The 56984-nt window shown below is 60.5% G+C and carries 52 protein-coding genes (1 of these 52 running past the window's edge); 37 read left to right on the forward strand and 15 right to left on the reverse strand.

Translation table 11 applies throughout. The annotated features are described in order from the left end of the window. Together ACVDG9_RS20445 and ACVDG9_RS20450 are read right to left on the reverse strand one after the other, a co-directional pair. Window positions 1-350, reverse strand: partial view of a beta-keto acid cleavage family enzyme gene (locus tag ACVDG9_RS20445; protein WP_447238834.1) — the start only. Its footprint begins 493 nt before the window's first position; 350 of the gene's 843 nt are visible here — the first part of the coding sequence; the start codon lies at window positions 348-350; its stop codon lies beyond the left edge, outside the window. Further along, a complete protein-coding gene (locus ACVDG9_RS20450) occupies window positions 347-859 on the reverse strand; it encodes an acyltransferase (protein WP_083660400.1) in 513 nt (170 codons plus the stop codon). The genes ACVDG9_RS20445 and ACVDG9_RS20450 overlap by 4 nt, the downstream gene beginning before the upstream one ends. Before the next feature lie 229 nt (window positions 860-1088). Here ACVDG9_RS20450 and ACVDG9_RS20455 point away from each other — a divergent pair, with 229 nt between their 5' ends. The 15 genes from ACVDG9_RS20455 to ACVDG9_RS20525 all read left to right on the forward strand — a co-directional run bounded on the left by ACVDG9_RS20455 (window position 1089) and on the right by ACVDG9_RS20525 (window position 17250). Next, on the forward strand, window positions 1089-1802 hold the full coding sequence (locus tag ACVDG9_RS20455) for a class I SAM-dependent methyltransferase (protein ID WP_447238835.1): 714 nt from the start codon (window positions 1089-1091) through the stop codon (window positions 1800-1802). 136 nt (window positions 1803-1938) lie between these two features. Next, complete coding sequence (locus tag ACVDG9_RS20460; RefSeq protein WP_055656172.1) at window positions 1939-3015, forward strand: GumC domain-containing protein; 1077 nt, start codon at window positions 1939-1941, stop codon at window positions 3013-3015. An 11-nt stretch (window positions 3016-3026) separates the two neighbouring features. Then, window positions 3027-4160: a hypothetical protein gene (locus ACVDG9_RS20465; RefSeq protein WP_023003167.1), complete on the forward strand. Its 1134-nt coding sequence runs from the start codon at window positions 3027-3029 to the stop codon at window positions 4158-4160. 9 nt (window positions 4161-4169) lie between these two features. Further along, the gene (locus tag ACVDG9_RS20470) at window positions 4170-6119 is read left to right on the forward strand and encodes an AAA family ATPase (RefSeq protein ID WP_447238836.1); all 1950 of its coding nucleotides are present in this window, start codon (window positions 4170-4172) and stop codon (window positions 6117-6119) included. Further along, on the forward strand, window positions 6116-7483 hold the full coding sequence (locus ACVDG9_RS20475; protein ID WP_168692243.1) for a DUF6638 family protein: 1368 nt from the start codon (window positions 6116-6118) through the stop codon (window positions 7481-7483). The genes ACVDG9_RS20470 and ACVDG9_RS20475 overlap by 4 nt, the downstream gene beginning before the upstream one ends. Beyond that, complete coding sequence (locus ACVDG9_RS20480) at window positions 7480-8148, forward strand: DUF1523 family protein (RefSeq protein WP_023003164.1); 669 nt, start codon at window positions 7480-7482, stop codon at window positions 8146-8148. Before ACVDG9_RS20475 ends, ACVDG9_RS20480 begins: the two co-directional genes overlap by 4 nt. Before the next feature lie 195 nt (window positions 8149-8343). Beyond that, window positions 8344-9024, forward strand: a complete 681-nt coding sequence (locus ACVDG9_RS20485) for an HAD family hydrolase (protein ID WP_447238837.1) — start codon at window positions 8344-8346, stop codon at window positions 9022-9024. 1 nt (window position 9025) lies between these two features. Continuing rightward, a complete protein-coding gene (locus ACVDG9_RS20490) occupies window positions 9026-9982 on the forward strand; it encodes a sugar-binding transcriptional regulator (RefSeq protein ID WP_023003162.1) in 957 nt (318 codons plus the stop codon). Window positions 9983-10146: 164 nt separating this feature from the next. Beyond that, window positions 10147-11457, forward strand: coding sequence for an ABC transporter substrate-binding protein (locus ACVDG9_RS20495; RefSeq protein WP_075281910.1), 1311 nt, complete (start codon window positions 10147-10149; stop codon window positions 11455-11457). 95 nt (window positions 11458-11552) lie between these two features. Then, complete coding sequence (locus tag ACVDG9_RS20500; RefSeq protein ID WP_031270353.1) at window positions 11553-12425, forward strand: carbohydrate ABC transporter permease; 873 nt, start codon at window positions 11553-11555, stop codon at window positions 12423-12425. 3 nt (window positions 12426-12428) lie between these two features. Next, window positions 12429-13259 carry a carbohydrate ABC transporter permease gene (locus tag ACVDG9_RS20505; protein ID WP_023003159.1) on the forward strand — a complete coding sequence of 277 codons (831 nt, stop codon included), beginning with the start codon at window positions 12429-12431 and terminating at the stop codon, window positions 13257-13259. An 11-nt stretch (window positions 13260-13270) separates the two neighbouring features. Beyond that, window positions 13271-14275 (forward strand): ABC transporter ATP-binding protein, encoded by a 1005-nt coding sequence (locus ACVDG9_RS20510; RefSeq protein WP_055656185.1) that lies wholly within the window; start codon window positions 13271-13273, stop codon window positions 14273-14275. Beyond that, a complete protein-coding gene (locus ACVDG9_RS20515) occupies window positions 14272-15045 on the forward strand; it encodes an L-iditol 2-dehydrogenase (protein ID WP_062487354.1) in 774 nt (257 codons plus the stop codon). The genes ACVDG9_RS20510 and ACVDG9_RS20515 overlap by 4 nt, the downstream gene beginning before the upstream one ends. A gap of 3 nt (window positions 15046-15048) precedes the next feature. Then, a complete protein-coding gene (locus ACVDG9_RS20520; RefSeq protein ID WP_447238838.1) occupies window positions 15049-16560 on the forward strand; it encodes a mannitol dehydrogenase family protein in 1512 nt (503 codons plus the stop codon). Between the two features lie 150 nt (window positions 16561-16710). Then, entirely contained in the window at window positions 16711-17250 is a 540-nt protein-coding gene (locus ACVDG9_RS20525) for a TlpA family protein disulfide reductase (protein ID WP_447238839.1), read from the forward strand. A gap of 31 nt (window positions 17251-17281) precedes the next feature. Here ACVDG9_RS20525 and ACVDG9_RS20530 read toward each other — a convergent pair whose 3' ends face one another. Genes ACVDG9_RS20530 through ACVDG9_RS20545 form a run of 4 tightly spaced genes read right to left on the reverse strand, consistent with a single transcriptional unit; the run spans window position 17282 to window position 21230 of the window. Continuing rightward, a complete protein-coding gene (locus ACVDG9_RS20530; protein ID WP_447238840.1) occupies window positions 17282-18109 on the reverse strand; it encodes a heme ABC transporter ATP-binding protein in 828 nt (275 codons plus the stop codon). A gap of 9 nt (window positions 18110-18118) precedes the next feature. Then, window positions 18119-19261 carry a FecCD family ABC transporter permease gene (locus tag ACVDG9_RS20535; RefSeq protein WP_208984235.1) on the reverse strand — a complete coding sequence of 381 codons (1143 nt, stop codon included), beginning with the start codon at window positions 19259-19261 and terminating at the stop codon, window positions 18119-18121. After that, on the reverse strand, window positions 19261-20160 hold the full coding sequence (locus ACVDG9_RS20540) for a heme/hemin ABC transporter substrate-binding protein (protein ID WP_447238841.1): 900 nt from the start codon (window positions 20158-20160) through the stop codon (window positions 19261-19263). The genes ACVDG9_RS20535 and ACVDG9_RS20540 overlap by 1 nt, the downstream gene beginning before the upstream one ends. Beyond that, the gene (locus ACVDG9_RS20545) at window positions 20157-21230 is read right to left on the reverse strand and encodes a hemin-degrading factor (protein ID WP_447239044.1); all 1074 of its coding nucleotides are present in this window, start codon (window positions 21228-21230) and stop codon (window positions 20157-20159) included. The genes ACVDG9_RS20540 and ACVDG9_RS20545 overlap by 4 nt, the downstream gene beginning before the upstream one ends. A 281-nt stretch (window positions 21231-21511) precedes the next feature. Here ACVDG9_RS20545 and ACVDG9_RS20550 point away from each other — a divergent pair, with 281 nt between their 5' ends. From ACVDG9_RS20550 to ACVDG9_RS20580, 7 genes are all read left to right on the forward strand, one after another. Further along, entirely contained in the window at window positions 21512-23653 is a 2142-nt protein-coding gene (locus ACVDG9_RS20550) for a TonB-dependent receptor, heme/hemoglobin family (RefSeq protein ID WP_023003150.1), read from the forward strand. Between the two features lie 169 nt (window positions 23654-23822). Further along, window positions 23823-24887 (forward strand): LacI family DNA-binding transcriptional regulator, encoded by a 1065-nt coding sequence (locus ACVDG9_RS20555; RefSeq protein WP_367019971.1) that lies wholly within the window; start codon window positions 23823-23825, stop codon window positions 24885-24887. A gap of 39 nt (window positions 24888-24926) precedes the next feature. After that, window positions 24927-25922, forward strand: a complete 996-nt coding sequence (locus ACVDG9_RS20560) for an ABC transporter substrate-binding protein (RefSeq protein ID WP_209009314.1) — start codon at window positions 24927-24929, stop codon at window positions 25920-25922. A gap of 63 nt (window positions 25923-25985) precedes the next feature. Next, complete coding sequence (locus tag ACVDG9_RS20565) at window positions 25986-26789, forward strand: ABC transporter permease (protein ID WP_447238842.1); 804 nt, start codon at window positions 25986-25988, stop codon at window positions 26787-26789. Between the two features lies 1 nt (window position 26790). Continuing rightward, on the forward strand, window positions 26791-27582 hold the full coding sequence (locus ACVDG9_RS20570; protein WP_447238843.1) for an ABC transporter permease: 792 nt from the start codon (window positions 26791-26793) through the stop codon (window positions 27580-27582). After that, window positions 27579-28622: an ABC transporter ATP-binding protein gene (locus tag ACVDG9_RS20575; RefSeq protein WP_447238844.1), complete on the forward strand. Its 1044-nt coding sequence runs from the start codon at window positions 27579-27581 to the stop codon at window positions 28620-28622. Before ACVDG9_RS20570 ends, ACVDG9_RS20575 begins: the two co-directional genes overlap by 4 nt. Then, window positions 28619-29431 carry a phosphodiesterase gene (locus ACVDG9_RS20580; RefSeq protein WP_447238845.1) on the forward strand — a complete coding sequence of 271 codons (813 nt, stop codon included), beginning with the start codon at window positions 28619-28621 and terminating at the stop codon, window positions 29429-29431. The genes ACVDG9_RS20575 and ACVDG9_RS20580 overlap by 4 nt, the downstream gene beginning before the upstream one ends. 40 nt (window positions 29432-29471) lie before the next feature. On the opposite strand, the gene ACVDG9_RS20585 is transcribed toward ACVDG9_RS20580, so the two are convergent. From ACVDG9_RS20585 to ACVDG9_RS20595, 3 genes are read right to left on the reverse strand one after another with little or no spacing between them, the layout of a single operon-like run. Further along, window positions 29472-30545 carry an ABC transporter substrate-binding protein gene (locus ACVDG9_RS20585; RefSeq protein WP_447238846.1) on the reverse strand — a complete coding sequence of 358 codons (1074 nt, stop codon included), beginning with the start codon at window positions 30543-30545 and terminating at the stop codon, window positions 29472-29474. Continuing rightward, window positions 30542-31939, reverse strand: a complete 1398-nt coding sequence (locus ACVDG9_RS20590; protein ID WP_447238847.1) for a sensor histidine kinase N-terminal domain-containing protein — start codon at window positions 31937-31939, stop codon at window positions 30542-30544. The genes ACVDG9_RS20585 and ACVDG9_RS20590 overlap by 4 nt, the downstream gene beginning before the upstream one ends. Then, window positions 31932-32603, reverse strand: coding sequence for a response regulator transcription factor (locus ACVDG9_RS20595; RefSeq protein ID WP_023003141.1), 672 nt, complete (start codon window positions 32601-32603; stop codon window positions 31932-31934). The genes ACVDG9_RS20590 and ACVDG9_RS20595 overlap by 8 nt, the downstream gene beginning before the upstream one ends. A gap of 192 nt (window positions 32604-32795) precedes the next feature. Between ACVDG9_RS20595 and ACVDG9_RS20600 the strand changes: the two genes are divergently transcribed. The 3 genes from ACVDG9_RS20600 to ACVDG9_RS20610 all read left to right on the forward strand — a co-directional run bounded on the left by ACVDG9_RS20600 (window position 32796) and on the right by ACVDG9_RS20610 (window position 36042). Continuing rightward, window positions 32796-33785 carry a Bug family tripartite tricarboxylate transporter substrate binding protein gene (locus ACVDG9_RS20600; RefSeq protein WP_023003140.1) on the forward strand — a complete coding sequence of 330 codons (990 nt, stop codon included), beginning with the start codon at window positions 32796-32798 and terminating at the stop codon, window positions 33783-33785. Between the two features lie 271 nt (window positions 33786-34056). Beyond that, complete coding sequence (locus tag ACVDG9_RS20605; protein WP_023003139.1) at window positions 34057-34488, forward strand: tripartite tricarboxylate transporter TctB family protein; 432 nt, start codon at window positions 34057-34059, stop codon at window positions 34486-34488. A 12-nt stretch (window positions 34489-34500) separates the two neighbouring features. Then, window positions 34501-36042 carry a tripartite tricarboxylate transporter permease gene (locus ACVDG9_RS20610; RefSeq protein ID WP_023003138.1) on the forward strand — a complete coding sequence of 514 codons (1542 nt, stop codon included), beginning with the start codon at window positions 34501-34503 and terminating at the stop codon, window positions 36040-36042. Window positions 36043-36215: 173 nt separating this feature from the next. On the opposite strand, the gene ACVDG9_RS20615 is transcribed toward ACVDG9_RS20610, so the two are convergent. Together ACVDG9_RS20615 and ACVDG9_RS20620 are read right to left on the reverse strand one after the other, a co-directional pair. Further along, on the reverse strand, window positions 36216-37790 hold the full coding sequence (locus ACVDG9_RS20615) for an ABC transporter substrate-binding protein (RefSeq protein ID WP_077291908.1): 1575 nt from the start codon (window positions 37788-37790) through the stop codon (window positions 36216-36218). A gap of 190 nt (window positions 37791-37980) precedes the next feature. Further along, a complete protein-coding gene (locus ACVDG9_RS20620) occupies window positions 37981-38736 on the reverse strand; it encodes a class II aldolase and adducin N-terminal domain-containing protein (protein WP_447238848.1) in 756 nt (251 codons plus the stop codon). Window positions 38737-38866: 130 nt separating this feature from the next. Here ACVDG9_RS20620 and ACVDG9_RS20625 point away from each other — a divergent pair, with 130 nt between their 5' ends. Both ACVDG9_RS20625 and ACVDG9_RS20630 read left to right on the forward strand, forming a co-directional pair. Beyond that, the gene (locus tag ACVDG9_RS20625; RefSeq protein ID WP_447238849.1) at window positions 38867-39745 is read left to right on the forward strand and encodes a LysR family transcriptional regulator; all 879 of its coding nucleotides are present in this window, start codon (window positions 38867-38869) and stop codon (window positions 39743-39745) included. Window positions 39746-40183: 438 nt separating this feature from the next. Further along, window positions 40184-41146, forward strand: coding sequence for a hypothetical protein (locus ACVDG9_RS20630; RefSeq protein ID WP_055656214.1), 963 nt, complete (start codon window positions 40184-40186; stop codon window positions 41144-41146). A gap of 143 nt (window positions 41147-41289) precedes the next feature. On the opposite strand, the gene ACVDG9_RS20635 is transcribed toward ACVDG9_RS20630, so the two are convergent. From ACVDG9_RS20635 to ACVDG9_RS20650, 4 genes are all read right to left on the reverse strand, one after another. Beyond that, a complete protein-coding gene (locus ACVDG9_RS20635; protein ID WP_139314069.1) occupies window positions 41290-41652 on the reverse strand; it encodes a Tsi3 family protein in 363 nt (120 codons plus the stop codon). 77 nt (window positions 41653-41729) lie between these two features. Next, the gene (locus ACVDG9_RS20640; protein ID WP_447238850.1) at window positions 41730-43001 is read right to left on the reverse strand and encodes a hypothetical protein; all 1272 of its coding nucleotides are present in this window, start codon (window positions 42999-43001) and stop codon (window positions 41730-41732) included. A gap of 222 nt (window positions 43002-43223) precedes the next feature. Continuing rightward, window positions 43224-43925 (reverse strand): histidine utilization transcriptional repressor HutC, encoded by a 702-nt coding sequence (gene hutC / locus ACVDG9_RS20645; protein WP_023003131.1) that lies wholly within the window; start codon window positions 43923-43925, stop codon window positions 43224-43226. A 39-nt stretch (window positions 43926-43964) separates the two neighbouring features. Next, window positions 43965-45344, reverse strand: coding sequence for a formimidoylglutamate deiminase (locus ACVDG9_RS20650; protein WP_447238851.1), 1380 nt, complete (start codon window positions 45342-45344; stop codon window positions 43965-43967). Window positions 45345-45418: 74 nt separating this feature from the next. Here ACVDG9_RS20650 and hutI point away from each other — a divergent pair, with 74 nt between their 5' ends. From hutI to ACVDG9_RS20700, 10 genes are all read left to right on the forward strand, one after another. After that, the gene (gene hutI / locus ACVDG9_RS20655) at window positions 45419-46630 is read left to right on the forward strand and encodes an imidazolonepropionase (RefSeq protein ID WP_447239045.1); all 1212 of its coding nucleotides are present in this window, start codon (window positions 45419-45421) and stop codon (window positions 46628-46630) included. After that, complete coding sequence (gene hutH / locus ACVDG9_RS20660; protein WP_152505636.1) at window positions 46627-48183, forward strand: histidine ammonia-lyase; 1557 nt, start codon at window positions 46627-46629, stop codon at window positions 48181-48183. The genes hutI and hutH overlap by 4 nt, the downstream gene beginning before the upstream one ends. Beyond that, window positions 48170-48997, forward strand: a complete 828-nt coding sequence (gene hutG, locus ACVDG9_RS20665; protein ID WP_447238852.1) for an N-formylglutamate deformylase — start codon at window positions 48170-48172, stop codon at window positions 48995-48997. The genes hutH and hutG overlap by 14 nt, the downstream gene beginning before the upstream one ends. Next, entirely contained in the window at window positions 48990-50672 is a 1683-nt protein-coding gene (hutU, locus tag ACVDG9_RS20670; RefSeq protein WP_447238853.1) for a urocanate hydratase, read from the forward strand. Before hutG ends, hutU begins: the two co-directional genes overlap by 8 nt. A 142-nt stretch (window positions 50673-50814) precedes the next feature. Continuing rightward, window positions 50815-51912 (forward strand): TRAP transporter substrate-binding protein, encoded by a 1098-nt coding sequence (locus ACVDG9_RS20675; protein ID WP_023003125.1) that lies wholly within the window; start codon window positions 50815-50817, stop codon window positions 51910-51912. Between the two features lie 452 nt (window positions 51913-52364). Continuing rightward, window positions 52365-52868, forward strand: a complete 504-nt coding sequence (locus ACVDG9_RS20680) for a TRAP transporter small permease subunit (RefSeq protein ID WP_447238854.1) — start codon at window positions 52365-52367, stop codon at window positions 52866-52868. Further along, the gene (locus ACVDG9_RS20685; protein ID WP_062487310.1) at window positions 52865-54415 is read left to right on the forward strand and encodes a TRAP transporter large permease; all 1551 of its coding nucleotides are present in this window, start codon (window positions 52865-52867) and stop codon (window positions 54413-54415) included. The genes ACVDG9_RS20680 and ACVDG9_RS20685 overlap by 4 nt, the downstream gene beginning before the upstream one ends. 155 nt (window positions 54416-54570) lie before the next feature. Continuing rightward, window positions 54571-55278: an ABC transporter permease gene (locus tag ACVDG9_RS20690; RefSeq protein WP_055656232.1), complete on the forward strand. Its 708-nt coding sequence runs from the start codon at window positions 54571-54573 to the stop codon at window positions 55276-55278. After that, a complete protein-coding gene (locus ACVDG9_RS20695; protein ID WP_208997658.1) occupies window positions 55271-56095 on the forward strand; it encodes an ATP-binding cassette domain-containing protein in 825 nt (274 codons plus the stop codon). Before ACVDG9_RS20690 ends, ACVDG9_RS20695 begins: the two co-directional genes overlap by 8 nt. Then, the gene (locus tag ACVDG9_RS20700; protein WP_023003120.1) at window positions 56092-56928 is read left to right on the forward strand and encodes an ABC transporter substrate-binding protein; all 837 of its coding nucleotides are present in this window, start codon (window positions 56092-56094) and stop codon (window positions 56926-56928) included. The genes ACVDG9_RS20695 and ACVDG9_RS20700 overlap by 4 nt, the downstream gene beginning before the upstream one ends. Window positions 56929-56984 lie beyond the last annotated feature (56 nt).

Below are 56984 nucleotides of genomic sequence, written 5' to 3' on the forward strand. Positions count from 1 at the left end.
TTCAGCGAGGACAGCGTGAGGCTGGCCATGTCAGGCCTGAGGTCCCCTGTCAGCAGCAAGGGGTCTGAACGTTGTTCGAACTCCGGGAAGTTCCGACCGCTGAGGGACACGCAGATGATCACATCCGGGTGCGTTTCCCGGATACCTGCAATGATCCGCGCGTATATGTCTTTCCGGAATGTTGGCCGGCAATCCTCGTCTCTTGCATGAATGTGCAGGATCGTCGCGCCAAGGTCCGCACACAGGCGGCAGTCGGCGATGATCTCGTCCGGCGACAGCGGCACGGCCGACGACATGGCACGGGTCGGCACCATTCCCGTGGGTGCAAGGTTCAGGATCAGGTCCTTCATGGGGATTTCTGAGCTTGCCTGTCCTGTCCGTCGGATCTGACACGAGCCGGATTACCAACCACGAGGGCACCCGGAGGAACGTCTCTGGTCACAACACTGCCGGCACCGACAACTGCATTTGCGCCGACACGAACACCTGGAAGAATGCGGCTGCCACCACCGATCTTCGCTCCGCGCTCGATATAAGGATAGACCATCGGTCCACCTTTCAGCTTGTCGTTGAGCGTGACGACTTGCGGGCCGATGAAGACGTCATCTTCAACAGTAACCCCACGTGTAATATGGCAGCCGGTCTGAATGGAAACATTATCGCCAATGACACATTCGCAAATATTGCAATGCGACCCGATAGTAGTTCCAGAACCAATGCTTGCATTCTTGTGAATTATCGTCATGGAACCGACACGTGTACCGGGTCCTATTTTCACGTTTTCCTGCACCTCCGTGAGTGAGGCATTGTAAAAAAGCACGTCGGGAAAACGTTCTTCTGGCGTTTCGGATTGGCTCATGTGATTTGACGGGGCTGTTGTTGTTGTTTTTGAAGATCAGGTCTGCGGAACAATGGCATAGCCGTTGACGACGTGAAAGGTCAAAAGCTTTCAAATACGCCTTTGCCGCAGGTGCTGTTTCGCGGTAGTCCACATGCCCGTTCCCGTCCTGTTACGACAGGACAAACACCACGAACCGCGAGACCTGACACCTTCACACAGAACGTGTTGCGGGCAGACAGACAAGGCAATGAAGACAGCATCGGATCAGCAAAAAACAAACGTCCAGCGTCTTGGCGAGAAGATGGCGCTCGACCACGGATTTCTTGGCGTGCCGACCCAGACCTTCGATGAAGGTGGCAGACGTCAATTCGCAGAACTCCTGCGCGAAGGCTTGTCGCCCGAAACGAGCGTGCTGGAAATCGGCTGCGGTTGTCTGCGGACCGCCTACTGGCTGATTCCCTTTCTTGGAGAGCAAAACTACTGCGGTATCGAACCGCACCGCGACAGGGTGCGTTGGGGGCTTGATCTGTTGTTTGATGATCAGGTCCTTCGACAAAGACAGCCGCGTTTCGACCACAATGCCGAATTCGACCTGTCCGTGTTCGGTAAAAAGTTCGACATGGTTCTGGCGGGGTCCATCTGGACCCATTGCAGCAAGTCTCATATCCGCACGATGCTGGAGGGTTTTCTCCAGAACTCGAACGAGAATGCGGTTTTCCTCGTTTCCTACCTCCCTGCGAGGTCCCCGGAAGAGGACTACAACGGCACAGCATGGGTCGGCACAAGCCATGTTTCCGATGAACCGGGGATCGTTCGCCACAGCAAGTCCTGGATCGACACCGAGTGCACCAGTCTTGGACTTCGTGTGGATTTTCTCGACAGGAAGGCCTTCGACGGACAACTCTGGCTGCGGGTACAACGGGCATCCAGCATCGGCTTTCCCGGCCGTCTTCAAGACTGAGCCGCTTCACGCCGCCCACGAAACACGCCGCAAGCATGTGGAACCATGACGTTTCGGCAAGCGCGTTGTAATTGTATTTCCAAGAAGACTTGCTAAATAAGAATCACTTTGAAAAATTTTTATCCGGAAGGGGCCCATGGCGGATTTCAGCGCTCAGATTGAAAAGTCGAAAAAGGAAGTTGCCGCCGCGAGGCAGAAGATCGACGAGCTGACCTCGAAGATCGAAACCGCGAAGTCCAAGCTGGACACCGGGCAGGACATTTCCATCGACATCGAGAACGCGTCCCTGGACGATGTTCACAAGCACACCGAGCTCATGGGCGCCAACATCGCCGAGCTCATCATGGGTCTTGACGATGTCACCGCGACCTTCTCCAAGGACTTCGATGCCATGCGCACGAAGACCGGATGGGAAAGCTTCATCGGCATCTTTTCCAAGCAGCGCTCCGACAGCATCCGCCAGGAACGCATGCGCTCCGCCAGCATCGACGACAAGCTTCAGGACCTGATCACCAAATCCAATGTCATCGGACAGCTGCTGCAGGAACAGCTCAACACGCTGAACGAACATTCCAAGCGCGTGGAAACCAACCTCAGCGACACGCTGAGCCAGCGAGAACAGACTGTCGGCACGCTGGAAGAAATCAAGGCCAAGCTTGTGGCCATGGATCCGGATGTGATTGCTCTGGAAAACAAGATTTCCGTGGAAACCGATGCCTCCGAGCGCACCAAGCTGGAGAGCCAGCTGGCGGAGATGAACGCCGAATACAACCGCCTGGCCCAGGAAGAGCAGGTCAAGCTGGCCGAGAGCCAGACGCTGGAACGCTACATCGAAAAGGGCAAGACCTGGGTCGACAGCCTGCAGAACCAGGCGGCCACCCAGATGGTGCTGATCAACAAGCTGCAGACGGACACAAAGCAGCGCGTCGTGCTTTACGATGCGCTTGTGAAATCCCTCAAGACGGCCCAGCAGCAGGATATCGCCCACAAGATCAACGAGATCGGCGTGGCCACCGACAAGGAAGCCCAGTCCGCCATGGCCGCCATCGGCTCGGCAACCAACCAGCGCATGGCCGACATGATGGAAGCCCACGAGGACCACATGGTGTTCGCCCGCAAGGTGCTGGAGGAAAAGGCCAAGTCGGACGAGCGTTTCGCGCGCCGGTTCCAGCAGATCGTCGAGAAGCACGACAAGAACACGTACGGGGCCTGAGGGTCTGAACCGTGGATCTGACCCTGGACCACAGAACCCTGGAAGAAGCGCATGAAACACGGCGCTACTTCGCCAAGTTCGAGCGGATCATCTCGCATTTGCAAGGGGTGGCGGAAAGCGTCATCAACGAGAACACCGCGCTCGCCTCGGAAATACCGGTTCTGAAAGAGTATCTGGAAGCGCTGTCGGGAACCTTCACGGCGCTTTCCTACAAATATCTGCTGGCGGGCCGCGTGTCGGACATGCTGCCCTCGCTTTTGAACATCGACCGTCAGGACAGCGGCTTCCCGATCTATCAGGAGCTGCTGCAGATGGCGAACGACGCCATGCAGGCGGACAAGCATCTACGGTCGCTGCCGGCAATGCGCGAACTCAAGCTGGAAATGGTCAACCATATCCTGCGTGAACAGTCCTCGCCGACCAACCTGCAGTTTGCCGCCTCGCAGCGCCAGTATTACGAAGAGCTCGCCAAGGGCGACCTGTTCTGGGCACGGAACGACCCACGTCTGGCCTGGATGGGCAACGTCGTCGACAACCGTCGCCTCTACAGGCTGCATTGGGCCGTCTATGACAGTCAGCAGAACATTCCGCTGATCTACATTCTCGACCTGGAAGACAGCGGCAAGTGGCCTCTGGCCAAGGACGAGCGCCGTTGGCCGCGCGTCCAGAGCCATCTGACCGCGCAATCCTCGGCGTCCCTGAAGCTGGTGACAATCGCCCGCGGCTTCGACCGCGACTTCGATGACCTGCATCCCAAGCGCCTGCGTCGGTTCTTTCTGGGGCCGATGTACAGCCACACCTTTACCCAACAGTCCGGTCCGCTGCGCGACGTCCTGGCCGAAGCCGCCGGTCGTCCTGGAGAAGACTGGGCTCTGGCCTGGACGACCGAAACCCTGGTCGCCTCCGGCTCCGAGTTCGAATCCGCAGGCTTCTTTTCGTCGGTCGAGCGGCAGATCTACCAACTCGATCCGCTGTCGGCGCACAATCCGGCATCACAGGAAGTCGCTGGCCATACACACCAGCAGCGATCGCTGATCCTGCCGCAGCGGCCTTATCAAATTCTGGAAGAGCGAAACCCGCCGGGCTTTGCCAATATCCGCAAGTATGTCGTCAGCCCTTCGGGCAAGATCCTCAGTTACAAATAGGTTTTTCGCGTGACCCTTTCCAACGACCTCATGGAACTGAAAGAAGACAAGATCCGCGAGAAATACGCCTTTGCGGAAGCAATGCTCCAGGGCTTCGACCACACCCCGCGGATCGCCAAGAAGTCGGATGCGCCCGTTGCACAGGACCGTTCGCCCGGCCTGGGCGCCCGCCGGCGGTTCCGCTCCACGACGCCCGGCCTCGTCACCCGCTCCACGGCCCGTCCTGAAGGTGTGCAGCTTTCAAACCGCATTCTGGAATGCGACGACGATGCTCTGACCACCCCGCTTCAGGCGAGCGTTCTGCGGTCTCTGCGCCGGGCGCTGGCTGTCGCCCAGGTGGCGTCCGACCAGTTTGCCGACCAGACCGGCCTTGCCGAGCTAAAGCGCGCCAACCTTGCCGGAACGCTGGACACCTCGCAGAAGATGCGGTTCCAGGATCTTCTGTCGGCAACGGCCATGATTGCGTTGCACGTCTTTGCCAACATGACGGACTTCCTCCTGTCGGGGCTCTCAGCCGAAACCGGTGAAACCGAAGTCCAGTGCGGCGACGTCGAGGAAATCCTTTTCGACAACGACCAGCTCGCCCTTCATGGTGTTCTCTGGGAGCTGGACCAGGAAATTGCCGCCGCCGCGATTGAAACCGATGCCCAGTTGATCGGCCTGGTGACGTCCTTCTGCGAACAGCTGATGGAAAAGGTGACACTACGCGCGGAAGGCGTCAGCGTGCTGCAGGCATTCTCGGAAAGCCGTTACCGCGTGGAAGCGGACAATTTCGAGATTACCGGCTTCACGCCTTCTGCACGCGCGCACTCGACCACGCTCGCCATGGCGTTCAAGAAGCCGGAAGAAGTCGTCGGCAACCACATCGCCAAATACCAGGCGATGAAGCTTGCCAAGATGCTGATGGCCTACGATTTCGACCGCAAGCTCAACCCGTTCGCGGAACTCGGCGGCTTCATCTTCACCTTCATGGGCGACGGCAAACCGGGCACCGGCAAGACTACCCTGATCCAGATGATGGCCGGCATGGTCAACGACTATTGTCAGGTCGCCGGCTATCCGTTCCGCTATCAGAACCTCTCCACGGAGAGCATCGACAGCTATCAGGGCAAGTCTGCCCAGAATGCCAAGGCCTTCATCCGCAATGTCACCGACCCGAATGTGATCGGTTTCGGCACCATCGACGACATAGACCAGCTTGCCGGCAAGCGCGGCGATCGCCAGTCCTCCGCCGGCCAGCTCGAAATTACAGCGGTCCTGATGGAGAGCTTTGCCGGTGCCAACACTGTGGTGCGCGGCAACTGCACGTTCGGCATGTTCTCCAACTATCCGGAGAACGTAGATGACGCCCTGCGTCAGCGCGCCGGCGCCCGCTTCCTGGTCGACGGCCCGCAAAGCCGCGAGGACTACATCGACATCCTGCATCTGCTGATGGGCAAGAACCACTCGATTCCAGTCGGCGACCATGATCTTTTCGAGGCCCAGGCCCTGAAGAAGGCTGTTGCGGCGTCCTACGAGCGTCACTCCCGGCCACAGGAAGATGCGCTGACAAAGGTGTTCGACAACGTGCGGGCTGAAATCGGTGACCTGGACACGATCGCCAAGCTCGGGACCTACCTGAAGGCCATCCAGCAAGCGGACGAACGTTTCACCGGCCGGGCGATCAAGAACATCACCGATGCCGTGAAAGTGCGGGCGATGGACTTCGAATTGCCGGATGCCTGGATGGAAGATCCGGAACTGTTCCTGTTCAAGGACTACGAGACCAAGAAGGCGATGATCGCCGACCTGGCGCAGCCGATCACCGTCCATATGGTCATCCAGGAAATCAACCGCTACGCGGACAGCGAATTCCGCTATGCGGACAAGTCGGACGAGGTTGCCATCGAAAATGCCGTGCGCGAGATGCAGCGCATGGAAGAAGCCAAGCGCCGCTACATGGAAATCACGCGCACATGATGAGGCTCGTCAAACATGGCTTGATGTTCGGCAACCTCTACGAGGTCTCCGCACCGTCCATGGTGGCCCGCTACAACCGCGCGCTGGAACACCTGACCGGCAAGCGAACGGCGCTCGAAGCCTTTCACGTCGATATCTCCGGATTTTCGCCGGAGATCGGCGACGAGCTGGACGACATCCACTACCTCAATCCGCACGGCTGCAACCGGCAGTTCATTCTGCTGTCGATCGAACAGAAGACCGCACCGCTGCTGAACGCGCGGTTCTCCACGTCGCGTTCGATCCTGAAACGCTTCATCGAGGACAATGAGGAACAGCTCTTTGCGCTGTCGATCCGCGATTGTGTCGTCGGTGAACTGGTCAACTCGATCTATTCCATCACCTCGCCGCAGGACCTGTTTTATATCAGGGCGATCGAAGTGGAGGCCGACACCGTAGGCGGGCATTCCGAAGCAGGTGACGAACTGGCCGACAAGATCGAAGCGTTCATGAGCGAGCCCGACGGCTGGTGGGACGATGTGCTGATCGCGGACATGATCGAGCTTTCCAAGCACACCGGCGACATCATCCGCACCCCCTTGGCGATCAGTTCGAAAAGCTATGAGCAGGGAAATTTCCATACCTCCCATTTCGGCGGCCTCTACATCTTTCGCGATGTGAAGGAAACCGCATGCATCGCCTCCAGGCGCATGGACATTGTCGTCGACCTGCCCGTGAAGCACCTCTTCAGCCTGGAAGACCGCTACGAGGTGGCCGATTTCCTCAATCGAAACCAGTTGGTGGAGCCTATCCTCGATGCAGGCGGCAGCGTCGCCAAGAGCCTTTTGAAACAGAAACTGGACTTCATCGTCATCGACACGGCCGCCAGCCAGGGCGAGGATCTGTCGGACGTCTCGCGGCGCGACCTGCGCGCTTTGAGACGCAAGTATCACCAGCAGCTCCCCGCGGAATATCACGCCCTCAACGACATCGTGCACAGGCTGGAGCTGAAAGACGACAAGCTGTGGGTCGAACCGGAAAACGCGGCCTATTTCTACCTGCTTCGCTCGCGCAATCACCGCGACAAGAACCTGGTCAACATGCTGCTGGCCGAATTGACACCGCTTGACTTCCGCCAGCTTTTCATTTGTCACAAGGACGCATTCTACGGTCATTACCGAAGCTGGAGCGAAGCCAAGAAGAACTACGCGGTCCAGTTCCTTGCGGAAGAATATATGGTCGACAAGGTCGGCACGCGGCTGGAGCTATTCGGACCGGAGGCCGCCATGGCGGAAGAAGACCAGGCCGACTACGGCTTCGGCAGGAACATGGGGCCGTGGGGTGCGATCCCCGGGGAACAAGACGGCGAGGACGGGGCACAATGAAGTGGATCAAATGGATAATCGGCATTCCGCTCCTGCTGATCCTTGTCGCCTTCCTCCACTACACGCTGCCGGGACGTGATGTGGTTCGCATCGTCGGCACCGACGTCAAGCGCATGGACATCGGCGCTTCGTCGCTCTTCTGGGCCGCCCCCGATGCAGGTACCAACAAGAACTGGACAAGGGACGTCCGTTTCATCAACACGGTCTGGCCGAACGGCAAGCCAAGGGTCTACCGCAACGAAGACACCGACTGGGGCTGGCCGCCCTATTTCAAGTTCGACAGTAGCAACATCACCGCCCAGGCGCAGGATCTGGCCAAGAAAAGCGATGATGTCTGGATCGCCGTCACCCACTATGGCTGGCGTGTGGAGCTGTTCACGATCTTTCCCAATGCCATCAGCATCGAGGTTGTCTCCGGGCCGGATGTCTTCCTGATCCCCTGGTTCAATATCCTGTTCGTCGTGGTGCTTGTCGCTCTCGCCTATCTGATCATCAAGACCGTCAACGCCTTCAAGAAACGCCGGATCGACCCGGTGGTCGACGGTATCGACGACTTCATGGACGATGTCGGCGATAGCGCCGAGCAGGCCCGCGCCAGCGCCCATCGTCGCGCGAGCGAAGCCACGAGCGGCTTCCGCCGATGGCTGAAACGCTGGTTCGGTTGACGGGACCGGAACGGCGTGCCTCTCTGTCGACCGTGCTCTCTGCACCGCCCTCATCCTGAGGAGGACCACCAGGTCCGTCTCGAAGGATGGGCTTCATACTCCTGAGCAAGCGGACCATCCTTCGAGACGGCGCTTGCGCGCCTCCTCTGGATGAGGTCGTTCGTTTTAACTTTCCAATCGGCAGGAACCCCGAGTTTGAATCAGCCAATCGACCTAGTCATCTTCGACTGCGACGGTGTCCTCATCGACAGCGAAGTCATCAGCGCGCGCATGCTGGTGGCTGAACTGGCGACGCGGAACGTTCACATCACCATGGACTACGTCGCTCACCATTTCCTAGGTCGAAGCTATCCGGTTGTCCTGCAGCAGATCCGCAAGGAATTCGGTGTCGACCTGCCGCCGGAATTCGAAACCGCCTACCGGGCAAGCCTTCTCAGCGCCTTTGAAGCGGAGCTCAGACCGATCGACGGCGTGCGGGAGGTGATCGAGAACCTTGGCGTGGACTATTGCCTTGCGACCAGTTCCAGCCCGCCGCGGCTCGCCAGATCGCTGGAGATAACCGGGCTGACGGATCTCTTTGCCGGCCGGACCACCACGGCTTCCGAAGTCGCTCACGGCAAACCCGCGCCGGACCTGTTCCTGCTGGCGGCAGAAAAACATGGCGTCGCACCGGAGCGCTGCCTGGTGATCGAGGACAGCGAAAACGGCATCAAGGCAGGGCTTGCCGCCGGTATGGAAGTCTACCGTTTCATTGGCGGTTCGCACCTTGCAGGACTTCTGAATTCGGCCTCTGCCACTGCAGGGGCCGTGCAACTGTTTGCATCTTTCGGCGAATTCTTTCAGCTTAGGCCGGATCTGAAGAACAACGGCAACTAAGATGAAACAGAAAATTCCTGCCGAGGCATCCCGTCTCGATGACGCCGCCCGCGCCGGCTGGTTATACTATGTTGCCGGCAACACCCAGGACGAGATCGCCCGCAAGCTCGGCGTATCCCGCCAATCGGCACAGCGGCTGGTTTCGCTTGCTGTCAGTGAACGGCTGATCAAGGTGCGGCTCGACCACCCTATCGCCAACTGCATGGAACTGAGCACCCGCCTGACGGAACGCTTCGGACTGCAGAGCTGCGAAGTGGTTCCCAGCGACCCGGATGCCCCGTCCTCCACGGTCGGCATTGCCCAGGCGGCCGCCACCGAGATGGAACGTCATTTCCGCTCCCAGAAACCCAAGATCATCGCCTACGGCACGGGCCGCACCTTGCGCGCTTCGGTGGATCAATTGCCGATGATGGACTGTCCGCAGCACCGCATCGTCTCGCTTCTGGGCAACATGATGTCGGACGGCTCGGCCTCGGCCTACAACGTCATCATCCGGCTTGCCGACCGCATCAATGCCCGGCACTACCCGATGCCGCTGCCCGTCTTCGCCCGCTCCCGCGAGGAGTTGCAACTGCTGCATAACCAGGAAGCGGTGCACAATATCCTCGATCTCATCCGGCAGGCGGACGTTACTTTCGTGGGTATCGGCAACATGGGACCGACTGCACCACTGACGGTCGACGGATTCGTCAGTCACGACGAAATGCGCGCACTGGAGAAAGCCGGTGCCATCGGCGAGATCACTAGCTGGGTCTACGACCGAAAAGGCGCGCTGGTCGAAGGACTTACCAATGACCTGGTAGCCAGTGCCCCCCTGCTGCCGGCCGGAGAGAAACCGGTTTACGGAATTGCGGCGGGCGACGGCAAGGTGCCGGCCATGCTGGGAGCGTTGAACGGCAAATTTGTCAATTGCCTGATCACCAACGAGACGACGGCTGAGCAATTGCTCAAGCTCTGAGCGATTTCCCAATATAAATAACTATATGAATTTTAAAGGCTTTTCGCAGTGCAGCGAGAAGCCTTTTTTGTTTTAGGCGATTCACATCTTGACTCGGGGTGCGAATTGGAGCGAATATTTGCCCGCAAGAATGGCAAATGCCCAATCTCGCTTGGGAGGAAAATATGGCATTTCATACCCGTGCGCTCCTCAGCGCATGTGCAATGGCGGCTCTGTGCGCATCCGCATCTGCAGAAACAATCACCATCGCGACCGTGAACAACGGCGACATGATCCGCATGCAGGGTCTGACGAAGGACTTCACCGACAAGAACCCTGACATCGAAGTCAAATGGCTGACCATGGAGGAGAACGTTCTCCGCCAGCGCGTCACCACTGACGTCGCCACCAAGGGCGGTCAGTTCGACGTCATGACCATCGGCACCTATGAAGTTCCGATCTGGGGCAAGCAGGGCTGGCTCGTTTCCCTGAACGACCTGCCGGAAAGCTACGACGCGGACGACATCCTGCCGGCCATCCGTGGCGGCCTGACCGTTGACGGCGAGCTCTATGCAGCACCGTTCTACGGCGAAAGCTCCATGGTCATGTACCGCAAGGACCTGATGGAAAAAGCCGGCCTGGAAATGCCGGAAGCCCCGACCTGGGACTTTATCGTCGAAGCCGCCAAGGCAATGACGGACAAGGAAAACGAAGTCTACGGCATCTGCCTGCGCGGCAAGGCCGGCTGGGGTGAAAACATGGCGTTCCTGACGGCCATGGCGAACTCTTACGGCGCCCGCTGGTTCGACATGGACTGGAAGCCGCAGTTCGACACACCGCAGTGGAAAGAAGCTCTTACCACCTATCTCGACGTGATGAACGAAGCAGGCCCTCCGGGCGCTTCTTCCAACGGCTTCAACGAAAACCTGGCCCTGTTCCAGACCGGCAAGTGCGGCATGTGGATCGACGCTACCGTGGCGGCCTCCTTCGTGACCAACCCGAAGGATAGCCAGGTTGCTGACAAGGTCGGCTTTGCTCTGGCGCCGGACAAGGGCCTCGGCAAACGCGGTAACTGGCTCTGGGCATGGTCGCTGGCCATTCCGGCCGGCACCCAGAAGGAAGCTGCTGCGAAGAAGTTCATCGAGTGGGCGACTTCCAAGGAATACCTGGAGCTGGTTGCAGCCGAAGAAGGCTGGGCGAACGTTCCCCCGGGAACCCGTACGTCTCTCTATGAGAACCCGGAGTACCAGAAAGTTCCGTTCGCAAAGATGACGCTGGACAGCATCAACTCCGCTGATCCGCAGAATCCGACCGTCGATCCGGTTCCGTATGTCGGCGTGCAGTTCGTCGCCATTCCGGAATTCCAGGGCATGGCAACCGTTGTCGGCCAGGCATTCTCGGCAGCTCTTGCCGGCTCGATGGATGCGGACGCTGCACTGGCTGCTGCCCAGGCGACCGCTGAACGCGAAATGAAGAAGGCCGGTTACCTCAAGTAGAAGCCTTCGCGGACCGGCGGGTGCCTGCCCGTCCCGCCGGTCTCCTCCTTTCTGTTCCGCGTGAGCTCTGGCTCTGACCGAGCAAAGGTCGCATCATGGCTACCCAACATTCACGGGCGGCGGCCCGTTTGATGATCTCTCCGGCAGTTCTGCTGCTGCTGGGTTGGATGATCATCCCGCTCTCGATGACCCTCTATTTCTCTTTCCTGCGCTACAACCTGCTCATTCCGGGAATGGAAGAGTGGACCGGCTGGACCAACTACGAGTTCTTCCTCACCGATCCGGCTTTCTTTGCAGCGCTGAAGAACACCCTGCTGCTCGTTGGCGGCGTCCTTCTCATCACCATTGTCGGCGGCGTGCTGCTGGCCCTGCTGCTCGACCAGCCCTTCTGGGGCCAGGGGATCGTGCGCATTCTGGTGATTGCCCCGTTCTTCGTCATGCCGACCGTTTCCGCGCTGGTGTGGAAGAACATGTTCATGAACCCGGTCAACGGCCTGTTCGCATACTTTGCGAAGTTTCTGGGGCTGCAACCGTTCGACTTTCTTTCGCATGCACCGCTGTTCTCGATCATCCTGATCGTCGCCTGGCAGTGGTTGCCCTTTGCGACGCTCATTCTGCTTACCGCCCTGCAATCGCTGGACAGCGAACAGCTGGAAGCGGCCGAAATGGACGGCGCCAATTTCCTGAACCGCTTCGTGTTCATCATGGTGCCGCACCTGGCCCGTTCGATCACCGTCGTGATCCTGATCCAGACGATCTTCCTGCTGTCGGTCTTCGCGGAAATTCTCGTCACCACCAATGGCGGTCCGGGCTATGCCTCGACCAACCTCACCTACCTGATCTACGCCCAGTCGCTGCTGCAGTTCGACGTCGGCGGCGGATCGGCCGGCGGTGTGGTCGCCATTATCCTCGCCAACATCGTTGCGATCTTCCTGATGCGGATGATCGGCAAGAACCTGGAGGCCTGACCCATGGCGCGCGCAGTCTCCAACCGCCGCAAGGCTCTCGTCACCGTATGTGCGTGGGCCGTCGGCATCGCCATCTTCTTCCCGATCCTGTGGACCGTGCTGACCAGCTTCAAGACGGAAGCGGAAGCCATTGCGTCTCCTCCTAGCTTCCTGTTTTTCGACTGGACGCTGGAAAACTACAGCACGGTCCAGGAGCGTTCGGACTATTTCCGGCACTTCTCCAACTCGGTCATCATTTCCTTCGGGTCCACCCTTCTGGGTCTGCTGATCGCGATACCGGCGGCCTGGTCAATGGCCTTCGTGCCGGGCAAGCGCACCAAGGACGTCCTGATGTGGATGCTGTCCACCAAGATGCTTCCGCCGGTGGGCGTGCTGATCCCGATCTATCTCCTGTTCCGGGATACCGGTCTCCTCGACACGCGTGTCGGCCTCGTGATGGTGCTTACCCTCATCAACTTGCCGATCATCGTCTGGATGCTGTTCACCTACTTCCGCGAAATTCCGGGCGAGATCCTGGAAGCCGCGCGGATGGACGGTGCGGAGCTGTGGTCCGAGATCATCTACGTGCTGACACCCATGGCGGTGCCCGGCATTGCCTCGACCCTGCTGCTGAACATCATCCTGTCCTGGAACGAAGCGTTCTGGACCTTGAACCTGACGGCGGTCGACGCCGCCCCCCTCACCGCTTTCATTGCCAGCTATTCCAGCCCGGAAGGCCTGTTCTACGCAAAACTGAGCGCTGCCTCGACGATGGCGATCGCCCCGATCCTCATCATCGGCTGGTTCAGCCAGAAGCAGCTCGTACGCGGCCTGACCTTCGGCGCGGTTAAATAGGAGACCTGAACATGGGTCAGATAACCCTCAAGCAGATTACCAAGAGCTTCGGCGACGTTCAGGTTATCCCGCCGCTGGACCTGCAGATCGACGACGGCGAGTTCGTGGTGTTCGTCGGTCCGTCCGGCTGCGGCAAGTCCACGCTCCTGCGTCTCATTGCAGGCCTGGAGGATGTCTCTTCCGGTGACATCACCATCGACGGCAAGAACGCCACCGAAGTGCCGCCCGCAAAACGTGGCCTTGCCATGGTGTTCCAGTCCTACGCGCTCTATCCGCACATGTCGGTGCGCAAGAACATCGCCTTCCCGCTGCGCATGGCCGGCATCGACAAGGCTGCGCAGGACGCCAAGGTGACCGCCGCTGCCAAGGTGCTGAACCTGACGGATTACCTGGACCGTCGCCCGGGTCAGCTTTCCGGCGGCCAGCGCCAGCGTGTTGCCATCGGTCGTGCCATTGTGCGCGAACCGGCCGCTTTCCTGTTCGACGAACCCCTGTCGAACCTGGATGCGGCGCTGCGTGTCAACATGCGGCTCGAGATCTCCGAACTGCACCAGTCCCTCAAGACGACCATGATCTACGTGACCCACGACCAGGTGGAAGCCATGACCATGGCCGACAAGATCGTGGTGCTGCAGGCAGGCAAGATCGAGCAGGTCGGCTCGCCGCTGGAACTTTATCACACGCCGCGCAACAAGTTCGTGGCCGGTTTCATCGGCTCGCCGAAGATGAACTTCCTGATGGGGTCCTTCGCCACCGAGTACGATGCCGCCACGATCGGCATCCGCCCGGAGCATCTGACCGTCTCGCAAGGCGACGGCAAATGGGTCGGAAAGGTCGGCGTGTCGGAACATCTCGGCTCCGACACCTTCCTTTATGTCGATATGGAGGGCGTCGACGAACCGATCACCGTGCGCTCGTCCGGTGAGATCGGGTTCCGCCATGGCGACACCGTTCACCTGACCCCGGCTCCTGACAAGATCCACCGCTTCGACAACCAGGGCCTGAGGATTGCATGAGCCGACTTGAAGGAAAATCCGCGCTGATCACGGGTTCGGCCCGGGGCATCGGCAAGGCCTTTGCCGCGCGGTTTGCAGAGGAAGGCGCCCGGGTGGCGATTGCCGATATCAACCTGGCCGGCGCAGAAGCGGCGGCCAGTGAAATCGGCCCGAATGCCTATGCCGTTCAGTTGGACGTCACCGACCAGTCGTCGATCGATGCTGCCATCGCCGCCGTGGAGCAGAAGACAGGCGGGCTCGACATCCTGGTCAACAACGCGGCTCTGTTCGATCTGGCACCGATTGTCGAGATCACCCGCGACAGCTACCAGCGCCTGTTCGACATCAACGTGTCCGGAACCCTGTTCATGATGCAGGCCGCGGCAAAGTCGATGATCAGGCGTGGTCAGGGCGGCAAGATCATAAACATGGCCAGTCAGGCAGGCCGGCGCGGTGAAGCGCTGGTGGGCATCTATTGCGCCACCAAGGCAGCGGTCATCAGCCTGACCCAGTCGGCAGGTCTCAACCTGATCGAACACGGCATCAACGTGAATGCCATCGCCCCCGGCGTCGTCGACGGCGAGCACTGGGACCATGTGGATTCGATGTTCGCGAAATACGAAGGCCTGCAGCCCGGTGAAAAGAAGGCAGCGGTCGGAGCCGCGGTGCCTTTCGGCCGCATGGGCACCGCCGAAGATCTCACCGGCATGGCTGTTTTCCTGGCGTCGAAAGACGCGGATTACATCGTATCGCAGACTTACAACGTCGATGGCGGCAACTGGATGAGCTGACCAATGACCCAGAACCTAAGTGAAACTGTGCTCTCTTCTCTTCCCGAATCCGTCAAGGCACCGGCGTATCGTCGGTCGGACCTGACCCCCGGCATCCTTCACATCGGCGTCGGCAACTTCCATCGCGCGCATCAGGCCATCTACCTGAGCAAGCTGTTCGATCTCGGCGAAGGCCGTGACTGGGCCATCGTCGGCGCGGGCCTCAAGCCCTACGACAAGACCATGCGTGAACGCCTCCAAGCCCAGGACTGGCTGACGACCGTCGTCGAGCTCGACCCGGAAGGCCTCAGCGCGCAGGTCTGTGGTGCCATGATCGACTTCGTCGACGTGGATCCCAAGGCACTGATCGCTCGCCTTGGCGAAGCCGATATCCGCATTGTCTCGCTGACGATCACCGAAGGCGGTTATTTCGTCGACCCGAACACCGGTGGCTTCGACGTCAATCATCCGGAAATCCAGGCGGATCTCGCCTCACCGGATGCGCCACAGACCGTGTTCGGCGTGCTCGTTGCCGCCCTGCTGGCCCGCCGCGACAAAGGCCTTGAACCCTTTACCGTGATGTCTTGCGACAACCTGCCCGAAAACGGCCATATGGCGAAACAGGCCGTTGCCGGTTTCGCCAGGGCCTTGTCGCCGGAAGCCGGAAGCTGGATTGCCGAAAACGTCGCCTTTCCAAACGGCATGGTGGACTGCATCACCCCCGCGACCGGCGACCGCGAACGCGGCCTGGTTCAGGAACGCTTCGGCCTGACCGATGCGGCCCCTGTCGTCTGTGAACCCTTCCGCCAATGGGTGCTGGAGGATCATTTCCCGGCCGGTCGCCCGGCTCTGGAAAAGGTCGGCGTCGAATTCGTCGAGGACGTCGCTCCATACGAGCTGATGAAATTGCGCATTCTCAACGGCGGTCATGCGACTATCGCTTATCCGGGTGCGCTGCTGGGGCATTACTTCGTCCATGACGCCATGGCCGATCCACTGATCTGCGCGTTCCTGAAAAAGCTGGAAGAAGACGAGATCCTGCCGACCGTTCCGGAAATTCCGGGGGTCAGCTTCGAGACCTATCTCACCACCGTGATGGACCGGTTCTCCAATCCGGCGGTGGGAGACACGATCCCCCGTCTCTGCCTTGACGGCTCCAACCGCCAGCCGAAGTTTATCCTGCCGTCTATCCAGGACCGCCTCGACAAGGGGTTGCCGGTGGCTGGCCTTGCCCTCGAAACGGCTCTTTGGTGCCGCTACTGCCTCGGTCACAACGAGGCTGGAGAACCGCATGTCATCGAGGACAACAACGCCGACATCCTGAAGGCCTGGGCACAGGGCGTTTACGCCGGCAAGCCGGCGCGCATCGAAATGCCGGAGCTCTTTGGAAGTCTCGCCTCCGACGAAACCTTCCTGAAGGCCTTCAGCTACGCCGCAGGCATGATCGCTGAAGATGGGGTGGCCGCAACGCTGAAAGCCTACCTCGACGGCCGCTTCGACAACGGCGCCGCTGCCCTCAAGGCGAACGTTCACTAGGAAACGAGGGATCACACTCGCGCCACCGTGTGCGCAATGTGATCCCATTTGCCTTTCAATTTGCCCTGTCCCGCTTACCTTGATGTCACTGACAGACGAGGATTTGACCTTCGCCTGCACGACGGAAAGCGGTAAGGCGGGATTACGGGCATGAGACAACTGAACAGACGGCACCTTCTGGCTGGCAGCGCGGCAATGGCATTGCTGCCGGGAACGGTGTTTGCGGCAGGCAACGACTTCTTCCGACTTGGCCTCGCCGAACCGGCCTTCGAAATCGAACCCAAACTCGACCTTCCCGATCTTGATGGCACCGTCCACACGCTTGCCGACTATTCCGGCAAGATCCTGCTCGTATCGTTCTGGGCGACATGGTGTCCGCCCTGCCGAAAGGAAATGCCGGGTCTGGCGCGTCTCAACCGGGAACTCGGTCCCGAAGGCTTTGCAGTGCTCGCCGTCAACGTCGGTGACCGGCAGGACCGGATCGAAGGTTTTCTGGATGAGATCGACCATGATGGCCTCACCGTCCTGATGGATACCGACAAGGCCATGCCGAGCACCTGGTTCCTGCGCGGTTTGCCGGTAACCTACGTCCTCGATGGCACCGGCAAGGTTGCCCTGGCCGCCATTGGCGACCGGGTGTGGGATTCAGAGGAAATGGTCTCCGCGCTGCGCAGTTTGAAGACCGCCTGATCACGTCGAACATCACCAGGGTGAAAGACCCTCAGCCGATGTCCATCGGCACGATCACAGGCCGTCCTCCACCCGGACGTGTCAGGATTTCCAGCGGAAAGTCATAGGCTTTCGACAACAACTCCGCCTGCATGACCTCGTCCCGCGCACCGAAGGCGAGACGGCGGCCACCCTGCATGACCAGCACCCGGTCGGCAAAGGCAGCGGTCAGGTTGAGGTCGTGCATCACGGCGACAACGCCGCCACCACGCTTGGCGTAATCGGCTGCAAGCTGCATGATCTGGACCTGGTGCTTGATGTCGAGACTGGAGACCGGTTCGTCCAGGAACAACCAATGCGGCAGGCCTTCTTGCGGAAGCGGGTCCCAGACCTGACACAACACCCGTGCGAGCTGCACCCGTTGCTGCTCGCCGCCGGACAGTTCCTGATAACTTCTCCCTTCGAACCCCGACAGGCCGACTTTCGCAAGGGCTTCGGCGATGCGCCGGGCACGGAAGCTCCGCTCCCGGCGGCTGGAGGTCAGGCCGAGACCGACCACTTCAGCCACGTTCAGCGGAAAGGAAATCCGGCTTGCCTGCGGCAGCACCCCGCGCATGGCGGCAAGCACTTCCGGTGACAGGCCACCAACCTCCAGCCCTGCCAGCGTTATCCCGCCGGAATAAGGCAGTTCACCGGTCATTGCCTTCATCAAGGTCGTCTTGCCGGAACCGCTTGGCCCGATGATCGCCAGCACTTCCCCAGCCTTTGCGTGAAAGGAAAGGTCCTGCACGATCCGGGTCTTGCCTGCCGAAACAGACACCTGCTCGACAACAAGATCGGGTGCCAGCGCCGTGCCATTTTCAATTGTCCTGTGCAACATGACTACACCCTAAAGACCTGTGAGGCCGCGCTTGCGCAGCAGGATCCAGAGGAAGAAAGGCGCACCGGCAAAGGCGGTGATAATACCGATGGGCATTTCCGCTGGTGCCACGATGGTGCGCGCCAGCGTATCGGCGGCTATCAGCAGGCAGGCGCCAAGAAGCGCTGCGGCCGGCAGCATGTAGCGATGGTCGGGACCGATTGTGAGACGAAGCAAATGCGGCACGACGATGCCGACAAACCCGATGCCGCCGCTGACAGCCACGGAGGCGCCGGTTGCCGCCGCCACCAGCAGGATGCTGAGGTTCTTGAGCCGCTGCACCTTGATGCCGATGTGCGAGGCGGCGGCTTCGCCAAGCGTCAGACCGTTGAGACCGCGTGCCAGAAACGGCACGCAGACCAGCATGGTGAGGATGATTGGCGCGGCGGAAGCAACCTTCTGCCAGTTGGATCCCGCGAGCGACCCAAGTCCCCAGAACTGCAGGTCGCGCAGTTCCTGGTCATCGGCCACATAGACCAATAGCCCTGTCATCGCACCGGTGAGCGCGCCGAGGGCAATGCCCGCCAGCAGCAATGTCGCAACAGACGTGATGCCTCCGCGCGTGCCGATCCTGTAAAGAAGCAGCGTCGTAACGAGGCCGCCCGCAAAGGCTGCCAGCGGGACCGCATAGATACCCAGAAGCGCCATCACCGGCGCCAGTACGGTATTTCCGAGAACGATGAACGCGGCAGCGCCCAGACCTGCCCCCGCCGAAACGCCGACAATGCCCGGATCTGCAAGCGGGTTCCGGAACAGCCCCTGCATCACGGCACCGGACACCGCCAGGGCCGCTCCGATCAGCGCGCCCAGCGTAACCCGCGGCAGGCGAATATCCATGAGCACGATCCAGTCCCTTGCCGAAACGCCCTGTGGCACGCCCTCTCCCGCTCCCGCGAAATAGGACGGCACATGCGGCAGGAGCTCCAGAACCGGGATCGAGATCGGGCCGATGGCAAGACTTCCCAGAACGACGAGACATGTCAGCACGGCGAGCAGCACAATAACGGCCCGGGCGAGCGGAGCCCTGTCTCCGCGCTGCAGGTCGGCAAGCCCAAGGAGAGAGGAAATCCGTCCCCTTCTGGCGGGCAAGGCCGTATCGCTCATCAGTGCCATCAGCTTGCCGTATCCGCCAGACGGGTCGACAATTCACGGACGGCTTCTGCGGTGCGCGGACCGAACCCCAGCAGGAGCTGCCCGTTCATGCGGACCAGTCGCCTGTCCTTCCCTGCCGGCGTTTGCGCCACGGCCGGATGATCGAACACCGCATCACCGCTCGCTGCGTCTTCGCCGTCGCCGTGGCGGTCCATCATCAGCACGACGTCCGGTGCCGCACTGACGATCGCCTCGTCGCTGAGGATCTTGTAGCCGGAAAAGCCGGACGTCGCGTTTTCAGCACCCGCAAGCGCAAGTATGCCGTTGGCGGCTGTATCCGATCCGGCGGCAAGGATACGCCCGCCCTTTGTCGACATGACGAAGAGGACACGAACGCCTGACGTCCGGCTTTCAGCGGCACGTTGCGCCTCTGCCAGATCCTGTTCAAGTTTGCCCGCAAGAGCATCGGCCTTCGCCTCGACGCCAAGCACGTCACCAACGACACGCACCTTTTTGATGATGCCTTCGGCGGTATATGCCTCCGGCACATCCGCCATCGCCACACCAGACTTGCGCAACACGTCCACCGTTTCCTGCGGCCCGCTGCCTTCCAGCATCAGGATCAGCTCCGGGTTGACGGAGAGCACACCTTCCGGGGACAGCGCGCGCATGTACCCGACATCCGGAAGGCTTGCCGCTTCCGCCGGGAAAATGCTGGTGCTGTCGCGGGCAATCAGCCTCTTGTCTTCACCCAGGGCGTAGACGATCTCCGTCACCGAACCGCCGATGGCGACAACATTGCTGCTGTCCGGACTGCCCGTGCCTTCCGCAAACAGTGGCTTGCCTGGCAGGACCAGGGCTGCGACGGTCAGCGCGACAGCCGCCGAGACGCCGGAAAAACGCGAAAGAGACCCAATCATTCCGCTGCTCCCAGCTTTACCGCCCGATCCAGTTTCGGCAGGTTTTCGGCAAGGCCGCGCCAATCGGACCGTTCCTGGTTGCCCTCACCACGCACACCGAAGAACTGTATGATCTGCTGTCCGTCGCTGTCATAAGCTTCCACCGACGTGACATTACCGACATCCGCCGGTTTGCGCACGGCCCAGACCTCGTGGATGTGGTCGGTCCGCAGATGCAGATGGAAGGTCGGGTCCATCACGTTGATCCATGGACCCCGGTCCATCACCGTTGCCACCGCCCCGGAGTGGATCTGAATGCAACCGCGATTGCCGACAAAACACATGATCGGGATGTTTTCCGACGCTGCAAGACGCAACAAGGCCGGCACCGCCCCACGATCGAGCGGCCAGGCCCAGGCATCGCCCGCCAGTTCAAAAGCACTGACCCGGTCGAGGTCCAGATCCTTCAAAAGTCCGTGGAACTGATGCGGATCGGTCATCGCCTGCCAGCGGTCGCGCAGCATCACTTCAGCTCCTTCGGATGCCTGTTTTCGGCTGAACGGTTTTGCTTCGCTCACTTGCGGCAACACGTCCGGCGTCTGATCGTCCAGCACGAGCTTTTCAACCAGAGTGTTCCACGCATCCAGGTCCGTTTCCGCACGGGTGTGGATCTTCATCACCGCATCCCCATGGGCATCGAAGAACTGCAGTGACCGGCGGATATCGTTGCCGTCAGCCTTTTCGACCGCAAAGCCATGCACCCAATTGGCCGGAAACATGCGCGTGTCGATCTGCTCGCCCAGCATCAGGGCTGCCCGCTTGCCGTTCACGAATTTCTCGAACGGGCCGATCTTCTCGTGCACCGCGCTCTCGTTGCGCGTCAGTGCCATGACCGTGCCGACGGTCTGCAACCCCGGAAACAGATCCTCGAAACGCGGCGCGATACGGCGCACGCCATGCCCTACGAAGCTGGCGACCAGCTCCGCTTCCGTAATGCCGAGTATCTGCGCCAGATCCCGCTCCCGCATCTTCGGATTGTCCGCGCGTGCCGCCCGGATGTCGGCTGCACTCTGCCTGGTTTCAGAGGAGATCTGATCGGCATTCATGAGTTCTGTCCCCAATCGCTATGGTCTTCCTGCAGCCCGCGCTCAGTTTCCCGCCTCATCATCCCGTAACGTAAATTACTGAGATTATTAGGAATTTTTGAATCATTCCAAAGAGACGCTTTTCCTCAGCGACCGCAATCTAATACTTGACTCCTATATTCATATTTCATTAGGAACACAATACCTGAGTCACTAACTCATGTTTAAAACGCTGTGTGAGAGGCAGCGAAAAGGACGCGAACAACGCGCACTCTTGGAGAATTTTTATGGGGCTCAAGAAGACCGGTAACACCCGCTTGATGGGTGGTGTTGCCCTTTGGGTTTTGGCTTTTAATTGCGGGGCGGCTGCACAGGATGCAGTAGCGGATGCAGCACCGGCGACACCCGTTGCCGGACAGGATCAACCGGTGTCGCAGCTACAACAGATCGTGGTCAGCGCCGGCGTGCCCAAAGTCGCGATCGACACTCCTCAGGCCGTCACCGTGCTGGACCAGGAAGCCATCGACGACCTGCAACCGCGCTCGATCGGAGACGTCTTCCAGGAGATTCCGGGCGTCACGCCGATCGGCAGTAACTCGATCCTCGGCGAAAGCATCAATATCCGCGGTATCGGTGAAGCTCTTTCCGGCGACGAGACCCGGATCATCATGCAGGTAGACGGGGTCAACAAGTTTTTCGAACAGTACCGGATGGGGTCGTTCTTCTCCGATCCGGAACTCTATAAACAGATCGAGGTCCTGCGTGGACCGGCATCATCAACCCTTTATGGCGCCGGTGCGATGGGGGGTGTGATCACCTTCACCACAAAGGATGCCAGCGATTTCCTCGATCCGGGTGACCTGATCGGCGGCCGGCTGAAAACCTCCTGGGATTCGAACGGCAACGGCTGGCTGGGCAGCGCGATCGTCGCGGCGGAACCGGTCAAGAACCTCGAGTTGCTCGGCGCCCTCAACTATCGGCAGTCTCAGGACATTACGGACGGCCAGGGCAACGAGGTCCCGGACACGGATTTCAGCTCCATCAACGGTCTCATCAAGGCCCGTTACACCTTCGGGGAAAATGAAGACCAGTCCGTTTTCGCAAGTTACCAGAACTGGTCGAGTGACGAGGACGACCAGAACTACGACCAGATTGCCTGGGGTCCGGACTTTGGCGATGTCGACCGCACCGTGACGGATCAGACCGCGATCGTCGGTTATGCAAACGGGTTTTCAGGAAACGATCTGCTTGATGTGAAGGCCCAGTTCAGCTGGTCCGACACGCGGGTCGAGCAGAAAAACCAGGATCAGATCTGCGCCCAGTACGCCCCTGCACCCGCGCCGCCGACCTGCTATTATCCGTTCGGCTTCAATTCCGAATATTCCTACGAGACCTGGCAGGGCAAGGCCGACAACGTCGCAACGTTCCAGCTGGGCGAAGACTGGATGGCCTATGTCACGACCGGCATCGACGGCCAGTACCAGGAACGCCGCAATCCGCGTGATTTCGGCACCTATGTGCGCAGTGGTTCGGGATCTCACCCGGAAGGCGAAACGGTCAACGTCGGCGGCTATGCGCAGGCCGAACTGGTGTGGAACGACCGCATCACCCTCATTCCCGGCATGCGGATCGACTACAGCAACGTGTCTGTCGGCAGCTACGTGGACGGCAGCGGCAACACCATCAACCTGAACGAGGAAAAGAGCGCCGTCGGCTACTCGCCAAAGCTTGCCGCCATGATCAAGATGTCCGAGTGGCTCGGCGTCTTCGGCTCCGTCGCGCATACCGAGCGTCTGCCGTCCCTCGACGAGGTGTTTTCGAACTACGTCGTCAACGATCTCGACAAGGAACTGTCGAACAACTTCGAGGCCGGTGTCACCTTTTCTTTCGATGACCTGATCATGGGCGGTGACGCTTTCCGCCTGAAGGGAACGGCGTTCCGCAACAACGTCACCAACTACTACGCCAGCTACTGGAACGGTTCTACGGTGGTGACGGAAATCATTCCGAAAGCCCGTTACGAAGGGCTTGAGCTGGAAGCCTCCTACTGGACCGAAAGCATCTACGGGTCTCTCGGCGCCTCGCTGATCCGGGGCAACAACGTCAGCACCGGCGGCTACATGAATGCCGTCCCCGCCGACAGCGCCTTCCTCAAGATCGGCTACGTCTACCGTCCGTGGAACCTCGACTTCGGCTGGAAGGGCGACTTCTACGCCGCCCAGGACCGTGTGGGCGCAGACGAACAGGAAACCGCAGGCTACGTGCTGCATAACCTTTATGCGGCATGGAAACCGACCGACGGTTTCATGGCGGACAGTGAGGTCCGGTTCAACGTCGACAACGTGTTCGACAAGTCGTACCGAAACCACCTGAGTGAAGACGAAGGTGCAGGCCGCAGCTTCAAGCTGAGCTTCGCCAAGAAGTTCTGATCCATGACCCGCCGCCTGTCCCCGCGGGCGGCGGGTTTCAAGCCCGGTTGCGGCTGACCACTGCGCATCGAAAAGCGCTCCCTTTCCCTTCTGGAAACGCTTTCATCAAAGTGACATCGACACCCTGTATTCAGTGTTGGAAACGTTTCCAAGACTGAAGGAGCCAAGGGTGAGATCGCGTCCGCCGACGATCAAGGATGTTGCCGAGCAGGCCGGTTGCGGCATTGCAACGGTGAGCCGCGTCCTCAACGGCACCGGCTCCGCCAGCGCCGACACCCGCCGGAAGGTTCTTTCGGCAGCAAAAGCACTCGGCTTCGAATTCAGCGCGCTTGGCCGATCCCTGCAAAGCAGCTCGACAAAGACACTCGGCTGCATCGTCCCTTCTCTCGCCAATCCCGTGTTTGCCGAAGTCGTCCAGGCTGCCCAGCAGGAAGCCCACCGTGAAGGCTATCAGCTCATTCTGGCATGTTCGGAATACGACGAAGTGCTGGAGCTTCAGGCCGCACGCACCCTGATTGCCAAACAGGTCGACGGCCTGGTCCTGACTGTCAACAATGCGGCCGACAGCGAGGCTCTGGAGCTGATCCGGGATCGGGACCTTCCCTGCTGCCTCGTCTATAACCGCTCCTCTTTCGGCTTGCCCGCGTGGGCTGTCGACAACCGCGCCGCCGCGCGTGAAGTCGCAAGGGCTTTTCACAGCCAGGGACACGTTCAAACCGGTTTTCTGGCCCTGCGGTTCCACCGATCCGACCGCTCGCGTGAGCGCTACGAAGGCTTTGCCGCCGCATGCCGTGAGTTCGGCATGGCAGACCCGCTTCTTCTGGAAATCGAGGAGCAGGACGGCACCCTTCTGGAATTGCTCGGCACGCTTCTGGCCGAACATCAGGCCCTGACCGGTATTTTCGCATCCAACGACTTTCTCGCCCTTGCCGCCATGAAGGCTGCACGCGCACTCGGCAAGCGTATTCCCGACGATCTGTCGCTGGTCGGCTTTGACGGCATTTCCACCGGGCTGCTCGTCGACCCTCACCTGGCGACCGTCGAAACAGATCCGCGCACCATGGGTCAGGGCGCCGTCAATTCCGTGCTGGCAAGGCTGCTGGACCGGCCCACCCCCGACCTGCCGTCCGCAGCCGCCACATTCAGTTTCCGCGCGGGAGGCAGCCTTGGCCCTCCCGTTCCCGGAAAAGCCGATGGCAGAGAAGCTGCCACTTCCCTGCCATCCAATGAGTAACCCCGAGACCTGCTTGAGATCGCTTCAGGAGTCACTGACATGAAACGTACACTTTTCGCATTGGCCATGACAATGGCGGCCGTCGTGCCGGCAAAGGCCGAAGATGCCGTTTGCTACAACTGCCCGCCGCAATGGGCCGACTGGGCATCGATGCTGGAAGCCATCAATGAGAAGCTCGGCATTGCCATGCCGCATGACAACAAGAATTCCGGCCAGACCCTCAGCCAGCTTCTGGCCGAGAAGGCCGCGCCGGTCGCCGACGTTGCCTATTACGGCGTGACCACTGGCATCAAGGCCGGCAACGAAGGTGTCGTCACCGCCTATAAGCCGGCCGGTTTCGATGACATCCCCGAAGGCCTGAAGGACCCGGAAGGCAAGTGGTTTGCCGTTCACTACGGCACCCTCGGCATGTTCGTGAATGTCGACGCGCTCGGCGACGCTCCGGTGCCGCAGTGCTTCGCCGATCTGAAAAAGCCGGAATACCGCGGCATGGTCGGCTACCTTGATCCGTCTTCCGCCTTTGTTGGCTATGCAGGTGCTGTTGCCGTCAACCTGGCCTTCGGCGGAGATCTGGAGAACTTCGATCCGGCCATCAGCTACTTCAAGGAACTGGCCGAAAACGATCCGATCGTTCCCAAGCAGACCTCTTTCGCGCGCGTCGTTTCCGGCGAAATCCCGATCCTCTTCGACTATGACTTCAACGCCTATCGCGGCAAATACGAAGAAGACGGCAACTTCGAATTCGTGCTGCCGTGCGAAGGTTCCGTGCGCGTTCCCTACGTGATGAGCCTGGTGGCAGGCGCCCCGCATGAAGAAGCCGGCAAGAAGGTTCTGGACTTCATCCTTTCCGACGAAGGCCAGGCGATCTGGACCAATGCCTACCTGCAGCCGTCCCGCCCGGTGGAACTGCCGGCTGAAGTCGCCGCGAAGTTCCTGCCTGCAAGCGATTACGAGCGTGCGGTTGCCGTCGATTATGCCCACATGGAACGCGCCCAGGCCGGTTTCGGCGAGCGTTACCTGAACGAAGTCAAATAACATCCTGACCTGGCGGGCCGGAACGCATTGGCGTTCCGGCCTGTTTTTCCGAAGGCATTCTTCATGTCCGACAGAACATTCGTGACCGCCTGCCTTGTACCGCTGGCGGTATTCGCCCTCGCTTTTCTGGCTCTGCCGCTGGTGCGCCTGGTTCAGGCGTCCTTTGAATCGGAAGCCGGCTGGAACATCTACCTGCAGATCCTGCAAACGCCTCGATATCTTGAAACCCTGGTCAACACGGTGCTGGTGTCGCTGGCGGTCAGCCTTGCCGCGCTCGCTCTGGCGACCACCGCCGGCCTGTTCCTGGCGCGAAACCGGTTCTTCGGACGCGGCCTGCTGCTTTCCGTCCTGACGCTGCCGCTGGCCTTTCCCGGCGTCGTCATCGGCTTCCTGATCATCCTCCTGGGGGGACGTCAGGGACTGTTCAACCAGCTATTGCCCGGGCACATCGTGTTCGCCTATTCGCTGACAGGCCTCTTTCTCGGCTATCTCTATTTTTCCATCCCGCGCGTCCTGCTGACGGTGATGGCTGCCGTTGAAAAACTCGACCCCGCACTGGAAGAAGCCGCCCGCACCCTCGGCGCATCGCCGTGGCGCATTGTCATCGACGTGATCCTGCCCGGTCTTGCCCCGTCCCTCGTCGCCGCCGGTGCAATCGCCTTTGCCACCGCCATGGGAGCCTTCGGAACCGCCTTCACGCTGGCCACCAATATCGATGTCCTGCCGATGGTGATCTATACCGAATTCATCCTGTCGGCGAACATCGCCATGGCGTCAGCCCTGTCCGTTCTGCTGGGCCTTGTGACCTGGGCCCTGCTTTACATCGCCCGCAGTTTTGCGGGAACGACAGTTGCGGCGGGAGGCTGACATGAAAAGATCCCTCGCCTGGTGGCTGCAATGTGCGGTCACGCTTGTTATCGCCGCCTTTCTGCTGGTCCCGGCCGTCCAGTCGATCCTAGCCGGGGTAACAGCCAACTACTTCCGCGGCCTTTCCTCGGGCCTGACCCTGAAATGGATCGGGAGGGTCTGGGAGTTATATTCCGCCAGCATCTTCCTGTCGCTCTGGCTCGCGATAGCCTGCCTTGCCGTCACACTGGTGATCGGCGTTCCGGCAGCCTACGCCCTTGCCAGAAATCCCGGACGCCTGTCGCGCCTGCTGGAAGAGTTCATCTCCTTGCCGCTCGCCATTCCCGGCCTTGCATTGGCGCTCGCACTCTTGCAGCTCTACGGAACCTTGTCCGGGTTCCGTACGTCCTGGACCTTCATCCTCGTCGGCCATGTTCTCTATACGCTGCCGTTCATGGTGCGATCGGTCCTGGCCGTCCTGATGGCCATGGATTTCCGCAGCCTGGAAGAAAGCGCGGCGACACTTGGCGCGTCCGCTTTCACGCGGTTTCGAACGGTGATCATCCCCAATGCCATGCCGGGCATCCTGGCTGGTGCCCTGACCGTGGTGACGCTCTCCATCGGCGAATTCAACCTCACCTGGATGTTGCACACGCCTTATCTGAAAACCCTGCCCGTCGGCCTTGCCGACAGCTATGCCTCCATGCGGCTGGAGGTCGCCTCCGCCTATACGCTCGTCTTCTTCGCGATGATCGTGCCGCTGTTGATGGCCATGCAATGGGCCTCCGCCAGAGCGCAAAGGATCGCTCAATGACCCTGACAATCGAAAACGCCGCCAAGACCTTTGCCGATCACACGCGGGCTCTCTGCCCGACCAACCTGACCGTTGGTCCCGGCGAAATCCTGTCGCTGCTCGGTCCCTCCGGCTGTGGCAAGACGACCCTGCTGCGCATCATTGCCGGACTGGAGCGCCCCGATGCGGGCAGCCGAATCCGGTTCGACGAGACCGACGTGACCGGACTTGCCGTGGAACATCGCAATGTCGGCATGGTGTTTCAGTCCTATGCGCTCTTTCCCAACATGAGCGTGCGCGCGAATGTCGGCTACGGCCTGAAGGTTAGAAAAGTGCCGGCGGAAGAACGCCGGCAACGTGTGGAAGAGGTGCTGAGCCTGTGCCGCCTTACCGACTACGCCGACCGCCCGACAAATGCCCTGTCGGGCGGGCAGCGCCAACGGGTGGCCCTGGCCCGTGCCGTCGCACCGCGCCCCAGGATCCTGCTGCTGGATGAACCCCTGTCCGCGCTGGACGCCGCCTTGCGCGACAACCTGCGTGACGAACTGGCCGCCATGCTGCGGCAGTTCCGGATCACGGCTGTTTTCGTCACCCACGACCAGAGCGAGGCGATGGCGATCGCGGACCGGATCGCGGTGATGTCGAACGGAACCATGCTTCAGGTCGGCCGGCCAGAAGAGCTGTACCACACTCCGGCCAATGCCTTCGTCGCCCGGTTCATCGGCAACGCCATGCCATTGACCGGACGCATGGAAAACGATGTACTGCAGCTGCCTGGCGGACAGTTGAAGCTTCCCGCTGGCGCCGCCGGCAAAACAGCTTACATACGGTCGGAAAACGTCCGGCTAGACCAGACAGGATCTTTGTCGGGAACAGTGGAAACCGTCACGTTCTCCGGCGGTCATTTCCGTCTCGCCGTGGGCGGCGTCCTTCCGGATGCCGGCCTTCTCTATCTTCAGCACCCGGGCAGGAAAGCCCCTGAAACCGGCAGCACCGTGCGCCTCGCCATTGATCCCTCCGACCTCATCTTCCTTGCAGATCAGACATCGACTCATTCATGACCAAGATCATTCAGATTTCAGACACCCACATTGTTCCTGAAGGAGCACTCGCCTACGGACAGGTCGACACCGCCGCGGCCCTTGCCGAAACGGTCGCCACAATCAACCGCCTGCTGCCGCAGATCGGTCCAGTCGACCTCGTGATCGTTACCGGTGACCTGACCGAACATGGAACGCCGGAAGAATACGACCGCTTCAAGATGCTGATGGCGGACCTCGACCTGCCCTACAGGGTGCTGCCGGGCAACCACGACAGGCGCGAGCCGATGCGGGAGAGCTTCGCGGACGCACAGTGGATGCCTCGCACTGGCCCCCTGGACTGGCAGATCGATTTTAAAGACTTTGCCGTTGTCGGGCTCGACAGCCTTACCGAAAGCGCAGCGCATGGCACACTTGAACCGGCAACCCTGTCCTACCTGACGGACGCGCTCTCCGGTCTTGGCGACAAACCCGCGATAGTCGGTTTTCATCACCCTCCCTTTGCCGTGGGGATCAGGGCGATGGACGCGCAGAACCTGCACGACGCAGACAGCCTGGGCACCGCCCTCTCCCTTCATTCCGGGCAGGTTCGGCTTGTCTGCGGCCATCTGCACCGCTCCATCGCCGGCCTCTTTTCCGGCAGCCTGTGTCAGGTCTGCCCCGGCACCTCGCATGCGGTCACGCTGGACCAGCGCACCAACGCCGGCAACAGCCTGACCAAGGAACCCGGCGGGATGCTGCTTCACGAATGGCGAGACGATGGTTTCCTGACGCACCTCATTCCGGTCGGCGCCTTTCCGGGGCCTTATCCCTTCCTGGGCGTTTCCTGAGATACTGAAAAGAGCGTCGTGCAACGCGCCTGCCGGCGCCTCATGGCCCGGGAAACGTCGACCGCCATCGGCGCAAAAAGGTTTCCCGGGTCAGGGCATCCAGTGCGACCATGAGCGCAGGGGAAAGACCGATCGGCCGCAGGGCTGTCGAACTCAGGACCTCGCCTTCATTGCCATCCTCCGTTTCCAGAAGCGGGCTGATCAGCAATGCGGTCCGAAGTGCAAGCGTGCCTTCCGAGGACAAGAGGAAATCCAGGAACGCCTCGGCCTCGGCTTCGTTGTTTGCCTGCTTCGGGATCATGAAGGTGCGCGACAGGACCAGTGTGTAGTCGGACGGCAGCACGATGCCGATCCGGTCGTCGTTCAACTGATAGCCCTGGGCGTAGGAGCCAAGCACGTTGTAGGCGATCAGGTAGCGCCCCTCGGCAACACCCTTGATGATGTCGACCGAGCAACAGGTGGAAATCGCCTGTGAGCGGCCGAAGGATTCCTGCAGCGCGCCGAAGGTGGTTGCTTCCTGCGCGTCGGCAAAAGCAAACAGATATCCAAGCCCCGACTGCTCGATGTCATAGGTTGCAACCCGCCCGGCATAGGGGGTGCCGGAAGGCCGAAGGAGATCGAGCAGGTCGAAGCGGGTCTGCGGAATATCCTCCACGGGCACCAGCTCGCGGTTATAGACGATCACCGCGGGCTCGCGGGTGATACCCCACAATTCGTCGCGCCAGCGAAGGGCCTCCGGCAACTGTTCGGTCAACCGTGAGCGATAGGACGCTGCGCAGGCTTCGTTGACCAGTTGCACCATCTGGTGAACACCGGAGCTGATGACAATGTCAGCGCCTGGAACGCCGTCGCGGCAATCCCGGTGGGTCAGGCGGTAGAGTTCGTTCGATCCCCATTGCTCGTAGCGCACCTGCAGCCCGGGCCGGGTGCGCAGGAAACTTTCGACCACGGGACCGAAGATGGAAATATCCGTCGTGGAGCGCACCACCAGCACACGGTTGGTGGTCTCCGGTCCGAAATTTTCCACCAGCTCCTGGGCCGACACGTCCCGGCCGGTGGCAAGCAGCATCACGACTGCAGCCAGGCACTTCAGCAGATAGGCGGGCCGCTTCATGTCCGCCCCTCCGGTACGGCTGCAAACACAAGGGCAGCGCGAAAACGCGCCCCACCCGTCTTTTCCAGGCGTAATTCGCCATCGTAGGAAAGGGCGACGGAATGCGCGATCGCAAGACCGAGGCCGGAACTGCTTTGCCGCGACAGCGCGCCTTTGTTGAAACGGGACCCCAGTTCGACAAGAACCCCATCCACCGGTCCACCGCCCGCATCTTCCACCCAGATACTGGCCCGCCGGCCTTGCAGCGAAGCCCCGATCCGTACCGGCGAGCGGCCGTATTTGAGTGCGTTGTTCAGGAGGTTCTTCAAGGCTTCCTTCAGTGATTGCACATCGGCCAGCACTTCGACAGGGTCTTCGCCAATATCCAGGATCACGTCGAATTCCGGATTGAGAACAGCATGATCGCCTTCCTCGAAAACGTCGAGGGCAATATCGCGCAAGTCCACCTTCTCCCGTCTGGCGCTGTCGCCGCGGTGGATCACCAGTGCCTGGCTCAGAAGCTGGTCGAGCAGACGGCCGAGGCTTGCCGTTCGGGTCTGTATCCTCTCGACGATCTTTTCCTTGCGGGAAAGTTCCGCTTCGTCGGTGAAGAGATCCGCCTGGGCCCTGAGGGCCGCAACAGGCGTCCTGAGCTGATGCGCGGTGTCGGAGATCAGATGCCGCATGGAATTCATCTGCCGGTCGAGACGGGCCATGAAACCGTTGAGGGCATTGATCATCACCGCCGTTTCCCGCGGCACCGAGGTGTCGAGCGGTGTCAGGTCGTGGGGGTCCCGTGCCGAGAGACCGCCGGCGATCCGTTCCAGCGGCTGCAGCACCGAGCGGACGACGACGACCGACAACAGCACCATTGCCAGGCCGGAGGCTGCAAGCACGTAGAGCGCCTTGCGGGTGATGTCATAGGCCATGTCGTTACGCGCCCGCAGGGTCTGGCCGACAACCACCTTGATCGTGCCGTTGAGCGTACGCTCCGCAAACCGGCGCGAGACCACGGCAAAACGGGCTGGCTCTCCAAAGAACGAACCGTCGAAAAACCCTTCCCGGAAATCGCGCCGGCCTGTCGGCAGGGTGATTTCATCATAGCCGGTCAGCGTCGCGCCCTCCGGGCCGATAATGCGATAGCCGATCCTGTCGTCGGGGGCGAGCGCCAGCAACTCGAACGCCGAAACCGGCAACTCGATGACGGGCCTGTCGTCCTGAACGGTGATCGACGAAGCAATGCCTGTCGCCGCGCCCAGGAGCAACCGGTCGTAGGCGCTTCTGGCCGCTTCCCGGCCATAGGCGAATGCCGCGATGGAAACGATCACCCCGCCGAAGATCAGCAGAAAGGCAATCCCGAAGGCAACACGTGCGGTGAGTGAGGTCGACGCCAGCCTGCGGATGAGATCAGTCATCGACTTCCAGCTTGTAACCAAGCCCTCTCTGGGTCTCGATCCTGACAGATCCGCCCGAGAGTTTCTTGCGCAGCCGCGCAACATAAAGCTCCAGCGCGTTCATGCTGACGTCGGTGTCCTGGAAACTGAACACCCCTTCGAACAGACGTTCCTTGCTGACGGTCTTGCCGCGATTGCGGACCAGGATCTCCAGCAGCGAGAATTCGCGCCGGGTCAGATTGATCGGGCTGTCGCCCTGACGCACGACCCGCGCGGAAGCATTGAACGTGAGGCTGCCGAGCGTCAGTTCCTCGGCCTTGTCGCCCTGTTCGCGGCGATAGAGTGCGCGGATGCGGGCTTCCAGTTCGCGGTGGTCGAACGGCTTGACCAGGTAATCATCCGCCCCGGAATTGAGCGAGGACACCCTGTCGTCGACGGAAAATTCCGCCGTCAGCATCAGCACCGGCGTGCGCTCGCCCCGAGACCTGATCTCTTTCAATAGCTCGGTACCCAGGCCATCCGGCAAATTGATATCAAGAACGATCACGTCGTAATGCTGAACGTTGACGCAGGCCCTCGCCTCTTCCAGCGACTTTGCCAGATCGCAGGCAATGCCAGACCGGTCCAGCCGGATCATGATCGCCTCAGCCATGTCAAACGTGTCTTCAACGAGCAAAAGACGCAAAGATTCGTTCCTCCCGCCCCCAGTCTTGCCCCGCAATTTCGCTGCTTGCAAGCAATGTGCCCCCTGGTGACAGGTTGATGACAGGGTTTGGCGCTAGGCTCTCCTCACGTCCGTTGGGAGGACCCGCTTTAACGCGGCACAACGGATACCAGGGGCTCACCAAAAGCCTTGCACATGTGGAGGAAACACAACATGGCATTCAAAACGACCCGCCTTCTGCTGGCGGCCGCATTCCTTGGCGCATCCGCTTTCGGCGCAACAGCTGCCGATTTCACGCCGGAAAACCCGGAGTGCATCGCACCGGCCAACCCGGGTGGTGGCTGGGACTTCACCTGCCGCCAGGTCGGCAAGACCCTTCAGGACCTGAAGCTTCTCGACAAGACCATGCAGGTTGTGAACCTGGCTGGCGGCGGCGGCGGTGTGGCCTATGCTGAAGTCGTCAACAAGCGCGGCGACGACAACGACCTGATCGTTGCAGCTTCCTCGGCAACCGCAACCCGCCTTGCCCAGGGTGCCTTCCCGGGCAACACCATGGACCAGGTTCGCTGGGTGGCTTCCGTTGGCGCTGACTACGGTGTGATCGCCGTTGCGGCCGACAGCCCGATCAACACCCTGCCGGAACTTCTCGACCAGATGAAATCCGACCCGACGTCCGTATCCGTTGCCGGCGGTTCCGCTGTTGGTGGCTGGGATCACCTGAAGGTTCTGATCGCTGCAAACGCTTACGGCATCGAAGACGTCCGCACCGTGAAATACATCGCTTTCGACGGTGGTGGTGAAGCTGTGACCCAGCTTCTGGCCGGTTCCGTCCAGGCTTTCACCGGTGACATTTCCGAAGCCAAGGGCTTTGTCGACAGTGGCGACATCAAGGTGATCGCTGTTCTGGCGCCTGAGCGGCTGTCCGGCGAATTCGCCGACTTCCCGACGGCAAAGGAACAGGGTGTCGACGCGATCGGCGCAAACTGGCGCGGTTTCTACGCACCGGGCAACATGTCCGACGACGCCTATAACGCATGGGTGTCCAAGATCTCCGATCTGTACGCAAGTGAAGAATGGAAAGGCATCATGGCTGCAAACGGTCTGGCTCCGCTCGACCTGCAGGGTGCCGAGTTCCAGGAATTCGTTGCCAACTCGGTTCAGCAGATCCAGAACATCTCCAAAGAAATCGGCATCATCAAATAAGAATGCCGTCAGTCCGACTGGAGGGGGCGCAGTTCATGTGCCCCCTTCTTTTTCAGGACGCGTCCGAACGCGGGCAATATCCGGTTTTCCGCACGCAGCTTTGAGACTGACAGCGTAACGCCGGAAGTATGTCTGCCTGATCATTGTCCGCCCGATTGGGCAAAGTGGATTGTCGGCGGACACAGTGGCACACTTCGGGTGCCAACAAACAACAGAACACATAAGGGGCGGCCGCCGGACTTGGGGAGGAGCCGCTATTAGGAAGGTATCCATGAGCGACCGCATCTTTGGCGCGGTCGGGCTACTTCTCGCGCTGGGATATGCCTGGGCCGCTCTTGTCATCGAAGAAAGCTTTCTGTCCGACGCCGTCGGCCCGAAGGCGTTCCCCCTGATCATCGCATCCGTGTTGGGTCTGTCGTCGCTGGCGATTTTCCTGAAACCCGACGTCGCCCCGGAATGGCCGTCGCTGCCGCGTCTGCTTGAAGTCGCCATGGCAGTGCTGGCGATGATCCTCTACGCGATACTTCTGCCGGAAGCCGGCTTCATCATCGCGACAGCCATTGCCGCTGCCTATCTGACCTGGCGCCTCGGCTCTTCACCGATCGGCTCGCTTATCACCGGCTGCCTGACTTCGCTCGGCATCTATGCGGTCTTCCACCTCGTTCTTGGCCTGTCCCTGGCCAAGGGCCCGTTCGGCTTTTAACGGAGCATCGCCATGGAAACTCTCTCTTCACTGGCCGACGGCTTCATCATCGCGCTGACCTGGCAGAACCTGCTGCTGGCCCTGCTCGGCTGTTTTCTCGGCACCATCATGGGCGCCCTGCCGGGCCTTGGCCCGTCCAATGGCGTCGCTATCCTCATCCCGCTTGCCTTCACGCTCGGTCTTGGCGCCACGCCGTCATTGATCCTGCTGACGTCGGTCTATTACGGCGCCATGTACGGCGGGCGTATCTCGTCGATCCTCTTGAACATTCCCGGTGACGAACCGGCGATGATGACCTGTCTCGACGGTTACCCGATGGCCCAGCAGGGCCGCGCAGGCGAGGCCCTCTCGCTGTCGGGCGTTGCCTCCTTCGTTGGTGCCTTCCTGGCCACCTGGGGCCTGATCCTGCTGGCACCGCAGCTGGTCAAGATCGCGCTTCTGTTCGGTCCGGCGGAATATTTCGCCCTGTTCACCCTGGCCTTCGCCACCCTGGGCGGCGTTGCCTCGACCAACCAGGCCAAGACCGCCTTCGCAGCCGCGCTCGGCATTGGCCTTGCCACCGTCGGCGTCGACACCCAGACCGGCGTGCCGCGCTTCACCTTCGGCGAAGTGCACCTCTACGACGGGATCGACTTTCTGGTTGCCATCGTCGGCCTGTTTGCTCTGTCCGAGGTCTTCCTGTTCCTGGAACACCGCCACGGCAATGCCGACGCCAACTCCAGCAAGGTTACCGTCGGCCGGCTGATGCCCAGCTTCTCGCTGCTGAAGTCCTGCACCCCGACCATGCTGCGCACCAGTCTGCTCGGCTTCATTGCCGGCGTTCTGCCTGGTGCCGGCGCGTCGCTCGGCTCGTTCATCTCTTATACGTTCGAGAAGAAACTGGTCGACAAGGAAGGCACCTTCGGCAAGGGCGACCCGCGCGGTGTCGCCGCGCCTGAAGCCGGCAACAACGCCGCCGCGGGCGGTGCGCTGGTGCCGATGCTCGCCCTCGGCGTTCCCGGCTCCGGGACCACGGCCGTGCTGCTGGCGGTTCTGCTGGCGCTCAACATCACGCCGGGCCCGCTGCTGTTCACCCAGCAGCCGGATGTGGTCTGGGGTCTGATCGCGGCCCTGTTCATTGCCAACTTCATGCTGCTGGCCATGAACATCCCGATGATCGGTCTCTTCACCCGCGTCCTGTTGATCCCGCCGCGCATCCTCATGCCCATCGTCGCCATGGTCAGCTTCGTCGGCATCTACGGCATCTCCGGCTCCTCCTTCGACCTTCTGGTCATGGTCGGCTTCGGTGTGCTGGGCTGGGTGTTGCGCAAGCTTGACGTGCCGCTGGTCCCGATCATCCTCGGAACGCTGCTCGGCAACGCCATGGAAAACAACCTGCGCCGCGCGATCACCATCAGCAACGGCGACTGGTTCACCCTGATCGACAGCCCGCTGTCGCTGACCCTGTGGAGCATGGCCATCATCGGCTTCGTCCTGCCGATCATCTTCGGCAAGGTCCTGAAGGCCCGCATGCGTCACATGAAGAAGGACGAAGAGGGCTCGGTCATCGACTGATCGCTGCCAACACCGCAAGAAACGAAAACGCCCTCTCCTTCCGGATGAGGGCGTTTTTTATTAGCGCACGTCTCACCGCCGCCATTCCCGATGGTCCGAAGCGAAGCTGCCACCCAGCGGGAAACCAGGTGCAAGGTGCCAGTCAAAAATGTTTCAGATTTGAGAAGACGAACTCAGCTAAACCACCAGCGCTCCGTAGCGCGCAGACCGTCGAGCGGCCAGTTTGCGGCGACTTTTTCCGGATGACTGACCTTGTCGCTGAGTGCCATCACGTAGCTTGCGAACATGGGGATGATGGTGCCGCCATCGGTCCTGACGATGTTCTGCATCTCGCGATACATATCCGCGCGCTTTGCTTCGTCGAGTTCGGACCGCGCTTCGCTCAGAAGCCGGTTGAAGCGCTCGTTGTCCCAATAGGTGTCGTTCCACGGCGCCCCGGCAGCGTAAGCGAGCGTGAAGGTCGCGTCCTCGGTCGGGCGTCCGGTCCAGTAGACCGCGCAGAACGGCTTCTTCATCCAGACATCGGACCAGTAACCGTCATTGGGCTCGCGTACCGGCTGAATGTTGATACCGGCCGCCTCTGCCTTGCTTGAATAGAGCACTGCTGCATCGACAGCGCCGCCAAAAGCAGCGTCGGAGGCGGAGAGTTGCAGATCCAGCGAGCTGAGGCCCGCCTGTTTCAGATAATATTTCGCCTTGTCCGGATCATAGCTCGTCTGCTCAAGATCGGCTGCGTAAAAGCGGTTGGCCGGGCTGATCGGGTGGTCGTTGCCAACCGAGCCATAGCCAAAGAGGATCTTGTCGACAAGTTCCTGCCGGTCGATGGCGTATTTCAAGGCCATGCGGACATTGTTGTCGTTGAAGGGCGCTGCCCGTGTGTCCATGGCGAACGTATAGTGCTGACCACCGGTCGCCGAGACGATCTGGACACCCGGAGCGCGCTGGAACAGATGCACCGTCTTCAGATCCACCTGGTCAACGACGTCGACATTTCCGGTCATCAGTGCAGCCTGCCGCGCTGCCGGATCAACAATGGCCATCAGGACAACCGCATCGAAATGGGCACGGTCCGATTTCCAGTAATTCGGATTGCGCGTGAGCTCGGCGATGTAGCCGGGTTTGAAGTTGGTGACTTTGTACGGACCGCACCCGTCACCGCTGGTGGGATCGATCTTGCCATCCGAAGACTTCAGGATCGGCATATGGTAGTCGCTCACCACATAAGGGAAATCGGCGTTGCCTGCATCCAGCGTGAAGACGACGGTATCGCCGTCGCTGGCAATGTCGGTAACCGGTGCAAGGAAGGGCTTGGCAGCCGAACTGCTGTCCGCGCCGCGGTGATAGTTGATCGAGGCAACGACATCATCAGGTGTCACGGTACCGCCGCTGTGGAACTCGACACCGCTGCGGATCTTGAACGTCCAGACCTTTGCATCGGGAGATGACGTCCAGCTTTCCGCCACTTCCCCGACGAGGGATCCGTCCGAGGCGATCTCCACCAGGTAGCCGTTGCGGGCAAAGGCGAAGACCTGCGAATAGGTGTTGTCCCAAACTGCCGGATCGTACGTGTCGTTGGTATTGCCCGAGGCAATCCCGAAGCGGATCGTTCCGCCTTTTTTGGGCTGGGCAACAGCCGGCCCGATACCAAGAGACGATACGAGAGCCGTGGCGCCGAGCGCAGCAGTTCCCCCGAGAACGCTTCGCCGCGAGACTGCCAGTCGGTTTTGCGGCGTAAAGGCCTCTCCCATTCCATGGTTCTCCTTGATGAGCGTGATAGGTTTCAGTTCAACTTGTTGGCCGATACGGACGGCCAGTCGCGATAACCGGAATTTCGGCAAATTCCGTCCGCCCGGCCCGGCGGTGTCACCATCGGGCCTTGCATGATTTTGTTTCGAGTGTCCGCTGCCTTTGCGTCCGCAGCCTGGGCCGTGCCGGTGCCTAGCTGGCGTAGTTCGAGCCTTCGTCGTCCAGAATGGCTTTCAATTCGGCGAAGTGGTCGTGCCCAAGGCCCGGATAATTTTCAATTTCCTGCGCGGTCTTCTCGGCAATCTCAGGGCTGAGAACGCGCAATGGTTTTCCGGTCTGCAGTGCCCGAATGTAGGTCTCTGCAGCACGTTCGAAATGATAAAGGCGGTCAAAGGCTTCTGCGACAGTACTGGCGACGACCAGAACGCCGTGGTTGCCCATGATCAGCACCTTGATCTTCGGGTCGCGAAGCAACGTCGCGCAGCGTTCGCCTTCTTCCTCGAAAGCAAGCCCGCCATAGTTCTCGTCAATTGCGAAGCGGCCATAAAAAGTCGCGGTGTTCTGGTCGATCGGCGGCAGAGTGCTGTCGGCAAGGCAGGCCAGAACCGTGGCATGGACCGAATGCACATGCATGACGCAGCGCGCATGTGGGCATTGCCGGTGGATGGCGCCATGCAATCCCCAGGCAGTCGGGTCCGGAGCGTTTGGATGTTCCAGCGTTTGCGGGTCATTTGCATCCAGCAAAATCAGGTCGGATGCCCTGATCCGGCTGAAATGCCGCTGACTGGGGTTTACCAGAAAAGCCGTGCCTTCGTCATTGACGGCAAGGCTGAAATGATTGGCGACAGCTTCGTGCATTCCAAGACGCTCGGTCCAGCGGAATGCTGCCGCCAGGTCGATCCGCTCCGCCCAGTGAGTGATGTTCGAATGTTCTGCAACACGCAGCATGCACTGTCTCCCTCGCTTTCTCTTCGACGCTAGGGAGCGCTTTCAACATTGACAAACAATATATTCGATGGCGTTGCATTAATAAAATTAATACGCATTATGTCAGTTGATGAATGAGTGAGGTGCACGCATGAAGACGGTTGGATTGCCGCCGCTGGCCTGGTTGCGGGCATTCGAGGCCACTGCGCGCCATCTCAGCTTCACCCGTGCCTCGCAGGAATTGAACCTGACCCAGTCCGCGGTCAGCCAGCATGTACGCAGCCTCGAGACCTTGCTCGGCTGCAGTCTTTTCGTGCGCAAGACGCGTGCCCTGGAACTGACGCTCGAAGGGGAAACCTATCTGCCGAGCCTGCGTGAAGCCTTCGACCTGATCACAAGGAGCACGCAGCTTGTCACCGGCAGTGACCTGGGGCGCAACCTGACGCTTCAGTGCAATCTGGCCTTTTCCGTCTATTGGCTGGCCCCGCGCCTTCGCCGGCTTTACGAAGAATTTCCCTGGCTGACGCTCAATATCGTGACATCGATCTGGGACACCGAAAAGCGCGCGGCCGATGCCTCTCTGGAAATCCGCTTCGCCCGTCCGGAGGACATGCCGACCGCCGCCATTCGGCTTGCCGAGGAAAAATGCTATCCGGTCTGCTCACCCGGCCTGCCTGAAGAAGAGCGCTCACTGGAGAGCGGCAGGCTGTTCGACTGCGCGGGCATCACCGGCTCCTGGTCCGGTTGGATGAACTCGCAAGGCAGGTCCTTTGCAAGGGAAGCCGAGGTCAATCTGGCATCGACCTATGTGATCGCGATTTCGGCAGCCTTGAACGGTGCGGGCCTCGTCCTCGCACACGACACGCTCGTCGGTGACCTCCTCCGAAGCGGTGACCTTGTTCGTCCCTTTGAACATCAGGCGCCCCTGAGTGAAGCCTACTTCGTCCGGACCCCGCCACCTTACGCGGAAACGCCTGCCTCCAAGGTGTTTTTGGACTGGATCCAGAAAGAGCAGGCTTCTGCGCGCTGATCTGCAATCCAGCGCTGCCAGCGCAAGCAAAGGCGCTTTCACAAGAGCGCAATAGTCTCAGTTTTTGAATACGGCAAAGCGCCCAAGGCAATAGGTTATCCAGGGCCCGGATCTTACCGCGCAGCCACGCCGTGACCCACCCGGAATACCGGTAGAGGAGGCATCATACCCTCCCCCTGAGCCCTCAAAAACGGCCAAAATCTTCCCCCAAAACTCAAAACCGCCGCCTTCAAGTCAAGTGACATGCCGCACAAGTGCGACCTGCAGGACGCGTGATATCCAGCCTCTCAACGAGAACTCAAGTGATACCGAAATAGAGGTGTAAATCTGATGCACGTTCAAATCAGAAAACCAAAGAACCCCATCCCCAGGAACTACTTTCCCCACAACCGTGTGGAACAAAAGCGCGACGGCGTCTGGGTGAGGTGCGGAGTCGTTATGCCTGTCGGCGCCGGCGACAGCTGGGAGACGATCGGCAAGTTCTGCGACGGCATCCCTGCCGAAGAAGTGGCCTATGCCAACTTCGAGACCTATGACCCCGCCGAGATCAACTGGTACCTGAGAGAATATGTCGGCTGCCACAAGCCTGGCCCTCGCGGCTTCAACTTCATGTTCGATGGCGCCAAGCCTGGTCTTATCCTGGCTCCGTTCCGGGATGCACTGATCGGCGATGTGGTGGAACGCGCGCACAGGCAGGAGGAGCGCCGTCAGCGCCGCACCATCCTCGACCGACGATGGGACAACCGCAATATCGACATTCCGGAGGGTGAAAAACTCGTCGTCCAGGCACGCGAAATGATTTACCGCCGCGTCCAGAACCACGTCCCGAACTCGCAGGATTTCGATCTGCAAAAGGAATTGACGGGATTTCTCGTGGGCGAGGCGATTGACGGTGGCGGCGGGCTCCTGACGCCGCACAAGGCGCTCTTGAAGACCTTGCTCAAGCCCCTCAAGGAACTCCATCCGGAAAACGAGCGGGTTCGTAAGCTGCGCAAGAAGTATTATGAAGGGTTCGCAAACGGCGTGGCGGCGGCGCTCTTTCCAGGGCACGACTACGCGCTTCACGACAAGGTCCCGGGAGAGAGGTTCTTCTACAATGCCGGTCTCGAGCATGGTCGCCAGATGAGCGGTCTGCAACGTTACCAGTTCGTGATGGGCCTGATGGAACGCGCACGCCGTTATGGTCTGCGCGGAGGCAACCCGATCTATCAGCAGAAAGCCAACTTCTCGAAGGGTTTTGGCGGACGCGCCGTTGCGTTCTATCTCGCACGGGAATTGTCTTCCAGCCGTTTGCTGGAACGCAATATCCACGAGACACCGCTCAAGGAAGACATTGTGGATGCAGTAAAGGACACCCTCACGGACAAAGCCAAGGAAGCTGTCGGTATCCCGTCCTTCTGAGACGGGCTACTGCTGGCCTTAGGCGACTGCTCAGGACGTGCAGAAGGCGGCGCCGATCAAAAAGCGAGCACAGAAATATTCATCTTGTGCGTGTTGAGGGGTGCGCAGAGCCCCTCCCTCACTTCCTGCGGAGACCCTGTCGGTTACTTCTCGGCCGCCAGGCTTTGCCAAACCTGCCACGCCTCGTCGAACGCCGGTGTTCCGCCTTCCGACTGGATATAGGCGCGGACATAGGCCTGACGGTCTGCAATTTGTTTGGGAATGGTGAGGGTATATTCCGGGCCGCCCATGCCACCTTCGACTGTCGTCAAGGTGTGCGGGGCGGGATCGGTCCCTTCGGTGTCGACCCCTCCGGCGACCGGCTGCGGCGCGGTGGTCCAAATGGCGATTTCATCGACTTCGCGCAGAGCCTGTTCCGGCAAAAGCAGAATGTGATCGGCACCTGTTTCGACCTTGCGTCCTTCGGGTACGCCAAACTGCAGGCCGTCGACAACTTCAGTCTTCATCTCAATCACTCTTTGCTGCTCGGCATTGCAGGACGCCAGAATAAACGGAACCAGAAAGGGGAATATTTTCAGCCACTTCACCATGATATCTTGGCGCCTGACATGTCGGAATGAGCTTCACCGACAAAGCTTCCCCAACCGGTCACCCTGTCGTCCCACGGCCGTGAGGTGTATTCGGACCCAAGCGCCGCAACGTTGTCCGCGGGCCAGTTCCTGGCATGCTGCGCATAGGCGGCAAAATTGATGCCGGGAAACGCAGCGGCGGTTCTTGGCAAGTCCGTTTTTGTCTTTTTGCCGACGAGATTGGCAACATACCTGATGTATTTCGCAACAGCGAAGATGTTGAACTCGTCGCACGTCAGAAGCGTCGCGATCTGCGCGCCGTCGAGACCTTGCCTCCGTTTGTGTTCAAGCAACCCGGAGAACAGATCCGTGCGTGCAACAGTGTCGTCGCGCACCTGACCAAGGCCTACAGAGGTTGTGCGCCTTGAGACCGAATGCGTCGCCGCGGTGTAGTCGAGCATGTCTTCGTTTTGAGATTGATCACGCTGTTCCGCCAAGACGATCGCTCCAATGACTTCCGGCGTCAGATTATAGGTTTTTGCAGCAGCGTTCATCACGGCTCCCCGGGACGGGCGACCGTTCAGGTAAATCGGCTCAAACAATGTGGAGATCGGCAAACTCGTAATGCGCGCGGCCTGCCGAAGACGTTCACTGGCGGAACTGGGAACAGTAAGACCATTCCAGAGCGGATTGGAGTAGCTGCGCGACACGGGACCGGATGCGCCAGGATCACCTTGCGGATTTGTCTTCTGCTCATAGAGGATGCGTGCCTGGTCGAACGCAGAAACGCGGTGATTGAAGATGTCGCGTCCCGTTGCACCGCTGCCTGAGAAAGACGCGGATGCACTTGAGGGAATAGTCGCACTGCTGATGGGTTTCTTGGTGCTGATCGAAAGCAAGCCGTACTTGCGCATGCTGTCGGCAAGATCGTTTGCAAGCCCGAACACCTTTGCCGGATTGCCAAATTGCGCGTTGAGGATTGAAGCATCCCGGTCGAAAAAGAAGAAACCAGCCAGGTTGTTTTCGATGCTGGAAACTGAGACAGGCCCGGCTTTCGCTGCCATCAGCATTACCGCGTCGTAAAGCGAAGGAGCGCTTTGCTGATTGAAGTACCTTGTAAAAAAATCTCTCAGAACTTTCCCGGATTGCAATTGCGTGATTGTTGCATCGAACCTCGTGTCACGTTCAAGAAGTTCCAGAGCTTTTGCCCGCTCCCCGTCGGTAACCCATCGGAAGACATCTCCCAGTTCCAGGAGTTTGATGACCTCATCGCCTACAACGGTCATGATTTTCTTCAACCCCTCTATTGCTCGGGCTGGTCAGGACAGAAATTGTTTTCCAATCCGAAAATTAAAATAAATCAACTAGTTAACAAACTTTCAGAATCCAACCCTAATTGATTGCCGACCCAGTTACAACTCTAAGGGGCGCAATCGCAATGAGCGGAGCCATGCCCGGCCGGTATTTGAACAACCTTGCTGGAGACGTCGGAAAACGCCCCTCCCCGTTCAGATCTCCGTCCGCATCCGGTAGCCCGGGGCGAAGATCAGGCGGACATGGGTGATCGGCAGGGGGCCGGTCCAGGTGATGCGTTCCATCGCAAAGAGGGCTGCGCCCGTGGAGGCATCCAGTTTGCGCGACAGGGTCTTGTCGGCATTGACGGCGAAGAAGGAAATGTCGCCGTGGCTGTAGGGCGCGTTGTGCACCAGCCACTCGTTGGCGCTGACGTCCTCGAACGTCATGTCACGCGCCGCAGGAGCTGCTTCCAGGTTGATGTAGCGTTCCTCGAAGGCATAAGGCCGGTCGTCTGCAAAGTGCAGCGTCTTTAAAAACAGGACATCCGCGCCGAGCGTCACCTGGAACGCGCCGTGCAACATGGGCGGCAGGGGCCGGAGATCCTTTTCCAGAAGGCTGTGCCGGTAGGTGCGGCCAAGCGCTTCGACTTCTTCACGCAGGATCGGAATGGTGAGCGTCGCGCGCTGAGGCGGGTTGAGCGCAACACGCGTTCCCGCCCGGCGCTTGCGCACCACAAGTCCGCTTTCGGCCAAGTCCCGGAGAGCACGGTTGACGGTGGTGCGGGCGCAGCCGAACTCTTCCGCAAGATCGGCCTCATGGGGGATCTGCTCCCCCGGCTGCCAGATCCGGTCATGGATCCGCCGAAGGAGTTCTTCGCGAATGCCCGTCCAGGAATTTGTGTCCGCAAGCGCCAAGTCGTCTTACCCGTTCAAGTCGTTCTTCAAAGTCGTTCTTCACAGTCTGGCGCGCAACGAGGCCATGGTGGCCCGGTATTTCACGCGGATGGCGTTGCCTTTTACATGGTTTCCGCCGGAAACAACATGCCGGCCGGCGGACCAGACCTCCGCGACCATCCGGTCGTCACCGGCAAAGATCCAGGCATCAAGAATTTCGTCGCCTTCCCGGCCTTCCAGGTCGATGGCGGTACCATCCAGTGCGACGAGATCGGCAAGCGATCCTTCCGATATCCTGCCCGCCGCACGCCCCGCCGCCTGCGCACCACCGGCCACGACGCCGTCGAAGAGGACCCGACCGGTGGACTTTTCCTTCGTTGCAACAGAAGCCCGGCAGGTATCCCGCAGGCGCTGGGAATATTCCAGCGTGCGCAGCTCTTCGGAGAGCGCGATGCGGATGTTGGAATCCGAGCCGACGCCGAAGCGGCCGCCCGCGGCCAGGTAGTCGACGCCGTCGAAGATCCCGTCGCCGAGGCTGGATTCGGTGATCGGACAAAGCCCCGCGACGGCCCCGGTCACAGCAAGACCGGCGGTCTCCTGCGAGGTCATCTGCGTGCAGTGGATCAGGCACCAGTTTTCTGAAACCGCGTGGTTGGCAAGCAGCCATTCCACCGGGCGCTGCCCCGTGGCCGCCAGAACCTCGTCCACTTCCGGGATCTGCTCGGCAAGATGCATGTGCAGCGGGTTGCCGCCGGCAAGGGCAACGGCCTTCTTCAGACTGTCGGCATCCACGGCCCTCAGTGAATGCGGGGCAACGCCGATAACCGCATCATCCGGCAGGGACTTGAGCGCCTCGGACGCAAGCTCGTGCAGTTTCTGGAAACGGTCGAAGTCGTTGCCAAAGCGGATCTGTCCGGCAGCCAATGGGCGTCCGTCGCAGCCGCCGAACTGGTAATGAACCGGCAGATGCGTGAGGCCGATGCCGGTATCGGAAGCAGCCGCCATGATGCGGTCCGACATTTCCGCCAGATTGGCGTAGGGCGCCCCGCCCGGCTGATGATGCAGATAGTGGAACTCGCCAACGGCGGCATAACCTGCCTCCAGCATTTCCATCTGCACAAAGGCGGCAATCGCCTCCACATCTTCCGGCGTCAGGGCGTCCAGAAAACGGAACATGATCTGGCGCCAGGTCCAGAAACTGTCGCGGCTTTCGCTACCGCGCCGCTCGCTCATGCCCGCCATGGCCCGCTGGAACGCATGGCTGTGCAGGTTGACCGGGGCCGGCAGAAGAATGCCGACGCGTACGCCGATTGGCTGCGCATCTCTTTTAACCGAGGCGATCCGGCCGTCCGGCCCGATCGAGACAGCGACATTTTCCGCCCAGCCGTCGGCCAGAAGCGCCTTTTCCGCAAAAACCGTCGCGCCAGAAACTGTCGACATGTCGTCTTTTCCTCCGTTGACACGTTAATATGTGCATGCATATTATCTTATATCGCAATCTAATCAAGCCGGAGATGGACGTGCTGAAACGCCTCCTCACAAACGCCAAGCTGGCAACGCTCACCGCAAACGGAGAGCCGTACGGCCTGATTGAGGACGGTGCGCTGGTGATCGAAGGTGGCCGGATCGCCTGGATCGGCAAGGCCGCAGACCTGCCGTCTCATTATGCGTCGCTCAGCGCGGATGATATCGGCGGACGGCTGGTGACCCCGGGCCTGATCGACTGTCATACCCATGTTGTATTCGGCGGCGACCGGGCACGTGAATTCGAAATGCGCCTTCAAGGTGCAACGTACGAAGAAGTGGCCCGTGCCGGTGGCGGCATCGTTTCCACGGTCAAGGCAACGCGCGCAGCCAGCGAAAAGCAGCTGCTGGAAGCTGCCCTGCCGCGTGTCGATGCCCTGATCGCCGAGGGCGTCACCGCCATCGAGATCAAGTCCGGCTATGGCCTCGACCGGGAAACGGAGCTGCGCATGCTGCGCACCGCCCGCAAGATCGGCAAGCTGCGCCCGATCACCGTCAAGACCAGCTTCCTGGGCGCCCATGCCATTCCAGCCGAATACAAAGACAAGGCCGACCTCTATCTGGAAAAGGTCTGCCTGCCGACGTTGGAAGCGGCTCATGCCGAGGGACTGGTGGATGCCGTGGACGGTTTTTGCGAAGGCATCGCCTTTTCGCCGGAACAGATCGGCAAGGTGTTCGACAAGGCCAAGCAGATCGGCCTGCCGGTGAAGCTGCATGCAGAGCAATTGTCCAACCTGAACGGCGCGGCCCTTGCTGCTTCCTATGGCGCCCTTTCCGCCGACCATCTGGAATATCTGGATGAAGCCGGCGTCAAGGCGATGGCCGAAAGCGGGTCTGTTGCCGTGCTTTTGCCGGGCGCCTTCTACACCTTGCGCGAAACGCAGTTCCCGCCACTTGATCTTTTGCGCAAGCACAATGTGCCCGTCGCGCTGGCAACGGACTGCAATCCAGGTTCATCTCCCCTCGCCTCGTTGCTCCTGACCATGAACATGGGCTGCACCTTGTTCCGCATGACACCGGAAGAAGCGCTGGCCGGCGTCACCCGCGAAGCGGCAAAGGCGCTTGGTCTGGACGATCAGGGCACGCTGGCGCCCAGCAAACGGGCGGATCTGGCTGTCTGGAACGTCAACCACCCGGCGGAGCTTTCCTACCGGATCGGCTTCAATTCCCTCTTCAAACGCATTTTCGGAGGCTCTGAATGAGCGCCCTTACCCTGACACCGGGCTCCGTGACCCTGGCGGATCTGGAACGCATCTACCGGGAAGAGCTGCCAGTGCGCATCGACCGCGCGGCGGAAGCTGCGATCAACCTTGCGTCCGAACGAGTTGCCAAGGCGGCCCGGGGCAGCGAGGCCGTTTACGGCGTCAACACCGGCTTCGGCAAGCTGGCCAGCGTCAAGATCGCCCCCGAGGACACTGCAACCCTGCAGCGGAACCTGATCCTTTCCCATTGCTGCGGCGTCGGCGAACCGCTCGACAAGACCACCACCCGCCTGATGATGGTGCTGAAGCTGCTCTCGCTTGGCCGAGGTGCCTCCGGTGTCCGCTTCGAAGTGATGAAGCTGATCGAGGATTGCCTGGAAAGAAACGTCACGCCGATGGTTCCATCGCAAGGGTCTGTCGGTGCATCCGGCGATCTTGCGCCGCTGGCCCATATGACGGCTGTCCTGATCGGTGAAGGTGAAGCTGATTTCGGCGGCACGCGCATGCCCGGTGGTGAAGCCCTTGCCAAGGCGGGCCTGACCCCGGTCGTGCTTGGCCCCAAGGAAGGCCTTGGGCTGATCAATGGCACGCAGTTTTCGACCGCCTGTGCGCTCACCGGCCTGTTCGACGCCTGGCGTCTGGCCGAAGCGACCCTGATGACCGCCAGCCTTTCCACCGACGCCATCATGGGCTCGACCGCACCGCTCCTGCCGGAAATCCATGAGCTGCGCGGCCATCGCGGCCAGATCGAAGTGGCAAGGGCCATGCGCGCAATCATGGACGGCTCGGAAATCCGCGAAAGCCACCGCGAGGGCGACACCCGCGTGCAGGACCCCTACTGCATCCGCTGTCAGCCCCAGGTTGCCGGTGCTTGTGTCGATCTGCTCCGCATGGCGGCCCGCACGCTCGAGATCGAAGCCAATGCGGCAACCGACAATCCGCTGGTACTGATCGATGCCGACCGGATCGTTTCCGGTGGCAATTTCCATGCCGAACCGGTTGCCTTTGCTGCCGACCAGATTGCGCTGGCCATTGCCGAACTCGGTGCAATTTCCCAGCGCCGTGTCGCGCTCATGGTCGACCCGACGCTTTCCTTCGACCTGCCGCCGTTCCTCGCCAAGGATCCGGGCCTGAACTCGGGCATGATGATCGCGGAAGTGACGACCGCCGCCCTGATGAGCGAGAACAAGCATCTCGCCAATCCGTGCTCGACGGATTCCACGCCAACCAGTGCCAACCAGGAAGACCATGTTTCCATGGCCGCCCACGGTGCTCGCCGTCTTGCCCGCATGAACGCCAACCTCAGCCAGATCCTGGGTGTGGAACTTCTGTGTGCCGCCGAAGGCATCGAGCACCGCGCCCCGCTGAAGACCAGCGCTTCGCTGCAAACGGTGATGGGCACTCTTCGCGGTGTGGTTCCTTCCCTAGAAAAGGACCGCTACATGGCACCGGATCTGGAAACGGCAGCTGGCCTGATCCGCAGCCGCAAGCTGGTCTCGGCGATTTCCGCCGGCCACATGATCACGCTGGGAGATGCCCATGCAGCCGGTTGACGTCTTCCGCGGTGATGGCCCGGTCGTTCTTGGCGTGCCTCATGCAGGCACATTCGTTCCGGACGACATCAAGGCAAGGTTCAACGACACCGGCCTGAAGCTGGCCGACACCGACTGGCATGTGGACCGGCTTTATTCCGATCTCCTGCCCGGTGCGACCATGGTGAAGGCGAACTTCCATCGTTACGTGATCGACGCCAATCGCGATCCGGAAGGCGTCAGCCTTTATCCGGGCCAGAACACCACGACGCTCTGCCCGACCACCGATTTCGATGGACGCCCCATCTACCAATCCGGCATGGAACCGGAGACCGGTGAAATCGAGGCCCGGCGTCTTGCCTGGCATGCTCCCTATCACGCTGCCCTTCAGGCGGAAATGGAACGGGTCCGCGCCAAACACGGCGTCGCCATTCTCTACGATTGCCACTCGATCCGCTCCGTAGTGCCGTTCCTCTTCGAAGGCACGCTGCCCGATTTCAACACAGGCACCAACAACGGCACGACCTGCGCCAGCGCCATCGAGGCTGCCGTCGTCGCCTGCACCCAGGCAGCGGAAGGTTACACGTCGATCCTAAACGGCCGCTTCAAGGGTGGCTGGACGACACGGCATTACGGCCGACCGGCCGAAGGCTTTCACGCCATTCAGATGGAGCTCGCCCAGAAGACCCATCTTGCCACCGAAGACACGCCCTTTGCCTATGACGAGGCCAAGGCCGACCGGCTTCGGGCCCATCTGAAAGACATCCTGAGCGCGCTGGAAAACCTCGCGCCATCCTTATTCCAGAACAACACCCAGGGAGCGAACAATGACTGATCGCCGCCACAACGCCCGCGACGTATTCCCGCCCACCGGCACCGAGCTCAACACCAAGTCCTGGCTGACCGAAGCCCCGCTGCGCATGCTGATGAACAACCTTCATCCGGATGTGGCGGAAAACCCGCATGAGCTGGTCGTCTACGGCGGCATCGGCCGCGCGGCACGCACCTGGGACGATTTCGACCGTATCGTCGCAAGCCTCAAGACCCTTGAGGAAGACGAGACGCTGCTGGTGCAGTCCGGCAAGCCGGTCGGTGTCTTCAAGACCCACAAGGATGCTCCGCGCGTTCTGATCGCCAATTCCAATCTGGTGCCGAACTGGGCCAACTGGGACCACTTCCACGAGCTGGATAAGAAGGGCCTGGCCATGTATGGCCAGATGACCGCCGGTTCCTGGATCTACATCGGTACGCAGGGCATCGTACAGGGCACCTATGAGACCTTCATGGAAGCCGGACGCCAGCACTACGAAGGCAACCTGAAGGGCCGCTGGATCCTGACCGGTGGTCTCGGCGGCATGGGCGGTGCCCAGCCGCTTGCAGCCGTCATGGCCGGGGCCTGCTGCCTTGCGGTGGAGTGTGACGAGAAGAGCGCCGACTTCCGCCTGCGCACACGCTACGTCGACGAAAAGACCCACTCCCTCGACGAGGCGCTGGCACTGATCGACCGCTGGACCAAGGCAGGCGAAGCCAAGTCCGTGGCGCTGATCGGCAACGCCGCCGACGTCTTCTCCGAACTGGTGAAGCGCGGCGTAAAGCCGGACATCGTCACCGACCAGACCTCCGCCCATGATCCGGTCAACGGTTACCTGCCGCAGGGCTGGACCGTCGCCGAATGGCGCGCCAAGGCCGAGACCGATCCGAAGGCGGTGAAAAAAGCAGCTCGCGCGTCCATGAAGGTGCATGTCGCCGCCATGGTCGACTTCTGGAACATGGGAGTGCCGACACTCGATTACGGCAACAACATCCGCCAGGTTGCCATGGAAGAAGGCCTGGAAAACGCCTTTGCCTTCCCGGGTTTCGTGCCGGCCTATATTCGTCCGCTGTTTTGCCGCGGTATCGGCCCGTTCCGCTGGTGCGCGCTTTCCGGCGATCCGGAAGACATCTACAAGACCGACGCCAAGGTGAAGGAACTGATCCCGGACGACCAGCACCTGCACAACTGGCTGGACATGGCGCGCGAGCGCATTTCCTTCCAGGGCCTGCCGGCCCGCATCTGCTGGGTGGGCCTTGGCCAGCGCCACCGCCTCGGCCTTGCCTTCAACGAAATGGTCCGCAACGGCGAACTGAAAGCGCCGATCGTGATCGGCCGCGACCACCTCGACAGTGGTTCGGTTGCATCGCCCAACCGCGAGACCGAAGCCATGAAGGACGGCTCCGATGCCGTGTCCGACTGGCCGCTTCTGAATGCCCTGCTCAACACCGCTTCCGGCGCGACCTGGGTGTCGCTCCACCATGGCGGCGGCGTCGGCATGGGCTTTTCCCAGCACTCGGGTATGGTCATCTGCTGCGACGGCACGGAAGATGCCGATCGGCGAATCGGTCGGGTGCTCTGGAACGATCCGGCAACGGGCGTGATGCGTCACGCGGATGCCGGCTACGAGATCGCGCTGGACTGCGCGAAAGAACAGGGGCTTAACCTGCCGGCTATTCTGGGTCGTCCCGCGTCCTGATGGACGCAGAAAGATGACCCAGCAACTATAATGCAATCAACTTTCTGCTTTCATGGTCCAACATGAAAGCAGGTTGATATCGGGGAAACAATCAAGCACGGCGGGACACTCCGATCCATTCCTTTGACTGAGGGGTAATACCATGAAAAGACGTGATTTTCTGAAAGCCGGCGCCACCGGCACAGCCGCAGTTGCGGCCTCCACCCTGGCCGCACCTGCCATTGCGCAGGATGTGCACCAGTGGCGCATGGTCACCGCATGGCCGAAGAACCTGCCGGGACCGGGCGTCGCTGCCCAGATGCTGGCGGACCGCATCACCGCATTGTCCGGTGGTCGCATCGAGGTGAAGCTCTTTGCCGCCGGCGAAATCGTCCCGGGCAACGGTGTGTTCGATGCCGTCGGCCAGGGCACTGCCGAGCTGTACCATGCTGTACCCGCCTATTGGGGTTCCAAGTCCAAGGGCATCCTGCTGTTCGGGTCGCAGCCGTTCGGCCTGACAGCTCCCGAACAAGCCGGCTGGATGATCCACGGTGGCGGCCAGGCTCTCTATGACGAGATCTATGCCCGCTTCAACCTGAAGCCGTTCCTGTGCGGCAACTCCGGACCGCAGTGGGCTGGCTGGTTCCGCAACGAGATCAACAGCGCCGACGACCTGAAAGGCCTGAAGTTCCGGTCCACCGGTCTTGCCTCCGAAATGTGTTCCAAGCTCGGCATGGCGGTTCAGGCCATGAGCGGACCGGCCATGTTCCAGGCGCTTCAGTCCGGCGCACTTGATGCCGGCGAGTTCATCGGTCCGTGGACCGACAGCGCGCTCGGCTACTACCAGATCGCCAAGAACTACTACTGGCCGGGTGTCGGCGAGCCGTCTTCCGCTGAAGAATGTGCCGTCAACCTGGAAGCCTACAACGCCCTGCCGGACGACCTGAAGGAAGCCGTGCAGCGTGCCTGCGCCAGCCTCTACAACGACGTTCTGACGGAATACAACACCAAGCACGCCCAGGCACTGACCCAGCTGGTCAATGATCACGGTGTGATGGTGAAGAAGCTTCCGGACGACGTCATCGTCGCAATGGGCAATGCCGCCGGTGAAGTGATCGCCGAACTGCGTGCGGACGAAGACGAGCTGGTGAAACGCATCACCGAAAGCTTCCTCGCCTACCGCAAGCTGATGCGCGAGTACATGCCCTATGCCGACAACGGCCAGATGAACGCGCGTATGCTCGACTACAACTACGACTGATCGGGTTGACGTCTCACATCGGGGAAATCTGTTTTCCCCGATGTGATGGCGTTTTAACGCCCTGTCTGTCGTCGTCCCATGGCGAGCCACTGGGATCCATTTCGGTTCCTCTTCGCGTCAGAATTCGCTTCGGGGAAACGGCATGCCCTGCAGGGTCAAGTCCTATAAGGATATTGAGGTTTGGGCATCTGTTTTAAGCCGCTTGGGAAGATGGACGGCAGGGGACAAGTGGCGCCTCTATAGAAATGGAACGGCAATGCCCTCCACTTGTCATCCCCGCGCAGGCGGGGATCCAGTCGTCACCGGTGCCCATGCTTTTTACAGGGGCTGCGGCGTACTGGATCCCGGATCTGCGCTCCGCTCCGTCCGGGATGACAAGCGTCGGGATGCCCGATCTCAAGTTCAGGCAGGCAGAAAGCCTTAAGGGGCAAAAGAACCGGGAAGCTACTTTGATGGAAAAACTGGCGGGCGCGCTGGAGCGTGTCAATTCGGTAATAGGCAACACGCTGTGCTGGGCGGCGCTTCTGATGTTGCTGCTGCAATTCACGATCGTGTTGCTTCGCTATGTCTTTGGCTACAGCTACATCTTTCTCGATGAAGGCGTGCTGTATTTCCACGCGGCGATCTTCATGCTCGGCGCCGGGTACACTTTCCTCGTCAATGCCCATGTGCGTGTCGACATCTTCTATGCTCGAAACAGCGAGCGCACGCAGGCGTGGATCGATATCTTCGGCCACCTGTTCCTGCTGACACCGGCTCTCGTCGTGCTGATCTGGTTCTCCTGGCCGTCCGTGCGCGGCAGCTGGGCCATTCTGGAAGGGCCAATTTCCGTCGGTGGCATTCCTGCCTCCTTCCTCCTGAAATCCCTCATTCCCGCCTATTGCGTGCTGCTGCTGATCCAGGGTGTGGCCGCCTTCATTCGCGATGTTCAGAAGCTGAAAGGCGTCAGCGCATGAGCCTGCCTCTCGATCTCATCATGTTCGGCGCGCTGATCGCCTTCATTCTGCTCGGCTATCCCGTTGCCTTCACCATTGCGGGCGTTGCCACGGGCTTTGCCTTGCTCGGCTGGATGATGGGCGACTTCAACATTCAGCTCATGGGTGCCATGGGCCAGCGTTTCTTCGGCGTGCTCACCAACCCGGTCCTGACCGCAATCCCGCTGTTCGTCCTGATGGGCGTCATTCTGGAAAAGAGCCGCATCGCAGAGGATCTGCTGGAAACAATGGGCCGGCTCTTCGGCCGCATGAGAGGTGGTCTCGGTGTTTCGGTGATGCTGGTCGGTGCCCTGCTCGCCGCGTCCACAGGCATTGTCGGCGCAACGGTGGTTGCCATGGGCCTCATCGCCCTGCCCACAATGCTGCGCAATGGCTATGACCCCAAACTTGCCTCCGGCATGGTCTGTACTGCCGGAACGCTCGGCCAGATCATCCCGCCGTCGACACTGCTGATCATCCTGGCCGACGTCATGTCCAATGCCTTCCAGCAGGCGCAATACGCGCAGGGCAAGTTCACCATCGAGACGATCTCGGTCGGCCAGACCTTTGCAGCCGCCATGATCCCGGGTCTGCTGCTCGTCGCCGTCTACTGCGCCTACATTGTCGGCCGGGCTTACCTGTTCCCGAACGACGCGCCAGCGATGTCGGAACATGTCGACCAGCCGTCAGGCCGGGAGATTGCTGCCGCCATCGTGCCGCCGATCCTGCTGATCGTTGCAGTGCTCGGTTCCATCCTCGGCGGCATCGCCTCGCCCAACGAGGCAGCTTCCGTCGGTGCCGTAGGCGCGATCCTGCTGGCAGGCCGCCGTCTCGGGGTGTCCTCAAAGCTCATCGTGTTGGCAACAGCTGCGCTCCTGACGCTTGCAATCGCCGCATCGATCCTGCCGATACGCCTGCAACGCTCCGATGTCACGGCCGGTGGCTACGTTATCGCCGCTGTCTATGCGGGGCTGGCGCTGTTTTCCCTGGGCGTCGTTCTGCACATCCTGAGGAAGGCTTTCGCGGACGGGCTCCTGAAAGCTTCCATGCTGTCCACGCTGACCGTCACCTCGATGATCTTCGCAACCATCCTGATGGCCAGCTTCTTCTCGCTGGTCTTCGTCGGCCTTGGGGGGGAAGACCGGGTCCACGACATCCTTCAGGAAATGCCGGGCGGTCCGACAGGCGCACTGATCTTCGCAATGCTGTTCGTCTTCGTTCTGGGCTTCTTCCTGGATTTCGTCGAGATCTCGGTGATTCTGCTGCCGGTTCTGATCCCGCCTCTGATCTTGATGGGCATCGACCCGATCTGGCTCACGGTCCTGATCGCGATCAACCTGCAGACCTCGTTCCTGACCCCTCCCTTCGGCTTCTCCTTGTTCTATCTGAGAGGCGCGGCACCAAAGGAAATCACAACGGGCCAGATCTACCGCGGTGTCGTTCCCTTTATCATCCTGCAGATCGTCGCCGTCGCCATCCTCTGGACCTTCCCGATGTTCGCCACCTGGCTGCCCCGCTGGCTGTATTGAGGAGTTTCTCGGCAAGCCGATAAAATTCACGATCTACCTAAAAAAGCCACAGCACCTTCCGCTGTGGCTTTTTTGTGCGTGTCCATGTCGTACATGAGTTTCATTCTTTGGCATTTTACGTTATTTTTTCCCATAGAGAGGGAGAAATGACAGGAATGGACAGTTTCTGGGGGGCGTTTGCTGGAGCCCTTGGCCTGGTCATCGCGCTGGATCCGGATTTGATGGAAATCATCGGCCTGTCCATGCGGGTCACGCTTACGGCTGTCGTTCTCGCCTGCGTCATCGGCCTGCCCCTCGGCGCGGCGGTCGGCACTTTCAATTTCCCCGGAAGAACGCTCGTCGCCGTCATCTTGAACGCGCTGATGGGCCTGCCCCCTGTCGTGGTCGGCCTGCTTGTCTATCTCGTCCTGTCGGCATCCGGACCGCTCGGGCCGCTGCGCCTGCTCTACACGCCGACTGCCATGATTATCGCGCAGATGGTGCTCGTTACGCCCATTGTCGCCGCGCTGACACGCCAGGTAATCGAAGACCTCAACAGGGAATATTCCGAGCAATTCGCATCGCTCGGCGTCGGCCGCTTTGATCGTCTGACAGCCATGCTCTGGGATGCCCGCTACAGCCTGCTGACCGTCGCGCTGGCCGGTTTCGGCCGTGCGGTTGCCGAAGTCGGAGCGGTTATCATTGTCGGTGGCAACATCAACCATGTTACCCGCGTGATGACCACGACCATCGCCTTGGAAACATCCAAGGGCAATCTCCAGCTTGCCTTGGCGCTCGGCGTGATCCTGCTGATGATCGCCTTTGCCGTGAACGCCGGTGTCATGGCCCTTCGTGCCTCAGCCGCGAGGGCCGCCTATGCGTGACGCAGCTTTCGACACACCAGGCACTGCCTCCACGATGTCGCGCCGTAGCCCGGCAATGCACGACCCGTTGCTGGATGTCAGAAGTCTCGGCTTTTCGGCGGGCGGCGAAAAACTTCTGCACGACGTCGATGTTGCCATCCGACGCGGTTCACGCACGCTCATCATGGGCCCGAACGGAGCCGGCAAGAGCCTCTTGCTGCGATTGATGCACGGTCTGCTTCAGCCGCAGGAAGGCGCTATCCTGTGGGAAGGCGGCCGGATGGACGCCACCGCCCGACGCGCGCAGGCTATGGTCTTCCAGCGTCCCGTGTTGCTGCGCCGCTCGGTTATCGCCAATCTCAAGTTCGCCCTGAGCGTTCGCGGCCTGCGGGGCAGCGAACGCGCCGACAAGGTCAAGGCCGCGCTGGAAACGGCGGGCCTCAGTCATCTGGCCCGGCGCCCAGCGCGCGTCTTGTCCGGCGGCGAGCAGCAGCGCCTGTCCCTGGTGCGCGCTCTTGCCTGCGATCCCGAACTCCTGTTTCTCGACGAACCTACTGCCAATCTCGACCCGGCCTCCACTGCCGCGATCGAGTCCCTGGTACTGGAAGCCAACGCCCGCGGTGTCACCGTTGTTCTGGTGACCCATGATGCAGGCCAGGCAAAACGCCTCGGTGAAGACCTCGTGTTTCTGCAGAACGGCACAGTGGTCGAGACAGGCCCTGTCGAAAAAGTGCTGGCCAACCCCAGAAGCGAACCTGTTCGCGCCTGGCGGGAAGGCAGGCTTTACCTTGGACCCAACACCCAATCCCTGAATGATTACCCCGGGAGGAAAAATTGATCAGAAGAGCATTTCTGGCGCTTGCCGCCGCCGTCCTGACGACCGTATTTGCCGGTCAGCCGAGTTTTGCGGAAGACAAGTTCATTGTCGTCCAGTCGACCACCTCAACCCAGAATTCGGGCCTGTTCGACTACCTCCTGCCCATCTTCCAGGAAAAGACCGGCATTGAGGTCCGCGTGGTTGCCGTTGGCACAGGCCAGGCCATCAAGAACGCCGCCAATGGCGATGGCGATGTCCTGTTCGTTCACTCCAAACCGTCCGAAGAAAAATTCGTTGCAGACGGTCTCGGCGTTTCCCGTTCCGACGTCATGTACAACGACTTTGTCATCGTCGGCCCGGCAAACGACCCTGCAGGCGTCGCCGGCTCGAAAGATGTCGTTGAGTCCCTGAAGAAAATCGCCGATGCGAAGGCCCCGTTTGCCTCTCGCGGCGATGACAGCGGCACCCACAAGGCGGAGCTTCGCCTGTGGAAGGCCGCCGGCATCGACCCGAGCGAAGGGTCTGGCGACTGGTACCGTGAAACCGGCTCCGGCATGGGCGCTACCCTCAACACCGGCACCGGCATGGGCGCTTACGTCATGACCGATCGTGCCACCTGGATCTCCTTCGGCAACAAGGGCGACTACAAGGTTGCCGTTGAAGGTGACCCGATCCTGTTCAACCAGTACGGCATCATTCTGGTGAACCCGGAAGTTCATGCCCATGTGAAGGCCGATCTTGGCCAGCAGTTCGTTGACTGGGTGCTGTCGAAGGAAGGCCAGCAGGCTATCGCCGACTACAAGGTCGACGGCCAGCAGCTGTTCTTCCCGAATTCGGACAAGGGCTCAAGCTGAGCCCGTCTGACCGTCTTCTCGCTTTCCGAGTGAGTGGAGCCAGATAGCAATCTGTG

The sequence above is a fragment of the Roseibium sp. RP-7 genome, assembly GCF_053005225.1.

What these genes read in the sequence shown, in the direction of transcription:
- ACVDG9_RS20450 (WP_083660400.1), bottom strand. Translation starts at nt 859, where the DNA reads ATGAGCCAATCCGAAACGCCAGAAGAACGTTTTCCCGACGTGCTTTTT.
- ACVDG9_RS20640 (WP_447238850.1), bottom strand. Translation starts at nt 43,001, where the DNA reads ATGACCGTTGTAGGCGATGAGGTCATCAAACTCCTGGAACTGGGAGAT.
- ACVDG9_RS20675 (WP_023003125.1), top strand. Translation starts at nt 50,815, where the DNA reads ATGAAAAGACGTGATTTTCTGAAAGCCGGCGCCACCGGCACAGCCGCA.
- hutU (WP_447238853.1), top strand. Translation starts at nt 48,990, where the DNA reads ATGACTGATCGCCGCCACAACGCCCGCGACGTATTCCCGCCCACCGGC.
- ACVDG9_RS20690 (WP_055656232.1), top strand. Translation starts at nt 54,571, where the DNA reads ATGGACAGTTTCTGGGGGGCGTTTGCTGGAGCCCTTGGCCTGGTCATC.
- ACVDG9_RS20570 (WP_447238843.1), top strand. Translation starts at nt 26,791, where the DNA reads ATGAAAAGATCCCTCGCCTGGTGGCTGCAATGTGCGGTCACGCTTGTT.
- ACVDG9_RS20605 (WP_023003139.1), top strand. Translation starts at nt 34,057, where the DNA reads ATGAGCGACCGCATCTTTGGCGCGGTCGGGCTACTTCTCGCGCTGGGA.
- ACVDG9_RS20475 (WP_168692243.1), top strand. Translation starts at nt 6,116, where the DNA reads ATGATGAGGCTCGTCAAACATGGCTTGATGTTCGGCAACCTCTACGAG.
- ACVDG9_RS20460 (WP_055656172.1), top strand. Translation starts at nt 1,939, where the DNA reads ATGGCGGATTTCAGCGCTCAGATTGAAAAGTCGAAAAAGGAAGTTGCC.
- ACVDG9_RS20515 (WP_062487354.1), top strand. Translation starts at nt 14,272, where the DNA reads ATGAGCCGACTTGAAGGAAAATCCGCGCTGATCACGGGTTCGGCCCGG.
- hutH (WP_152505636.1), top strand. Translation starts at nt 46,627, where the DNA reads ATGAGCGCCCTTACCCTGACACCGGGCTCCGTGACCCTGGCGGATCTG.
- ACVDG9_RS20455 (WP_447238835.1), top strand. Translation starts at nt 1,089, where the DNA reads ATGAAGACAGCATCGGATCAGCAAAAAACAAACGTCCAGCGTCTTGGC.
- ACVDG9_RS20680 (WP_447238854.1), top strand. Translation starts at nt 52,365, where the DNA reads ATGGAAAAACTGGCGGGCGCGCTGGAGCGTGTCAATTCGGTAATAGGC.
- ACVDG9_RS20510 (WP_055656185.1), top strand. Translation starts at nt 13,271, where the DNA reads ATGGGTCAGATAACCCTCAAGCAGATTACCAAGAGCTTCGGCGACGTT.
- ACVDG9_RS20580 (WP_447238845.1), top strand. Translation starts at nt 28,619, where the DNA reads ATGACCAAGATCATTCAGATTTCAGACACCCACATTGTTCCTGAAGGA.
- ACVDG9_RS20695 (WP_208997658.1), top strand. Translation starts at nt 55,271, where the DNA reads ATGCGTGACGCAGCTTTCGACACACCAGGCACTGCCTCCACGATGTCG.
- hutI (WP_447239045.1), top strand. Translation starts at nt 45,419, where the DNA reads ATGGACGTGCTGAAACGCCTCCTCACAAACGCCAAGCTGGCAACGCTC.
- ACVDG9_RS20480 (WP_023003164.1), top strand. Translation starts at nt 7,480, where the DNA reads ATGAAGTGGATCAAATGGATAATCGGCATTCCGCTCCTGCTGATCCTT.
- ACVDG9_RS20610 (WP_023003138.1), top strand. Translation starts at nt 34,501, where the DNA reads ATGGAAACTCTCTCTTCACTGGCCGACGGCTTCATCATCGCGCTGACC.
- ACVDG9_RS20500 (WP_031270353.1), top strand. Translation starts at nt 11,553, where the DNA reads ATGGCTACCCAACATTCACGGGCGGCGGCCCGTTTGATGATCTCTCCG.
- ACVDG9_RS20550 (WP_023003150.1), top strand. Translation starts at nt 21,512, where the DNA reads ATGGGGCTCAAGAAGACCGGTAACACCCGCTTGATGGGTGGTGTTGCC.
- ACVDG9_RS20585 (WP_447238846.1), bottom strand. Translation starts at nt 30,545, where the DNA reads ATGAAGCGGCCCGCCTATCTGCTGAAGTGCCTGGCTGCAGTCGTGATG.
- ACVDG9_RS20575 (WP_447238844.1), top strand. Translation starts at nt 27,579, where the DNA reads ATGACCCTGACAATCGAAAACGCCGCCAAGACCTTTGCCGATCACACG.
- ACVDG9_RS20560 (WP_209009314.1), top strand. Translation starts at nt 24,927, where the DNA reads ATGAAACGTACACTTTTCGCATTGGCCATGACAATGGCGGCCGTCGTG.
- ACVDG9_RS20535 (WP_208984235.1), bottom strand. Translation starts at nt 19,261, where the DNA reads ATGGCACTGATGAGCGATACGGCCTTGCCCGCCAGAAGGGGACGGATT.
- ACVDG9_RS20530 (WP_447238840.1), bottom strand. Translation starts at nt 18,109, where the DNA reads ATGTTGCACAGGACAATTGAAAATGGCACGGCGCTGGCACCCGATCTT.
- ACVDG9_RS20525 (WP_447238839.1), top strand. Translation starts at nt 16,711, where the DNA reads ATGAGACAACTGAACAGACGGCACCTTCTGGCTGGCAGCGCGGCAATG.
- ACVDG9_RS20620 (WP_447238848.1), bottom strand. Translation starts at nt 38,736, where the DNA reads ATGCTGCGTGTTGCAGAACATTCGAACATCACTCACTGGGCGGAGCGG.
- ACVDG9_RS20490 (WP_023003162.1), top strand. Translation starts at nt 9,026, where the DNA reads ATGAAACAGAAAATTCCTGCCGAGGCATCCCGTCTCGATGACGCCGCC.
- hutG (WP_447238852.1), top strand. Translation starts at nt 48,170, where the DNA reads ATGCAGCCGGTTGACGTCTTCCGCGGTGATGGCCCGGTCGTTCTTGGC.
- ACVDG9_RS20635 (WP_139314069.1), bottom strand. Translation starts at nt 41,652, where the DNA reads ATGAAGACTGAAGTTGTCGACGGCCTGCAGTTTGGCGTACCCGAAGGA.
- ACVDG9_RS20685 (WP_062487310.1), top strand. Translation starts at nt 52,865, where the DNA reads ATGAGCCTGCCTCTCGATCTCATCATGTTCGGCGCGCTGATCGCCTTC.
- ACVDG9_RS20615 (WP_077291908.1), bottom strand. Translation starts at nt 37,790, where the DNA reads ATGGGAGAGGCCTTTACGCCGCAAAACCGACTGGCAGTCTCGCGGCGA.
- ACVDG9_RS20650 (WP_447238851.1), bottom strand. Translation starts at nt 45,344, where the DNA reads ATGTCGACAGTTTCTGGCGCGACGGTTTTTGCGGAAAAGGCGCTTCTG.
- ACVDG9_RS20520 (WP_447238838.1), top strand. Translation starts at nt 15,049, where the DNA reads ATGACCCAGAACCTAAGTGAAACTGTGCTCTCTTCTCTTCCCGAATCC.
- ACVDG9_RS20600 (WP_023003140.1), top strand. Translation starts at nt 32,796, where the DNA reads ATGGCATTCAAAACGACCCGCCTTCTGCTGGCGGCCGCATTCCTTGGC.
- ACVDG9_RS20505 (WP_023003159.1), top strand. Translation starts at nt 12,429, where the DNA reads ATGGCGCGCGCAGTCTCCAACCGCCGCAAGGCTCTCGTCACCGTATGT.
- ACVDG9_RS20565 (WP_447238842.1), top strand. Translation starts at nt 25,986, where the DNA reads ATGTCCGACAGAACATTCGTGACCGCCTGCCTTGTACCGCTGGCGGTA.
- ACVDG9_RS20630 (WP_055656214.1), top strand. Translation starts at nt 40,184, where the DNA reads ATGCCTGTCGGCGCCGGCGACAGCTGGGAGACGATCGGCAAGTTCTGC.
- ACVDG9_RS20625 (WP_447238849.1), top strand. Translation starts at nt 38,867, where the DNA reads ATGAAGACGGTTGGATTGCCGCCGCTGGCCTGGTTGCGGGCATTCGAG.
- ACVDG9_RS20540 (WP_447238841.1), bottom strand. Translation starts at nt 20,160, where the DNA reads ATGATTGGGTCTCTTTCGCGTTTTTCCGGCGTCTCGGCGGCTGTCGCG.
- ACVDG9_RS20590 (WP_447238847.1), bottom strand. Translation starts at nt 31,939, where the DNA reads ATGACTGATCTCATCCGCAGGCTGGCGTCGACCTCACTCACCGCACGT.
- ACVDG9_RS20495 (WP_075281910.1), top strand. Translation starts at nt 10,147, where the DNA reads ATGGCATTTCATACCCGTGCGCTCCTCAGCGCATGTGCAATGGCGGCT.